A 54,742-nucleotide genomic window follows, 5' to 3' on the forward strand; every position below is an offset into this window, starting at 1 on the left:
GGCCGGGCCCACCCGGGCCCGGCCGGTCGCACCCCCGCCCACCCGATCGTGGCGATCGGGAGCGGGGCGGGGCCTCAGACGAGGATGACTCGGCGCCCGCGGGTGTGGCCTGCCTGGCTGTCGACGTGTGCCGCCGCGGCCTCGGCGAGGGTGTACGACTTCTCGATCGGGATGTGCAGCCTTCCCCGGGCGATGAGGTCGGCGGCCTCGGCGAGCGCGTCGGGCACGCTTCCGGCCGTGCCGGAGAAGCGCACTCCGAGGTCCGGCGCGCCGAGGTCGGCGATGGAGATCACCCTGCCCGGATCCCCGGTCAGCTCGACGAGTTCGCGGATCACTCCCGAGCCGGCCAGATCGAGCGCCGCGTCGACCCGGCCGAGCCCGCGCACCCGCTCGACCCAGCCCTCGCCGTAGGTCGTGGCGACCGCGCCCAGGCCGCGCAGATAGTCCTGGTTCGCAGCACTGCCCGTACCGATCACCGCGATGCCACGATCGCGGGCGATCTGCAACACCGCCGACCCCACTCCCCCCGACGCACCGCTGACCAACAGCGTCTGCCCGGGTTCCACACCGACCTCACGGATGATGCGCAGCGCGGTCTCCACCACGGACGGGTAGCCGGCCGCCTCCTCGAAGCTCAGCCCCTCGGGCATCCGGGTCCAGGCCGACATCACGGCGAACTCGGCGTAGGTGTCCCACCCTTCGCCGAACACATGGTCGCCGATCTCGACTCCCTCGACGCCTTCGCCGACCTCGTCCACCACCCCGGCGGCGTCCAGCCCCACTCCGGCGGGCAGCTCGATCGGATGGGCCGACAGTTTCTGGCCTTCCCGGATCCTCCAGTCGACGGGGTTCACCCCCGCCGCCCGCACGGCGATGCGTATCCGGCCGGGGCCCGCGTGGGGCTCCTCGGCATCCAGCAGGTGCAAAACATCGGGGCCGCCGAACTCGGCGAAGCTCACTTTCTTCATGCCGTGGACCGTAGCACTAACGGTTAGTGTTTTGAAACTGTTGCAGTCTCATACCTGATAGCATCGGCGCATGACCGAGCCAGTCGGCCGCCGCGAGCGCAAGAAGGCCGCGACCCGCCGGAATATCGCCGACACCGCCCTGCGGCTCTTCCTGGAGCGCGGATACGACGCGGTGGGCATCCGTGACGTGGCCGCCGAGGCCGACGTGGCCGTCACCACGCTCTTCTCGCACTTCGCCTCGAAGGAGGCCCTGGTGTTCGAGCGGGACGAGGACTTCGAACAACGCCTCACCCGGGCGGTCGGCGACCGGGAGCCGCACGAGCCGATCGTCCCCGCGTTGCGGCGCGAGATGCGGGCCATGGTGCGCCATTGCGCATCGGAGGGCGCCGCCCCGACCTGGCACATGATCGACACGACGCCCGCACTGCGCGAATACGAGGAGTCGATGCGACTGCGTCACGCCGAATCGCTGGCAGCGGCCATCGCCGCCGACCTCGACCTGCCCCCGGGCACCACGGCCTGCCGGACGATCGCCAGGTTCGTGACCGACGCCCATTCGCTGGCCCGCGAGGCGGCCGATCCGGACGCCGCGGTGGATGAGATCTTCCGGATGATCGAGGCGGCCTGGGAGGTCACCTTCCCTGCGGCGTCTCACTCCGTGTACAACCGATCGGCGACCGCAAGCACCACCACAGGCGGCACACCCGGGGCTTGAACAACCGTCGGACCGCCGCACCACAACCAATGGTTGTGCCCATAGGGTGTCCGCATGGACCTCGACGCCGTCCGGACCTTCGTCGCCGCCACCGAGGCGGGGCAGTTCCAAGAGGCCGCCACCGAGCTGGCGGTCACCCAGCAGGCCGTCTCCAAGCGCATCGCCGCACTGGAGCGCACCCTCGGCGTACGACTGTTCACCCGCACCCCGCGCGGCGCCGAACTCACCATCGACGGACAGGCGTTCCTGCCCCACGCCCGGGAGCTGCTGCGCGTCGCCGAGCGGGCCGTCGAGTCCGTACGCATCGGCCGCCGCCCGCTGCGCGTGGACGTGCTCAGCTCACGCGGCGCGGCGTCGGGCCTGCTTCGCGGCTTCCATCGGGCACACCCCGAGGTCGAGCTCGACGTGGTGATGTTGTTCGGCATCGACACGGCCATCGCCGCCATCCGGTCCGGTGCGATCGACGCGTCCTTCCGCGCCGTCACCATGCCGGGCCGGCCGCTCCCCGACGACATCGAGTCCGCCCGGGTGCTCGACGAGCCTCTCCAACTCCTCACCGGCCCCGCACACGTGCTGGCCGGCGCCCGCTCGGTGCCCCTGGCCGGGCTCGCCGGGCATCGGATCTGGATGCCCGGCATCGTCCCCGGCACCGAGTGGGCGGCCTATTACGACGACCTCGTTGCCGAGTTCGGGCTCACCATCGAGGCGACCGGCCCCAACTTCGGCGCCGACGCACTCCTGGACACCGTCGCGGACACCCCCGCCCTGGCCACCTTCATGGGCGGGGACACCCGCCTGGTCTGGCCCACCGACCACGGCCTGCGCCGCATCCCGGTGACCGACCCGATGCCCGTCTACCCCCACTCACTCCTGTGGCAGCGCGGCAACCCCCACCCTGCGCTGGCGACCCTGCGCACCCACCTCGCCGACACGGCCACCGCACCCGACGCGCCGGGAACCTGGACCCCCGACTGGGCGCGCCCGCGCTGAACCCGCAGACCGGCCCACCCGGCCTCAGACGCGTTGCCCGGGCGCGAGTTCGACGATGCGGTCCGGATCGGGGCGGCGGGCGACGACCGGCTGATCGAAGTCGAGCCAGTCGAGCGTGATGCCCGTATCCGCCCCCTCCCCCACGGTCATCCGGGCCGGGAGCGCGGTCCCCTCGGCGGGGATGTACAGCAGCATGTCGCCCAAGGTGTCGTCGTGCCCCCCGAGTACGATCATCCGCCGGCCGTCCACCTCGGCGTCGCGATGCCGCTCACCGTCGCGGACGGCCTCGGCGAGCTCGCGCATGTCGGCGAGGTCCTTGATCCGGTCCGGTTCGGTGACGAGCGGGCTGTCCGAGGGCAGCCGTACGTACTTGTCCGTCAGTCGCTCGGCCAGTTCCCGGTTTGTCCGGCTCCAGGTCCCGGCGTCCCCCTTGAGGTACACCTCGGAGCCGGTCCCGACCAGATCGAACACCCCGACGCCGACCTCCTCGACGGTCGCGGTGAAGGCCTTCGAACCGAGGTCGATCCGCATGTCCATACGCACCGTGCGCGCCTTCACCCGGATCACACCCCGCAGATGCACGGTCCGCACCCGCATCGCGGCGAGCGAAACGCGCGTGTACAACACCCGATCACTGAGCGTCGAGTTGTCGCCTGCGACATCGCTCGCCGTCTCGTCCGGCGAACTCCCCGATGGATCCGGGGTTTCCGCACATCCCGCGACCAACATCAACACGATCCCCGCGGCCCCCACCGCGTTCCGCGCCGACCTCATCCGCACACGCTTGAACAACTGACTCCCCATCACCCACGGCCCCACCGGCGCCAACTGCCGTACATCATCGCGGGATCCGAATCCGGGCTCCCCGCCGGGGTCCAACGGCCGCGTCGGCGGCCCTGTGCCCGGCCCGGCGCCTCGATCGGCCTGCCGCACAGACAAGTTCGTACCAAGCACCGGCACCCGCCGTCGTGGTCACGGTTACCGAATATTCACACCACGTAGGGTCCCGGCGGCCCCTCGGGGTCCGGCACGCTGGTCGCGATCCGCGCCCGGGTCCGGGCCGGACGCCACCACGTCACTCGGGAGGCCACACCTTGTCCACCTCGACCGTGCTCCGTCGCGCCGCAACGACCGTCTGTGTCACCGTACTTGCCCTCGCCGCGACCTCGACCCTGACCACTCCCGCGCAGGCCGCGTTGCCGACACCCGTCTCCGCCGCGACCGCCCGCTCGTATCTGGCCGGCATGTCCGCCACCGCCGAGACCCACGGCGACAGCTACGACCGCAGCCTGTTCCCGACCTGGATCACCATCTCCGGGACCTGCGACACCCGCGAGTGGATACTCAAGCGCGACGGCGCGGGCGTGACCACGAACTCGGCCTGTTCCGCCACCTCCGGCACCTGGACCAGCGCCTACGACAACGTCGTCACGACCGACCCGTCGACGTTCGACATAGACCACGTGATACCGCTGGCCGAGGCCTGGGCCTCCGGCGCCTGGGCCTGGACCACCACGCGTCGCCGCACGTTCGCCAACGACGTGAACGACCCGCAACTCATCGCCGTCTCCGCCTCGTCCAACCGCTCGAAGGGCGACCGGGACCCCGCCGAATGGCTGCCCCAGGCCTCCTACCGCTGCACGTACGCCCGGGCCTGGGTCCAGGTCAAGCACGACTACGCGCTCACCGTCGACAGCAGCGAGAAGAGCGCCCTCACGTCCATCCTCAACGCCTGCTGATCACCCGCCGCGAACCGGGCACCCCGGCCGCCCGTTCACCCGTTTCCCACACTGCGGATGCGGATTTCCTCGACAGAAGCGATCATGTAGACCGCACGAGGAGAAAGCGGCACATATCCATGATTGTTGCGGAAAACCTCACCAAGAGGTACGGCGCGAAGACGGCCGTCGACGACGTCGGCTTCGAGGTCCACCCCGGACGGGTCACCGGGTTCCTCGGACCCAACGGCGCCGGGAAGTCCACCACGATGCGGATGATCCTGGGCTTGGACCGACCCAGTGCCGGTCGGGTGACGGTGGACGGTCGGGCCTACCGCGACCTGAGCGCGCCGATGGTGGAGGTCGGCGCGCTCCTCGACGCCAAGGCGCTGCACGGCGGCCGCACCGCCCGGGACCACCTGGTCGTACTGGCCAAGTCCAACGGCATCCCGCTCACCCGCGTGGACGAGGTCCTGGACACCGTCGGCCTCACCTCGGTCGCCAAGAAGCGCTCCGGCGGTTTCTCCCTGGGCATGGGCCAGCGGCTGGGGATCGCCGGAGCGCTGCTCGGCGATCCTCGGGTGCTGCTGTTCGACGAGCCCGTGAACGGGCTCGACCCCGAGGGAATCCTGTGGATCCGCAACCTGATGAAGCGCCTCGCCGGCGAGGGCCGCACGGTCTTCGTCTCCTCGCATCTGATGAGCGAGATGGCGCTGACCGCCGACCACCTCCTGGTCATCGGGCGCGGGCGGATCCTCGCCGACACGGGCGTCGCCCAGTTCATCGCGGAGAACTCGGTCAGCCACGTGAAGGTGCGCTCGCCGCAGGCGGATCGGCTCGCCGAACTCGCCGCGGCGGAGGGTTGGCAGGTGAACCGGGACCCGGCGGGCGCGCTGTTGGTCCGGGACGTGACCACCGATCAGGTCGGTGATCTCGCCGGGCACAACGGGGTGTTCCTGCACGAGCTGGCGAAGGTCGAGGCCTCGCTCGAAGAGGCGTTCATGCGGCTCACCGCCGACAGCGTCGAATACCACACCGGCGGTACACCCCCGAAGGTCGCCGCCGAGGCGGTCCCGGGATGGGGTCCGCCGACCGTCGCCGACCGGATCGGATGAGGCCACGATGACGACGACCGCACCCGCCGCGCCGACCGCCGTCGCGCCCGGCGCGCGACTGACCTTCGGCCGGATCCTGGACTCCGAGTGGGCCAAGATCAAGACCGTACGCTCGACCGTGTGGACCCTGCTCGCCCTGTTCGTGGTGAGCGTGCTGATCAGCTGGGGCATCGCGGGCCTGGCCGCGAGTGACGTGGCCAAGCACGTGGCCGAGGGCAGGAAGAACGACGCGCCGGATCTGCTCACCGTGGGCGTCGCGTTCGGCCAGATCGCCGCGCTGGTGCTCGGCGTGATGTCGATGACGGCCGAATACTCGACCGGCATGATCCGTACCAGCCTGACCGCGGTGCCGTGGCGCGCGTCGATGCTCACCGCCAAGGCCGTGGTGCTGGCCCTGGTCCTGTTCGTGGTGGGCGCCGTCACCGGGTTCTGCTGCTACTTCCTGGCCAACCTGATGCTCGACGCCAAGGACGTCGGCGTCCCCCTCGGCGATCCCGGCGTGATCCGGGCGCTGATCGGCACGGGCCTGTACCTGGCCGTCCTCGGCCTGTTCGGCATGGCCCTGGGCGTACTGCTGCGGCACACCGCCGGCGCCATCACCCTGGGCATCGCGCTGATCTTCGTGGTCGGCGGCGTGGTCGGCCTGATCCCCGGCAAGACCGGCGACTGGATCGCCAAGCTGATGCCCGCAAACGCCGGCAGCCAGGTCATGTCGGTCGAGGCCGCGGACAAGATGCTCCAACCCTGGCCGGGCTTCGCGGTCTTCGCGGCCGAAACCCTGATCCTCCTGCTCCTCGGCACCCTCCTCCTCGAAAAACGCGACGCCTGACCCCGCCGCACCGGAGCCGGCCCCGTCCCGGCACGGGACTCGGGTCAGTCGTCCTCCTCCTCGTCGTCGATGTCCTCGTAGACGTCCACGAGCCGGCTGCGGAGGTCGTCTGCGCGGGGGCTCTCGTCGGCCCACCACGGGGTGGGGCGGGGTTCGCCCGCGGGGTCCATGAGCAGTGAGCCGTCTATCGCGGTCAGCCAGGGGTATGCCTCGGCCGCGGCAACCGGCTCGTCCCATTCGTCGGGGTCGAAGTCCATTTCCTCGATGCCGCGGATCCTGGGGACGGGTACCGGCAGTTGGTGGTGCTTCACCATCCACGTGTTGCGGAAGAAGTCGAACCGCAGATGGAAGCAGTCGTCCGTCTCGGTGTAGAGGATCGGCGGCACGAGGAAGTGGGCGGCGTCGACCGTGGCCGCCACATCGAGGTAATTCGTCTCCGTGCCACCCGCGTTCCAGCAGGCCGCGAAGTTCACCGGGGTCAGCGAATCCTTGCCGAGCACGTGGATCCGGTTGTCCCGGACGACGAACTTCTCCGGATCCAGAACCACGTCCTGGCCGAGCATCAGGATCGGCGCGGGCATGATGTGCGCCTTGGCGAAGTCCTGTGCCGCCTCGTTGAGTTCGATGATCTCGCCGAGGCGCGTGGCATCGAAGCTCAGAAAGTCGTGGAACGGACAGCAGGCGCCGTTCGACTCCTCCGATTCGGGGAAGAGCAGGGACTTGTCGAAGGGCGCGACGGCGTCCCCGGGGCGTGCTTCCGCGAACTCGCCCTGGACCACGCCCCATTGCTCGGCGAGGAAGGCGGGGATCCAGTCCGCGTTCTCGGCCTCGATCACGACCGACTCGCACGTTTCGCGGAACGCCGTGTCGCCGAGCTTGCAGTTGAAGTAGTCGAGCAGGGTGATCGCGGCACACGCGGCCAGTGACAACCCCTCGCGCCGCCCGAACCAGAAGTCGTAGCCGTTCGCGACGAAGTCCACCCCGCGGAACCGCTTGTGGACGAACGGTTCGCGCCGTGCGTCGTCGGCGGTCGGCACGTTCCAGTGCGCGGCGGCGACACGGTTGTAGTAGGCGTCGGCGTAGCGGGCCAGCTCCGGGGCGAAGACGCTTTCGCCGGTCAGGTAGCACGCCTTGCCGAACAACGCGCCGATCTCGGGATCGTGGGCAATGTCGGACTCGGCCCGGTGGTAGACGAGTTCGGTGCGCAGGAACACCTTGCGGCCGTCCCGGTAGGGCGCGCCCTCGTGTTCGTACCGCTGGTCGAAGACGACGCAGTCGAAGGCCGCGATGTCGGTGAGCGCGACGCCCCCGGTCAGGTCGAGCGCGGGCTCGCCCGAGCCGCCGGTGAGGTAGAGCAGCACCGTGTACCGGGAGACGTGCCCACGTGCGGCGTCGTAGTAGGGCGTGTCCCGATGCCGGTGGAAATTGGCGTCGCCGGGCTCGAAGCGGTTGCACCGGAATACCGGGTTGACGTGCGAGAAGCCGTCGAGCATCGCCTCCGGCAGCCCTCCGGCCACCGCCTGGGTGAGCGCGTCGGCCAGGAACGCCGAGTGGAAGATGAAACGTTCGCCGCCACGGGAGCCGCCGTTGAGCGGCGGGACGTAGAGGTTCGACGCGTCCAGGCCCTCGAGGCGGGCGCGGGCGGCGTCCGGCAACCGCAGCCGTGCCGAGTAGGCGTCCCGCGCGAGTCGCACCGGTTCGTCGAGGGTGAACTCCAGCGGGACACCCTCGAAGAGGCGGTCCAGGGGCACGATGTTCTCGAAGGTTCGGAACGACAGTTCGCGCGGGTCCACGAACACGGCGGCCAGGTGCGGGACTTCAGCGCTCGGCCGGGCGAACCGCTCCCGCACCGCCGCGTCGATGTGCTCCGCGTCGACGAAGCGCACCGCCTTGAAGCGTGCCGTCGGATGCCAGGACACCGCCAAGCCGTCGACGACGGCGGCCGCTCCGGTGTCGATCGTGTCGACCTCGGCGCGGTAGCGGGCCACCTCGTCCCGGTTGACCGCGCCCGTCGAGCCGGCCGACAACGCGAAGAAGCGGTCGCGGAGTTCGATGAGGTCGATGGCGGTCACACGCTCCTCCAGAAGCTGCGCAGTGCGCTCGAAAACCCGGTGGCGGACGCCAGAATCCGCACGCCGGCGTCGGTGACGTCCTGGCGGTGGGCGAGCAGTCGCCGTAGCGAACCGGCGAACGGCGCCTCGACCAGGGCCTGCGCGCCGTCGGCGCCGATGTGGTTGTAGCGGAGGTCGAGGTCCCGAAGCCACTCGAAACGGGCCAGTTCGCGTACGCCCTCGCCGGTGAGTCGGTTGCGCTGGAGGTGCAGTCGCCGGACGTGGGCGAAGTTCGGGGAGGCGGCCAGGGCCGCCATGCCGTCGTCGCCGATGCCGCAGTAGCGCAGGTCGAGCGTGTCGATCCGTCCGGTGGAGGTCGCCGCGGCGAGGCATCGGGCGCCGGGGTCCGCGAAGCGGAAGTACGAGAGGTCCAGTTCGCGGATTCCGCCGAGGTCGAGATCCGCGAGGGCGTCCGCCTCGTGGGGCGGCGGCGGGAGCGGCATGTCGTGTTCGTCGAAGTCGGGTTCGTCGTCGAAGTATTCGGCGTCCGCCTCCTCGGCGGCGCTGCCCGGCCGGATCCGCAGTCCGGTCACGAAGCGGCCCGCCAGGGCCTCGGCGATCCGCGCGGGGGCTTCCGGCTCCCAGGCGACGACCACCTTCGTGGCGAAGCCGTGCAGCCGCGCCACGGCCTGTACGCCCTCCGGCAGTTCGGCGTCCCAGCGCTCCCGGTGCTCCTGCGTCAGGAGTTCGATCTCGGCTCGCAGCGCCCGCCGTCGGTCGTCGCGGACCTCGCTCGCGAGACGCAGATCCAACTCGATGAGGCTGCCACGGGCATCACCCTGCTCCCGCAACAGCTCACCGTAGGCCCGCCAGGTGCCGAGATCTCCCGGATCCGCACGCAGTATTCGCTCCAGCGACGCAACTCCCATGCCGGGCAACAGTAGGGGCTGTCTCCGACACACCGGCCGGCTCGGCCCAACGCCCCGCCACGACCGGCGGTTACCGCGCCGTGCCCATCGGCCGCTTGGAATCCCGGTAGGGGCAGGCCAGTTGGTGCAGGATCTCCTGGGCAAGCAGGTCCTCGCGACCCTTCAACGCGTCCGCCGAGCGCCGGTCGTGCGGGAACACCAGTTCCGCCGCGACATTGTCCTGCACGATCCGGGCCAGGTTGTCGAGGGCGACGAGGACCGGGTCGGTGGGCGGCTGGGCGGTCGCGATGTCGATCAGGTGTGAGTCGGCCGTCGCGGGGTCCATGAACCGTTTGACGATGATCGAGTTCTGGTTCAGGGCGGACGTGGTCCAGATCGACAGGACGACGACGTACAGGCCGGGCCAACCGGCGGGGCCGACCTCGTCCCGCCACCGGTTCATCAGCTCGGTCACGCCGTCGATCTGCGCCCGGGCCGCGTACTCGATGTTGGTGGCGATGGCCTCGCCCAGGCCGCCGGTGAAGTCCTCGAACGACCGCATGTCGAAGGCGGCACGGCCGGTCGCTTGTGCGATGAACTCCAGCGCCGCGTCCAGGATTTGCCCGCTCGCCACAGCGAGCCGGCCGGGCAGGCGCGCATCGTCGAGCTGCCGTCGGGCGTCGGCCAGGGTGGCGCCGAAGGCCCGAAGCGGACCGATCCACTCGTTCGTACCGGGGCCCTTGAACGCCACCATCTCCACGTCGTGCCGGTCCAGGCGCGCGGTACCGGGCGGGTTCGGGATTCGCCGGCTCAGGTATGGCGCGAGGATCGAGAAGATGCCCAACGGCACGTGGGCGATCGACTTGGCCGGTTCGAAGATGTCGGAGACGGGCCACAGCGACTCCCGCCGGCCCTCGTGTACGAGGGTGAACAGGCCGCCTCGGGAGTCGTTCTCCACGACGACGACCGGCCCGAGGTGCGGGATCAGCTCGGCCCGCAGCGTGTCGTAGTGGCGCCGCGTGGCGCCGTCGATCGCGACGATCGTGTTGCGGGCCCGCAGTTCGGCGCCGGCCGGATCCGGCCCCGGATCGCCCGCATCCGGGGCCGCGGCGCCGATCCCGCCGAGGAACGTCGAGGCGCCGATGGCCGTCACGGACCCGAGGAAGTCCCTACGCGCGGTCATGCTGCACACGCCCGCCTCTCCGCCGCTGCGTCCCGGGCCCGGCCCCGTTGTCGACCTCCAGCGTGAGGGCGCGCGACGGCGCGATGCCATCCCTCGTTCGACTGAACGCGCGGGGCCGTCCCCGCGCCGAGCCACGGCGCCGGCCGGGAGTGGGAGAGGCGATGATCTCGGAGGCGCGATGATCGTCGTGGGAGTCGGATGGGGCGAGCGAAGGGGGCGGAGCGTGGGCGAGAACGACGGCGCCGGGATCGAGTCGGCGCAGGATGCCGCGAACGACGAGCTGGTGCTCGCGTTCGGGCGGTTGCAGGGGGCGGCGGGGCGGCTGGAATACCTGCTCGGCGGCGCGATCGAGGAGGAGTTCGGGATCAGTCACCTGATGTACGAGGTGCTGCTGATCGTGGGCCGGGCGGGTGGCGCCGGCATGTCGATGCGCGCGATCGCACAGGAGCGGGTCCTGACCACGGGCGGGATGACCCGCCTGGTGGACCGCATGGAGGCGGCCGGCCTGGTGACGCGCACCGACGACCCCACGGACCGTCGCGGCAAGCTGGTACGGCTCACCGCGCACGGCCGGGACGTCGTGGTGCGGGCCAGTCGACTCCACGTGCAGAACATCCGCCGCCACTTCCTGGCCCCGCTGCCGGAGGAGGCCCGGGAACAGTTCATGGAGTGCCTGCGCATCCTGTCCCACTCGGCCCGCGACGCGCTGCCGCGCCTGCGCTAGGGCCGCCGGCGCTCGCCGGGTCGCCCGATCGAGTACACACCGCGACGGGAATACCTGACAGGGCAGATACTGTTGGAGCAGATACATTGCCCCGGGCAGCGGTTGCGCCCGGAGCGGTGCGGTGCGTGCACCCGAGCCATTCCCTCCCGAAAAGGTCCCTTCCCGTGAAACTCATCTACGTCTTCGACGCATACTGCGGCTGGTCCTACGGCTTCGCCCCCACCCTCGCCGAGGTCACCGCGCGCCGGCCCGAACTGCCCGTCGAGGTGGTGTCCGGGGGGCTGTTCACCGGGCCGCGCGCCGTGCCGATCCGCGAGTTCGGCTACGTACAGGGGGCGAATGCCCGGATCAGCGAGCTGACCGGGGTCGCGTTCGGGCCGGCGTACGAGCGGCTGATCGCGGACGGGTCGTTCGTGATGGACTCCGCGGCGGCCGCGCACGGCATGGCGGTGCTTCGGCGGGCGGCGCCGGATCGGGCCGCGGCACTGGCCGGTGACGTGCAGGCCGCGTTCTACCGCGACGGGCTGAGCCTGTCGGAGCCCGGTACGTTCCTCCGCGTCGCCGCCGCGGCCGGCCTCGACACGACGGAGATCGCCGCCGCGCTCGACGCGCCGGCCGGGCGTCACTCGGCCGAGGCCGACTTCCGGCGGGCGGCCGAATTGGGCGTGACGGCGTACCCGACCCTCCTGGCCCAGGACGGCGAGCGCATCGCGGTCCTGGCCGTCGGCCGCGCCGATCCCGACACGATCGACACCGCGCTGGAACGATTCGGCGCGGGCCGCACCGAGACCACCAGCAGGTCCGCAAGGCCATGACGCCCTGACGCCCCGGTCGGCCGGGCCCCCTCGACACAGGGTTGATTATGCGCATAATCTTATGCGCATAATCAATCTGCCGTCAGGCACAGTCACCGCCCGTCGAGGAGAGCCATGACCACCGACATCGACCAGAGCACGAGCGCAATACCCACCGGCGACTACGAACCGAGCGCGTCGCCGTGGGTCCGCGAGCACGTCGAGCAGATCATGCGCACCGGGACCACCGAGGGCATCACGATCAAGGGCCTGCCCACCGTGCTGCTCACCTATCGCGGCGCCAAGTCCGGCAAGATCCGCAAGACACCGGTGATGCGCGTCGAGCACGAGGGGCGTTACGCGGCCGTCGCCTCCAAGGGCGGCGAACCGACCAACCCGCAGTGGTACGCCTCCCTCGTCGCCGAACCCGTCGTCGGCCTCCAGGACGGCACGGTCGCCGGCGGGTATCGGGCGCGCGAGGTGTTCGACGACGAGAAGGCCGTGTGGTGGCGCCGGGCCGTGGCGGCGTACCCGGACTTCGCCGACTACCAACTCCGGACCGACCGCCTGATCCCGGTCTTCGTCCTGGAACCCGTCGACGCGAACACACCGGCGCAGCACGACGTCGAGCACTGAGTCGACCCTCGCGCCCGGCGAAGGCGGCCTCCACCCCAGGGCGCCGCTTTCGCCGGCGCCCCACCCCCGCCATCTCGACGAAACCCCCGCCGGCGCAGGCGAGTCCGCCTACCCTGATCGGGGAGGGTCGTGCGCGGTGGTGCGCGGCGACCGTGGGGGAAGCGCGTCCGTATCCGCGTCCACCGGGCGCCGATCACCGGACGCGGTGAGACGGTGGGGGTATTCGGCATGTCCTTCGGTGTGTCCTCGAACCAGGCGTCGGGCGTGCGCACGCTCGGCCGGACGGTGTGTGCGGCGACCGTGGCGGGATCGCTGGTCGCCTGCGGGGTGGTGGTCAAGCAGGGTCTTCCGGCGCTGACCGTCGAGGTGGCCCGGCTGATGATGAGCCAGGGCGGCGACATCACGGTCGAGCAGGCCGCCAAGCTCACGGTGACCGTGCTGGGACCGATCGCCCTGGAAGCACTGCTCGCCGCGAGCACATCCGACCCCGGCCCCGGCACCGGCCCGTCCGGCGGCGTCGTCCCCGTGACGCATCGAATCGCCCCCGCCACGACGCAACCGGTCGACAACGACTGGACGATCGTGGTGCGCCGCAAGGTCGGCGGCACCGTGCGGAACGCCGGATACCGAGTTGCCTACGCCGGCAAGGTGTACGTGCTCACCAACGGCCGTACCGCGCAGTCGTTCGAGCCCAGTCGGAAGCTGATCACGATCGACGCCACCTCGGACACCGCGACCGCCGTCGCCGTCGTGGACAGCCTGGAGCAACCGGTGCGCAGCTCGGGCAAGTTCCGGCTCCTGGTGGCGGGCAAGTACACCGACTACGACTTCGACTCCGACAAACGCTCCGCCTCGCACGCCGGCACCGACCTGCACGCCGGCCTCGGCGGCCCCTCGGCCGCACACGGCGCGCGGTACACGAAGTTCTCCGGCGACAAGACACCGTCCCTACAGGACTGCATCACCGAACCACCGGACGCCTGGGGCAGCGACTTCAACAAGCTCAACCCCTACGGCCACTACTGCCTGCAAACCACCGACGGCCACTTCGGCACCCTGGCCCTCAGCACCACGAGCGAATACTCCTACACCATGTGGCAAACAGCAGCCGCCACAAAGTGACATACGATCACCCCAAACCAACGCAACCCAACCCGAGGGGAAACGTGGCGCGGGTGGATGTCGTCGAGGCGCGGGCGCGGTTGGTTCACGACCCGGAGACCGGGCCTACATGGCCGTCGGGTGCGTGAGTTGCGGGCCTGGGCCGGTCGGGGGGATCAGGTGCGGCCCGCGTCGTGCTGGGCTTGGCGCAGTGTCTGTGAGGGGGGCATCCAGTCGGCGCGGATCACCCGGAAGCCCGCGGCTCGGTAGGCGTCGCAGACCAGGGCGTCGTCGTCGACGACCATCGCGACGGTCCGGCCGCGTGCGAGCTTTCGCAGCAGTGCGGGTTTGGCGACCCGGGCCGGGCGGCGGTCCCGCTCGGCACGCATCAGCAGGCGGCCGGCGGGCAGCCCGTGGCGATCCAACCAGTCGACCGTGTCGCGCCTGCAGCGCTCCGGGCGGCCGGTCAGGTACACCACCTCGTGCGCCTCCGCACTGCTCCGCGCGAGTTCGACACCCTCGGCGAGCGGCGCGTCCCGCGTCGCGGCCGCGAAGAACGCGTCCCAGTCCCGGGGCGACGCCTCGACGAAGTGCAACCGGTGACGGGTATCGGCCACCGTGCCATCCAGGTCGAACACCGCCAGCGGACGGGATATCACAAACGCCTCCACGACAATCCGGACTCGGTCGCGCAGTCTACGCCGACCCCGCGGGGTGCCCGAGCGTCGGCTCGGCTCCGCCGCCTCACGCCCCGCCGTCGGTCGGCCCGATCCGCGCGGCCGCGATGTTCACATGCCCGTTGTGCCGTCGAGGCGTTCGCGGAGGAGGTCGGCGTGGCCGTTGTGGCGGGCGTATTCGGCGATCATGTCGACCAGGATTCTGCGTAGCGAGATCGGCTCCCCCGTACGCTTGCGCGTTCCCGTTTCGTCCAACGAGGGCGCGGCGGCGGTGATTCGGCGCGAGTGTTGGCACTCGGCCCGCCAGACGGCGAAGGCTTCGTCGGTGTCCCCGTCCAGGCTGTCGAAGTCCTGGTCGGGATCCTCGTCGGAGTAGTAGAGCAGCGGAAGTTCCTCGCCGGCGAACTGGATGCGGAACCACCAGCGCTCGACACCGGCCAGGTGCCGCACCAGGCCGTGCAGGGACATCGTGGACGGCGGTACCGCCCGTTCGGACAGCTGCTCCGAGGACAGCCCGGCGCACTTGAGCTCGAACGTGTCCCGGTGCCAGTCCAGCACCGCGCTCAGCGTTTCCCGCTCGCCTCCCACGGAGGGCGGAGCGGGTCGATCGTCCCCGTCCCATCGGGGTGCGTAGTGCCGGGGCGGGGGCGTGCCGTCCATGGTCCACCTTCCGGGTCGGAGTCCGACCGAGTATGACCGGCTCCACCGACACCCGGCCCGAGCGAGACCCGGCCCCACCGACATCCGGTGACAGATGCGCGAAACGCGTGCTACGGTCACTCTCGTCGAATTGAGTCAGTCAACTAACTAACAAGCAGGAGACGACAATGATCGTGATCACGGGTGCGACCGGCAACATCGGCCGGGCGCTTGTGGGGCAGTTGGCGGCAGCGGGCGAGGACGTCGTGGCCGTGTCGCGGCGCCCGCGACTCACGGACCTTCCGGACGGCGTACGGCACGCCCGCGCCGACGTCGGGGACGCGGCGAGCATGCGGCCGGTCCTCGACGGCGCCGACGCGTTGTTCGTCCTTGTGGCGGGTGAACTCAACGCCCACGGAGAAAGCCCGGACCACCTGGTCGGCGCCGCCGCGGACGCCGGGGTCGGGCGCATCGTCCTGGTCTCGTCCCAGCTCAACAGCACCCGTCCCCAGGCCGCTTCGCATGCCCGGTTGCGGGCGTTCGAGGCGGCGGTGCGCACGTCGGGAACCGACTTCACGGTCCTGCGCCCGAGCGCCTTCGCGTCCAACGCCTTCGCGTGGGCAGAGTCGATCCGCGGCAAGCGCACGGTCTTCGCCCCGTTCGGCGACTCGGCGCTGCCCGTCGTCGACCCCGCGGACATCGCCGACATGGCCGCGGTCATACTGCGCGAGGACGGTCACGCCGGCCGAACCTACGAGTTGACCGGACCCGAGGCGATCAGCCCGCGCCGGCAGGCCGAGGTCATCTCGGCGGCGCTGGGCGAACCGGTCGCGTTCGTGGAGCTGTCCCGCGAGGAAGCCCACGCGCACATGGCGCAGTTCATGCCGGAAGAGGCGATCGGCGGCACCCTGGACGCCCTCGGCCTCCCGCTGCCGGCCGAGGTGGAGGTCGGCCCGGACGTGGCGAACGTCCTGGGTCGTCCGGCCCGACCGTTCGGCGAATGGGTGGCCCGCAACCTGCCGGCGTTCCGGTAGCGGCCCTCCCGGGCGCGCGAACGGCGGCGCGTCCGGGAGGGGCTTCGGCCGACGAACGGTTTCCGACCTCCCGCCCGGGCCAACGGGACACGCCGAACTCCCCTATGCCACCGACCACTTCGCGCCGGCCGAACGATCGGACGGCCGCCCGACCCGTGATGGCATCGCGTCGCCTCACCAAGCCACCCATCCCTTCGGTGACACGCACCCCGACCACGACCATCGCCACATCGGCCCACCTCGGCGGGACGGCGAGGCCGCCAAGCCGTCACCGCCGCCGGTTGCCACCGGCCCGGGCATCCGGCTCCGCCGGCCCACTTTCCCCGTGGCCGAAAGAAATCCGTTTATTCGCGCTCGCACTCGCCTCCCGCACATACCCGGAACCGCCGACGGATCTTCCGGCAACCGCACACCCAAGATCGCCGAACAGCCGCTTACATCTTTTGTGTGAGGAGTGTGTGAGTAGCGTGTGAGGAGTGTGTGGGAGCCTTTTTGATCTGTGATCTACATCACATTGACGCACCTTTCGTATCAAGGCTTCACTTTCGAGGCGACGAGAATCGAAAGGCGGATTCTCTAGCAGTGGATATCGCTCCACCGGCCCGGGTCGTATAGGGGACCCGGCCGGTCCACAGTCACCTGGAGGTTGTCGTGGTGAAGATCGTCAACTCTTTCTCCAAGAGGTTCAGGGTCGAGAAGAGCCTCAAATCCGCCACCTGGTTCATCTGGTACAGCTGATCGTTTCGATCGACTCCGCCTGAGCTTCGGCCGAGTCGGATCGCCGCCCGGGCTCGCGCCCGGTGGAGCCGCGTCCCGGCTCCACCGGGCGGGAGACTCTACGTCCTGTGGAGAGCACCGATGAATCGTTTTGACACGGTCGGAAGTGCCCGGGTCACCCTTTTTGCACCGAGGATCGAGGAACTCCTGCGCGAGCGTCGCGGTGCGGGGTTTTTCCGCATCGACGGCGACACCGTCGGAGTCGCCGATCCGGAATTGATCAACAAACTCCTGGAGAGCAGATCGGCCCACGAATTCGAGCGGCCGACTTTCAAGCCGCTCCAGGGAAGATCGATAGAGCGGGTGGAGGCCAACGACGTCCTGCGGGCCGTCTCGCACGACGTGCGCGCCGCATTGGGCGGACCGGCTCCCGATTCCGTCGATCTTTCCGGAATCTGGCCGCGTATGGGTCACGCCTATCTTCGCGATCTTCTTTTCGGGTCCGACCCGTTGCGGTTCCGCATGCTCACCGATCGCCGCCTCGAAAAGGCGCCGGTACTCACCCGCGCCATGGTCCGCACGAGTGCCGTCCTGCCGGGAAAGCCCGCTCTCGACCCACCGGTGTCCCGCCTCGCGACCGCCACCGCCACCGCCGCCGCCGAGCACGGCGACCGGCGCTACGCCATGGGCCTGTACCGCCGGGTCGCCGCGCCGGTGTGCCTGGGGGTCGCGGCACTGGTCGCCAACGCGCTCTGGCTCGGCTCGCCGTTCCATCCCGACGCGAGCAACCGGCACATCGTGCTGGAGTCGCTGCGGTTGTTGCCGCCGTCGTGGAACATTCTGCGAGTGGCGTCCCCCGAGTTTTCCGCCGTGGACTCCCGGATCGGTCCGCACGACGACGTGCTGCTGCTGCCGCTGCTGACCCATCGCGATCCCGAATTGTGGCCCGATCCCGACGTGTTCAGCCCCGAGCGCTGGCACGAGTCGGACGAGGACGACCACCCGGGCTACATCCCCTTCGGCCACGCGAGCGATCGTTGCCGAGGCCGGCACCTGATCGTCCCACTCGCCGAACACCTCATCGAACGCCTGCGCGCCGACGGCCTCGCGGTGAACCCCGGACAGACCACTGCCAAAGTGCCGCTCACCGGCCTGCTCGGGGTCACGCGGGTACAGGTGTCCAGAACCTGCCCACCCGGCACCTGAGTTCGGCGCGACGCACCGTCACGCTCGGGGTCCCGGGACCCCGTCCGGCCCTCAGCCCTCGTGCGCCACGACCCTGCCGCCTCGGTAGAGATACCGAGTCCCGTCCAGCGTGAAGAACTTGATCGTCTGCCACTCGCGCGTGTCGGACACGCGGTGGACGTACAGGTCACGGCCGGCCGGCAGGAGGCGGAACTCCGACGGCGTCCGCCCCTCGAACGTCCGGCGCACGTACAGCGCGCCGTCGCGTTCGAGGACATCGTCGACGATGCCGGTGGCCGGGTAGCGGCCCAGGTATCCGCCGGCATCGCGTGGCGGAGTACTGCCGTCGGGGGTGTGCCGCGGGCGTGGTGCGACGTGGGCGAGGTCGGTGAAGATCTCCCGGAACAGGTCCACGTGCAGCGCGGCGTTGTCGCCGCCGTTGGTGAGCAGGACCACGGCGATCCGGGCGTCGGGCAGGATGCGCAGGAAGGACGCCTGGGCGTGGGTGGTGCCGTCGTGGCCGTAGGCGGTCCGGCCGTTCCAGTCCCAGCGGGCCCAGCCCAGTCCGCGGGTTTCGCCGCCGTCGGCGGTGTCTGGGGTGTTGGTCTGGAACGAGCGCATCGCCTCGGCGGAACGGGTCGACAGGATGCGCGTGCCGTCTGCCGCGCGGCCGTCGTCCAGGTGGAGGCGGGCGAAGGTGAGCACGTCCTCGGCGGACGAGCAGGCGATGCCGGCGGGGCCCGAGGAGCGGGGTATCCAGACGGGGTTCACGTGCGGGGGCCGATCCCGTTCCCAGGTGTGTCCGGCGGCGACGCGGTGGGCGAGCACGTCCTCGGGCAGGGTGTGCGTGCGGGTCAGCCCCAGCGGCTTCAGGAGGCGTTCGTGGAGTGCGGCGTCCCAGGTCGTACCGGTGACGCGCTCGATGAGTCGGCCCGTGAGCATCAGTCCGGCGTTGCAGTACGAGTAGGCGCGACCGAGCGGGTGCACGCCGCGAACGTCCCTGAGCAGCGCGGCATATCGCTCCAGGCAGTCGTCGCCGCGACCGGTGTCGGTGAGCACGTCGCCGTCGATCCCGCTGGTGTGCGTGAGCAGGTGACGCAGGGTCAGGCGGGCCGTACGGTCCGGGTCCGACAGGCGCAGTTCGGGCATCACGCGTGTCACCGGTGTGTCGAGGTCGAGCAGGCCCTCGTCGACCAGGCGCATCGCCACGGTCGCGGTCCAGACCTTGGTGACGGAGCCGATCTGCCAGACGGTGTCCGGTGTGGCCTCGACCCGGTCGTCGACGTTGGCCATGCCGGTGGCGAGCTTCGTGACACGGTTGCCGGACAAAATGCCCAGCGCGGCGCCGGGGACCTGGTGGCGGGCGGCCAGTGCGTCGAGCCTGGCCTGCCAGTGCCGCGCGGCCGGGCCGGCGGCGGACGGGTCGGCGGGCGCGGGTGGTTGCTCGGCGGCGGACGCGGACGGGGCGAGAGCGGAACCGGCCGCGGTGGCGCCGGCCGCGAGGCCCAACGACCCACGCAGCACGGCACGCCGGGTGGGCGACACGGACTCGTGGTCGGCGGCCCCGTCGGAGGAGGGGGTATCACGATGGTCGATCACGGTGCGAGGCTACGAAGCCGACCCGGGCCCACGCGTCCCCCGAGCGTACGAGGACCCGAGTACTGCCCCGCACACTCGACCGCCACGCGCGTCCTACGCCCGTACTCGCTCCCAGAGCCGATACCGCCGCCCGGGCCCCTCGCCGGCCTCGCCCTTCCTGTTCGGCTCATCGTCGTTTCGGGCGTACCCGTTCGAGTCTGGTCCAGCCGGTCCAGCCGCGTTGTTCGAGGAGTTCGATCAGGCGGCGGGCCGGGGGCGCGGCGTCGAAGGCCAGGGTGTCCATCAGTTCGGCGAACGGGGGCTCGATGTCGGTGTCGTCGACGTACGCCTCGCCCCGCTCGTCGGCCATCCGGGTGAGACAGGCGGCCAGTTCGTCGGCCAACTCGACCAGGCTCGGATCGTCGTCGGCGCGGTCGAGGGCTTGGCCCAGGATGCGGTGGAAGGCGATCAGGTGCGGGTCGGCGAGTTGTTCGCGTTTGCGCGCCATCCATTCCGGGACACGCTCGGGCGAGCGTGCGACCAGGGGGATCCAGCCGTCGCGCTCGACCCGGACGATGCGCTCGTCGACGCCCGACGCCCGCAGGTGGTCCAGGAATTCGACCACCTTCGGGGGCAGCACCAGGCCGTCCCCGGAGGCGAGCCGGGCGATGCGCTCGCGGTGCCGTTGCCGCTCCCGGATCTCGGCCCGCAGCCGTCGGTCGACGGCCGCGATCGCGGCGGCGAACTCCTCCTCGTCGGCCCGCAACAACTCCCCTACCCGGGCCGGCGGAACGCCGGCCTCGGCGAGCGTGCGGATCCTGATCAGTTCGACCACGGCGCCGGCGCCGTAGCGGCGGTATCCGGAATGGTCCCGCTCCGGCTCGGGCAGCAGTCCCTTGGCGTGGTAGTGCCGCACGGCGCGTACCGTCACCCCGGCGTACGACGCCAGTTCACCGATGGTCAGCATGTGGGCACGGCCTCCTCGATCGTTCTCCTCTGCCCGTCCGGCTACCGGTTGGCCGCGCGGGTTCGGTACAGCCGCCGGGACCACGCATATCCCACCGACCCGATTCCCACACACCAGCCCACCGCCCACCACACGGCGGACCCGTCCGGCGATCCGGCCACAAGGCCGCGGCAGGCGTCCATGATCGGCGTGAACGGCTGGTGTTCGGCGAACCACCTCAGCCCGGTCGGCATCGACGCGACCGGCACGAATCCGCTGCCCACGAACGGCAGGATCACGAAGATCATCGGAAGGTTGCTCGCGGTCTCCGGATCCGGACTGGCCAGCCCCAGCGCCACGGTGAACCAGGTCATCGCGAACGACAGCAGCGCGAGCAGGCCGAGCAGCGCCGCCCAGTGCGCGGCAGAGGCGTCGGTCTCCAGACCGAGCAGGAACGCCACCCCGAGGACCACCGCGAGCGCGTGCGCGGTCTGGATCATCGCGCCCAGCACATGCCCGGTGAGCACCGAACTCTCGGCGATCGCCATGGTCCGGAACCGGTCGATGATCCCGTTGGTCATGTCGCCGGCGACCAGGACCGCGGTGCCGATGGACACGCTCGCCACCGTCATGGTCAGGATTCCGGGGGTGATGAAGGTCAGGTAGTCGTCGCGATCCCCCGCCCCGGATCCCGGCAGACCGGCGCCCATCGTGCCGCCGAAGACGTACACGAACAGGAGGAGGAACAGCAGGGGTTGCCCGATCAGCATGATCGTCATCGACGGGTAGCGGACCATGTGCCTGAGATTGCGCCGCAGCATGGTCATCGAGTCGCGGACGACGTACCTCGACGTCGCGGTGCTCATACCGACACCCCCTCGGCGGGCGCGCCGACGCCGGACCGACCGGTGAGCGCCAGGAACGCGTCGTCCAGGTCGGGGGCGTGCAGGGCAAAACCGGTGACGGCGTCGTCGTCCACTCCGGCCAGGAGCCGACGCAGTGCGGCGAGGCTGCCGTCGTATGGCACGGTCACGGTCAGCGCCTCGGCGTTCGGGCTCGACTCGGGCCACCGGCGCGCCAGTTCGGCCAGGTGCTCCCCGTCGACGGCCCGGAACTCGACGCGGCCTCCCGGGACCAGCCGTTTCAGCTCGGTCGCGGTGCCCTCGGCGACCAGCCGGCCGCCGTCGAGCACGCCGATCCGATCGGCGAGCCGGTCCGCCTCGTCGAGGTATTGCGTGGTGAGCAGGACGGTGACTCCGTCGGCCACCGACTCCCTGACGATCCCCCACAGTTCGCGGCGGCTGTGCGGATCCAGGCCGGTGGTCGGCTCGTCCAGGAAGATCAGCCTCGGCCCGGTCAGCAGGGTCATCGCCAGGTCCAGTCGGCGCTTCATGCCGCCGGAGTACGTCCCGGCCCGCCGATCGGCGGCATCGGCCAGGTCGAACCGCTCCAGCATCCGCTCGACGCCGGTCCGCGCCCGATGTCGGTCGAGCCGGCCGAGATCGGCCATCAGCCGCAGGTTCTCACGCCCCGTCAGCAACTCGTCCACGGCGGAGAACTGTCCGGTCACCCCGATCGACGCCCGCACCCGAGCGGCTTCACGGTGTATGTCGTATCCGCCGACGCGGGCTCGGCCGGCGTCGGCCGGGAGCAGCGTGGACAGGATCCGGACCGTGGTGGTCTTGCCGGCCCCATTGGACCCGAGCAGGGCGTAGACGGTACCGACGGGAACGGTCAGGTCGACGCCGGCGAGCACCCGGTGGTCGCCGTACGCCTTGCCGAGGCCGGTCACCTCGATCGCGTGCGTTGTCTGTGTCGTCATGCCGACCATGCTGGAAGGTTGACCCTGCGTCAGGGTCAAGCCGTCGCAACGCTCCTCGTACCTCCGCCCGTCCCGGGTGCGGAGGATTGCGCGTGGCACGAAATACTCTTCCGTGCCAGTGCAGTTCGTGCCCTGTCACCGCTCCCGCCCGCACCGCAGACTGGCCGCGGCCCATGATCCGCCCGCGCGGCTCCCTCCCTTCCCCGTGGGTGAGTTCGCAGCCGCGCGGGCCCGGCCGACCCCGGACGGCCCCCGCGTCGTGCCGCCGCCGAGCGCCCGCGATCATGTACCGCAGCCACGATCGATGGGGTCGGGGCGGGAGCGGATCGGAATCATCGATGGCGCGTGTGGGTTCGGCTGCGTCGGGACGCCTGGCGGCGGCCGCGGCGGTGGGAATGGTCCTGGTGACGGGATGTTCGCCGGCTGCGGATCTGGCCGACACGGCCTCGGCCGATCTGTCGACGTTGAGCGCCGAGGCGGTGTCGAAGCGGGTCGCCAGGGCCGTGGACCGCGTGCATTCGGTCCGTGTCACCGTGGAGTTGCGGCGCAACGGCGCCACCCAACGCACCGATCTCCGGTTGGACATACGCACCGGCAACTACTCGGCGACCGGCAAGACGTCGAGTTACACGATCGAGACGGTGCGGATCGGTGAGGATGTCTACGTCAAGGCTTCGCGCGCCTACTGGCAGTCGCGGCTCGGGCGCGACAAGACCGCCCTCCTGAACTCGCTCGACGGCAAGTACGGCCACGTGGCCACCGACGACCCGGCCCGGTCCACCATGAAGAACCTCAGCCAAAAGGCGGACCCGCACACCGTGCTCCCCACCCTGGGGAAGGCCGATCGCCGTCCCGACTCCACCGTCGACGGCCGGCGCGTGGTCGTGTTCGCCGAGCCCGGCGAGAAGAACCCCGACCTCCTGTACATCCCGGCCGAGGGCCCGGCCCTGCCCGTCAAGATGGCCGGCTCCCCGGCCAAGGGCGGCTCCGACACGGCGACCATGACCTGGTCCGAGTACGACCAGCCCGTCGACATCCAGGCCCCCGCACCGGACCGAATCGTCGAACTCCCCAGCCTCGGCACCGCCCCACCCGGCGCCGGCCTGCTCTGAGCCACCCCTCACCCCCTCGCCCGGTGCCGACGGCGCGCGCCCCGGCACGACGGTGACTGGACGTTTCGTCCGGTCCGGACGTACAGTCCAGGCATGGGTGTGGTGGCGAACGAAGACGACGCGGATCCCCGGGTGCGGATGTGGGAGCCGGTGGGGCGGGCCGTCGCGTTGTTGCTCGGGCCCTACGCCGAGGTCGTGTTGCACGATCCCGGGACCGACCGGGTCCTGGCCGTGTGGAACCCGTTCACCTCGCGCGGGCCGGGCGACCCCTCGGCCCTGGGCGAGTTGGCCGCGTTGGATCCGGCGGCGCGCGACGTATACGGGCCGTACGAGAAGGTGCTCGCGGACGGCCGCCGGCTGTCGTCGGTCAGCGCGGTGTTGCGCGACGCGCACGGGCAGCCGGCCGCGGTGTTGTGCGTCAACCTCGACCGCGCGCCGCTGGAGCGGGCCGCCGCCGTCCTGTCCGCGTTCGGCGCGCCGACCGTGCGACGCCCCGAGCCGCTGTTCGAACAGGACCTGTCGGCGCGCGTCGCCGAGGTGGTCGGCGGCCATGTCCGCGCCACCGGGCGCCCCGCCGAGCGCATGACCCGCCCGGACCGGTTGACCGTCGTCGCCCGCCTGGACGAGGTCGGCGTGTTCGCGGTGCGCCGCGTCGTCCCGGTCGTCGCCGAGGCCCTGCGGGTGTCCCGGTCCACCGTGTACGACCTGTTGGCCGATGTACGAGCGACGAGCGAGAGAAGCTGACGACCATGACCCGGCTGCCCGATTTCCGGCTGGAAACGTATTTCTCCCGCTGGGAGTTCACCGCCCGCCACCACCTGACCGCGTCCGACGCGCAGACCATGACGCTGAGCGAACTGCTCGAACTGGCGGACGACACCGACCGGGACGCGTTCGAGCACCTGTCCCTGGGCTACACCGAGACGTTCGGCGACCCGGGCCTGCGGGCGGCGATCGCCGGCACCTACGACCACATCGAGCCGGACGACGTCATCTGCTTCGCGGGCGCCGAGGAGGCCCTGTACGTGGCGATGAACGTCCTGCTCGACGCCGGCGACCACGCCGTCGTGCTGACCCCGAACTACCAGTCCGCCGAGACCGTTCCGCTGGCCCTGTGCGAGGTCACCGGCGTGGCGCTCGACCCGGCGCGGGACTGGGCCCTGGACCTGGACGCGGTGGTCGCCGCGATCCGCCCGAACACCCGGGTCGTCTCGGTGAACTTCCCGCACAACCCCACGGGCAAGGTGATCGACCGCGCCGAATTCGCCGCCCTGGTCCGGCTGTGCGACGAGCGTGGCATTCATCTGTTCGGCGACGAGGTGTATCGCGGCCTCGAACGCGATCCGGCCCGCACCCTGCCGCAGGCCGCCGACCTGTCGCCGCGTGCCCTGTCGCTGAACGTGACGTCGAAGTCCCTCGGCCTGCCCGGCCTGCGCATCGGCTGGATCGCCTGCCGCGACCGGGCCCTGCGCTCGCGCCTGGAGCGGGCCAAGCACTACACCACGATCTGCAACTCCGCGCCGAGCGAGGTGCTGGCCAGGATCGCCCTGAAGGCCCGCGAGACGATCCTGGCCCGCAACCGCGCCCTGATCACCGCCAACCTGACGGCGTTCGACGCGTTCTTCGCCGAGTATCCCGACGACTTCGAGTGGCGGGCCCCCGACGGGGGTTGTGTCGCCTACCCCCGCTACCTCGGCGCGGACGGGGTCGAGGCGTTCTGTACGCGCCTGGTGGAGGAGGCGGGCGTGCTCCTGCTGCCCGCGAGCATCTACCGCTCCGACCTCACCCCGACCCCCACCGACCGTTTCCGCATCGGCGTCGGCCGCGACCACGCCGAGGCCGCCCTGTCCGCCTTCTCCACCTGGCTGCGCACCGGCCGCTGACGCCGACGCCGAGCCTTCCGGCGGAGCGGCGTCATCCCGTGGCGCGCGGCGCCGAGCGCACGACGGCGCTCGGACCGTCGAGCCGGTTCCGGCTGTCCCGGATCGCCTCCCGCTCCCGGGCCGGATCGAAGCCCCGGGTGGCCAGGAAGTAGGCGGCGCCGGAGACGACCAGGCCGACCACGAACGCGATGTCGGCGCCGTCGAGCGCGTCGACCATGGGCCCGGTGTAGAAGCCGGTGGTCATGAAGGGAATCGACGCGGCCACACCGAGGGCGTAGGAGAGCAGACCCGCTCGCCCCCAGCGGCCGTAGATGCTGTCGGGGCTGAAGATCTCGGTGATGGCGTAGTGGCCCCGGCGCACGAAGTAGTAGTCGATGAGATTGACCGCGGTCCAGGGCGCCAGGGCGTAGAGGATGAGCGTGATGAAGTCGTTGAAGCTGTCCAGGTACTTCCCCGGCAGACCCTCGGCCACGGCGAAGACGACCGCGGCGCCGGTCGCGACGCCGACGACACGGGTGCGGGCGGTCAGCGCGATCGGCCGGAAGGCGTGCACGATGCTCAGGCCCGAGAGCATCGCGCCGTAGAGGTTGACTCCCATGATGGCGATCGCGCTGGGGACCAGGACCGCGATCACGGCGGTCTTGCCGAAGCCGGAGAAGAGCGTGTCGCCGATGTCCTGGAGGTTGACCAGCGCGTCGGGGACGGGAACGGAACCGGCGATGAAATTCCCGAGCACCATCAGCCAGATCGCCGACAGGGCGGCCCCGGCGTAGGTCCAGCCGATCACCCCGCGCGCGGAGGTGTCAGCGGGCAGGTATCTGGAGTAGTCGGAGACGTAGACGGCGTAGCCGAGCTGGTAGCCGGCGGCGGCGACGAACTGGGCGAGTGCGGCGGCCCAGGTGAAGGAGGCGGTGTGCGGGTCGTGATGCGGGCTCAGGTGCATCAGGGCGAGCACGGTGAGGATCCCGAACACCGGTACGACCAGGTACGGCAGCAGGCGCAACACGGTGTGCAGCAGGTCGTAGCCGACGATCGCGAGCACGGCCGCGAGCAGTACGATCACCACCGCCCACAGCGTGGTCGAGCCGGGTAGGACCGTCTCCAGCACCTGGGAGGCCAGCAGTACGCCGAAGGCGCTGAAGCCGATGTAGACGCAGATGACGGCGAGCATCGGTACGAGCGCGCCGCGGGTGCCGAACTGGGCGCGTGACTGGATCATCTGCGGCAGGCCCATGGTGGGCCCCTGGTTGGCGTGGAAAGCCATGAAGCAGGTGCCGAACAGGATGCCGAGGACGGTGGCCGTGATCGACCAGCCGACGGACAGTCCCATGACCGGTCCCGCGAAGCCGACGACCATGGTGGTCGGCACGAACTGTCCGGTGAACCAGAACGGCGCCTGGTGCCAGGCGCGGCCGTGCCGCTCGGACTGCGGGATGTAGTCGATCGAACGTGTTTCCAGGACCGGGCCGCTGCGCGAGTTCTCGCCGGGTGCCGGCTGCCGGCTCCTCGTCGCGCCTGTGTGGTCAGCCATGTGCCCTCCTTCACGTGGGGCAGAATCTACAGTTGTCTGCCGGTTTGTCTGCTCGGGGAGACGCGGCCGGTGTCGGCCTGTGCCACGAAGTCGGCGAATCCCGCGATGGCGCGGGCGAAGGTGCGCGCGGCGAGGGTGAGGTCGCCGATCCCGACCCACTCGTCGGCGCCGTGGGCCTGCTCGATCGAGCCGGGGCCGTAGACGACGGTGGGAATGCCGAGACGATTGCGCAGGAACCGGGCGTCGGAGCCGAGCGAGAGGCCGATGAAGCCCTCGTCCGGCGCGACGCGCGAGCGTGGTCGGGAGTGGGATCGGGTGCGCGGGCGTGGTCGGCACGTGTCGACGAAGTCCGCGAAGGGGTGGGGCAGGGGCAACTCGGATGCCTCGCAGAAGAACGTCGGCAGTACGCGATAGTCGACGTCGGGGCAACTCGCGTCGATGGTGCGCACGATCGAGGCGTACACGTCGTCGGAGCTCTCCCCGGGCAGCGTGCGCCGGTCGATGGTCAGTTCGCAGGCGGGGGCGATCACGTTGGCCGCGACGCCGCCGCGCACCATCGCCACGTTGCACGTCGGGCTGCCGAGCAGCGGGTGCGGCCGGTCGTGGAAGCGGGCCAGGTGCAGGGCGGTGGTGATCCGCGCCGCGTCGGCCACCGCGGAGCGGCCGAGCGCCGGTTCGCCGCCGTGTCCCGCCGTACCGAAGACTTCGATCCCGGCCTGCCAGGAGCCGCGTTCGGCCACCGCGACGCGCAGCCCGGTCGGCTCGGGGACGATGCACGCGTCGGCCCGGACCAGGCCGGCGTCGACGAGTGCCGCCGTACCGTGGGCGCCGCCGGTCTCCTCGTCGGCGACGAGGTGGAAGACGATGTCGGCGTCCGGTACGAGCCCGGCGTCGAGGCACGCGCGCAGTCCCTCGACGGCGGCGGCGATCCCGCCCTTCATGTCCGCCGCGCCCCGACCGATCAGCCGGCCGCCGCGCACGACCGGGTCGAACGGCGGCGTGGTCCAGTCCGCCTCGACCACGGGCACCACGTCCACGTGGCCGTTGATCAGCAGGGTCGGCCGCCCGGGCGCGCCGGTGCCATGGCGAGCGAGCACCGACGGCCGGCCGCCGCTCGACGTGAACACCTCGGTGGCGCAGCCGATCGCCCCCATCACGTCGAGCAGCGCGGGTACGGCCGCGGCCTCCCGGCCGGGCGGGTTGCGGGTGTCGACGCGCACCAGGTCGGCCGCGGTGCGGGTGACCCGATCCACCCGGACGAAGGCGTCGACGGCGGACTCGGGTGTGTGCGGCGAGGGGCTCGCCATCAGCGGGTCACCTCGCTCCGCGGCAGGATACCGACCTGCGCCAGGCCGCGCGCGAACTCGGCCAACTGCGGTCGCCCGGCGCTCAGTTCGTCGATCAATGCGCGTCCGGCGTCGACCCGGCCGCTGCGCAGCAGCACGACCGCCCGCCACAGGTCCGCCTCACGGTTGGCGCCGAGGCCGATCGCGGCGGACGCGAGCGCGGCGATCGTCTCCCGGGCCCGGTCCGCGACGATCCCCGAGGCGTCGCCGATGACCAGGGGCGGGGTGAACAGGGCCGCCCCGATCGCCCGGAAACCGTCGTGGACGGGCAGCAGCCGGCGCAACTCGCCCACCGGGTCGGCGTGGTCGTCGACCCGGATGTCCGCGAGCACGTGCCGCCAGGGCCGCTCGTCCCGGACCGGGCCGACCACCTTGAGCACCGCCGACTGCGACCCGCGCGCGTCTCCCCCGGCCCGTTCGCCCGCGAGCAGCGCCGCGACGAGCCGGTCGGCGTGGGTCGAGGTCGAGGCGCGGTGGGTAGCGAGCATGGCCGTGCACACCGTGTCCGAGGCGAGCATGTTGCCCACCGCAGCCATGCCCTCGCCGCGCGCGACGCCGGTGTGCGGCGCGCAGCCGGTACCGGCGAAGCAGGCGTAGCGGCCGCCGGCGTCCATCACGATCGCCTGGCGATACTCGGCCTGCGGATCCGCCGACGTGAGCGTGTCGAGTACGTCGTCGGGCGTCGCGCCCGCCCGCAGCAGCGCCAGGCCCTCGTGCGGCCAGTCGGTGTTGGCGAACGCCTGACTGACCACCACGCCGACGCCGGCCTCGGCGTCGCCCACGACGGAACCCACGGCGAAGAAGTGCGACTGCGAGGCGAACCCCAGGGAGCCGTCGTCGGGATTGAAGCTCACCATCGAATAGGTCATCGGAATCTCCGATCGCTGTCGTATGCCGTGTCGTGTGCCGTGTCATGTGCCGTTGTGGGGCGGCCGGCCCGGGGATGCCGGGCCGGCCGCCCGACGTCTCAGCCGCCGGCGCGTCCCCGAAGCAGCGGAAGCAGTTCGCGCGCGAGCAGGTCGACCTGTGCCTCGGCGTCCCGATCGGGGTCGAGGCAGAGCGCGACACGGTCCGCCCCGGCCTCGGCGAGGAGGGTGATCCGCTCGGCGCAGTCGGCGGGGGTGCCGACGACCGCCAACTCCTCGATCCAGGCGTCGGGAATGGCCCGTACCGCGTCGTCGAAGTCCAGTGCGGCCAGTGCCTCGGCCTCGTCGGCGATCCCGTGCGCCTCGGTCATCGGGTTGCGCGGTCCGGCGAGGAGGTACAGCCCGAACAACTCGCGCAGCCGCTCGCGGGCGAGGACGGCGTCCGGGTCGACCGAGCACAGCGCGTACGCCACCAGGTCGTGCCCGGCCCCGGCGCCGCCGGCGGCCACCCGCTCGGCGGCCCAGCGCACGTAGCGCGTGCCCGCGAGCACGGAGAGCACCGTCCCGTCGGCCGAACCGCCGGACATGGCGAGCGCCTTGGGGCCTCCGACGCCGGCGAGGATGGGCGGCACCACCGCCGGCGGATGTGCCAGTCGCACCTCGCGGGCTCGATACGACGACGCCTCGACGGTCAGCGTCTCCCCGGCGAGGAGGGTGCGCAGCCCGGCGATGACGTCGCGGACCGAGGCCAGCGGCGTCCGGCTCCGGATCGCCATCTGATCCAGCCAGTCCGGGACCCCGGCGCCGACCCCGGCGCTCAGCCGGCCCGGGTACAGGCCGGCGAGCGTGGCCAACTCCATGGCCAGCAGCGCGGGATGGCGCGAGGTGGTGGGCACGATGCCGATGCCGACCGGGAGTTCGGTCGCGGCCAGGACGGCTCCGGCGGCGGCGATCGCGCCGGTGTAGAAGTAGTCCTCGCCGACCCACAGTTCGTCGAAGCCGCCGCGCTCGGCGGCCCGGGCCGCCGCGACGATCTCGGCCGGTCGTTGCGAACTGCCCAGCACGAGGGCGATCCGTGGGACGCGTCCGGTGGTGGTCATTGGCTCAGACGCCCTTCGGGAGCGGGTTCCAGGGTGTCCACCCCAGGCCGCGGCTGTCGGTGGAGTCGTCGAACCCGGGCCGCTTCTCGTCCGGGTCGGGCAGTGCGGTGATGTGGGTGTGCCACATGCGCCATTCGGGCGCACCGGTGCCGCTGTCGCGGTGGTAGATCTCGGTGGCCCGGCCGCGCGTCGCGTCGACCGCGTCGACCGTCCACTCGCCGCCGTCCAGCATCTCCGCGTCGATGGTGAACTCGCAGGCCAGCCAGGCGGTGTCGCCGCGGACCTCCAGGCGCATGATGCGGGTCTGCAAACCGCCGGTCTGGGCGATGAGTTCGCGATACCACTTCCACAACGCGACCTTCTCGGTCATGCCGAAGTACGGGTGCCCGTTGAAGTTGAACATCAGGTACTCGTCGCCGGGCGACGGGAACACCTCGACCATGCGGTCGATGTCCCAGCCGATGTTGGATTCCCACCACTGCCGGTGCAGGCGCAGGATCTCGGCGATGTCCGCCTCGGGCGCGGTGCGTTCCACGAAGGGGGTGTCGGTCATGCCGGGCTTTCCTTTCGGGTGATCGGGCCTCGGTCGGGTCGGGGTCGGCGCGACCGGGTGCCGTCGACGAGGGAGGCGATGTAGGCCGCGACCCGGGCGGGTGCGGTGTACATGGGCAGGTGTCCGTGTCCGACCAGGACGGCGAGCCGGCCGGCGGTCAGGTCCGCGAAGGCGCGGGAGTCCGCGACGGGGCAACCCCGGTCGCCGTCCCCGACGATGGCGAGGGTCGGACAGCGCAGACGGTGCGCCGCCTCCAGGCCGGCAGCCCCGGCGGCGGCCGTCCAGATCGCCGCCGCCGTATCGTCGGGGTTGACGCTGACGTCGGCCGCGACGGCGGCGAACAGGGCGTCGTCCAGGCCGGGTTCGTCCGCGAGCACCCCCAACACGGCGTGCCGTACGCCCATCGCGGCGATGGCCGCCAGGAACTCCCGCGTATCGCCCGGTTCGGCGGCCCGGAAGGCACCCCCCACCGTGGTCACGCTCGCGACCCGGTCCGGGTGCGCCGCCGCCAGTTCGACCGCCACGGCGGCGCCGACGGACGCGCCCACCACGTGCACCCGCGCCACATCCAGCGCGTCCAGAAGAGCCACACACTCCGACACCCACCCGTCCACACCGTAGGCGGCGCGGCGGGGCGACGCGCCGTGCCCGGACAGGTCGATGGCCACACACCGCCAGTCGGCGGGCAGCGCCGCGAGCACGGCGCGCCAGCAGCGCGCCCGGAGGTTGGCCGGGTGGACGAGGAGCACCGTGGGGGAACCGGGCCGGCCACCCTGCCTGAGCAGTGCGGACGTGGAGTGCGCGGCCGCGTCCGCATCCGCGTTCGTGTCCGCCGTCGTGCCGAAAACGATTCGTTCCAGGGATGACATCGAGGCTCCCCTCTTCGCTTGGGGCGCCATAGTTACAGTAACGATGTAAGTTTGTCGAGAGCAGAGATCGCGAACCGCCCTAGACTCCGGGGCATGAGTTGGCGAACGATCGGCGATGTCGCGGCCGAGGTCGGGGTCAGTCCCCAGACCCTGCGCGCGTGGGAGAAGCAGGACCTGCTCGTACCGGACCGGACGCCGGGCGGGCAACGCCGCTACGGCCCCGAGCACGTCGGCCGGGCCCGCAAGATCGCCGACCTGCGCCGCAGACACGGCTGGAATCCCGCCGCGATCCGCACCTCACTCGGCGAACCGGACCCCGCCGACACCCCTCCCCCGGCCGCCGACGGACCGGCCGCCGAGGCACCGGCCGACGGCGGTCGGCTGCGCCGCGCCCGGCTGGCGAGCGGCCTGTCCCTGAAGGAACTCGCCGCGCTGACCGGCACGTCCGTATCCCACCTGTCCTCGATCGAGCGCAGCGTGGAACGTGCCTCGACCCAGCTGATCGCCCGGATCACCGACGCCCTCGGTGTCCCGATGAGCAGCCTCGCGTCCTTCACCCGGACCAACGCCAGCGTGGTCCGCGCCGACGAGCGGGCGAGCGTCGTCCTGGAGGGCGGCGTGCAGTGGGAGGAACTGCTCCTGCCCGGCCACGACCTCGAACCGGCCCTGCTGACCATTCCGCCGCACGGATCCAGCGGCGGCCCCTACTCCCGGCCGGGCGAGTCCTTCGCGTTCCTGATGTCCGGATCGCTCCGCATCCGGGTCGGCGGCGGGCTCGGCGACCACGAGCGGGTCGCCGAACCGATAGACATCGCCGAGGGCGACTCGGTCGCCCTCCCGTCCCGCACCCTGATCTCCTGGGAGAACGTGGGTCGCAAGACCGCCCGGGCGATCTGGATCGAAGTCCTCTCCCCCAAGGCCTGGTCCGACCCGATGACCCGACGCATCATCAAGGCCGCGTCCGGCTTCACCCCACCCGACGACGAGCCCGCGCCGGACGGCGCCTGACCGATCCCGCTCACCGAGGACGCACGCGCGCCGCGAGCAGCGCGATGTCGTCCTCTCCGGTGTGCGGGGCGAGGCCGAGGAGCACCCCGTCGAGCAGGTCGTCGGGCGTGCCCGCGGCGGGCGGGCGAAGGCCGGAGCGCGTCACGGCGCCACCGGCGTCGGCCCCGTGGCGGGCCGGCGCCGGTCGACGCGGGGCTCGGTCGGGTCAGCCCTGGACCTCCTGCAGCCACTGCAGGATCTCGGGGGTCACCGGGTCGACGAGATCGGCGAACTCCTCGTGCTTGCCCAGGAATTGCTTGACATAGGGGCAGACCGGGACCACCCGCATCCCGGCGGCGCGCACGTCGTTCAGCGCCTCCCGTACCAGCACGGAGGCCAGACCTCGACCGGCGAACGCGTCGTCGATCTTGGTGTGGTAGAAAACGCGCTGCCCGCCCCGGTCGTGGTACGCCGTGAGACCGGCGAACGCGTCGTCGACGCGGATCTCGTAGCGGTGCCGGTCGGCAACGTTGTGGACGGTGGGTACAACGGCCTGCTCCGTCATCGCGAATCCTTCGTGGGGTGGGGCGGGGTGAGCCGGATTGCGAAAGTTCCACTTTCAACAATCACGATGTTGATGATAGGACGTGCGACGAGGGATCGCGCGATCAAGGAGTGCAGATGACCGAAGCGGTAGTGCCGGCCCAGGACCGACGTGTCTACATCGACAAGCAGAGCCCCGCCGCATACAAGGCGTTGCTCGCGACCGCCGAGGCCGTGCACGAGGTCGCCGCCGAGGCCGGTCTGGAACGCCCGCTCGTCGAACTGCTGAACATCCGGGTGTCCCAGCTCAATACCTGCGCGTTCTGCCTCGACCTGCACACGCGGACCGCGTTGCGCGCGGGCGAGACGCCGCAGCGGATCGCCGTGCTGCCCGCCTGGCGCGACACCCTGCTGTTCGACGCGCGCGAGCGGGCGGCGCTCGCGCTGGCCGAGGCCACCACGCATCCCGCCGACGCGGGTGCGCAGCACACGGCGTACGAGGCGGCGCGGGCGGTGTTGTCCGATGCCGAGATCTCGGCGGTGATCTGGGTGGCGATCACGATGAACGCGTTCAACCGGGTGTCCGTGTTGAGCAAACACCCCGTGCGCCCGCCCGCCACGACCCGTTCGGCCTGATCCGCGAGGCGGGGGCGCGAGTTCGGCCCGGCCCGGGAGGTGGGTACCGTGACGCGTGTGATTGTCGTCCACCGACTCGCCCTCGGCTGATGCGTGGGCACGGGCTGCCCGTCGCGATCGTGCACGCGTGTCTGCGCGGAGGCGGCGCGGACGGTCGAGGCCACGGCGGCAGTCCCACCGCCGTGCTCGACGACGTGGCGCTGAGCGATGCCGAGCGGCGGCGGATACCGACCCTGGCGGGCACGTCGCACGCCGTGTTCGTCTCGGTGCGCGAGGGCCGCACCCACGAGCCGGCGGTCTCCCTGCGCTTCTTCACCGCCGAGGGGGAACTGCCCGCGTGCGGCCACGGGACGGTCGCGGCGCTGGCCTTCCTCGCCGAACGGGCCGAGCGGGCCGCGGGGGACGAGCGGGCGGTACGGATCGAGGGCGGCGAGTATCGGGCCACGCTCCACACGGCGGGGCGCGTCTTCGCGGGCCGGGCCACGCGGCGGGCAACGCACGTCGACGCCACGTTCGACGCCGGCCGCATCGGGCTGCGCGCGGCCACAGCGGGCGAGTGCGACCTCGTCCTGCCCGCGCTCGGCATCGCCCCCGACGCGGTCGCCGCCGACATCCGGGTCGGCTCGCCGGGACGGTCGCGGTTGCTGGTCCCCGTCGCCACGCGGTCCGCCCTCGCCGCCCTCGATCCGGATCCGGAACGACTCCGTGCCGCGTGTGATCGGCTCGGCTTCCTGGGCTGCTGCGTCTACTCCGTACCGACGCCCGCCGGCCGGCCGGCGGCCCGCGTGTTCGCCCCGTCGATCGGCGTGCCGGAGGACATCGCGAACGCCAACAGCGCCGCGTGCCTCGCCGCGCACCTGGCCGATCGGGGGTTCACCGAGATCGCGGTCGAGATGGGCGACTCGCTGGGCAGCCCCGCCACGATCACCGCCGGCACCTCGGGCACGTCGATCCACCTGGGCGGCGCCGCGCGGGTCACCCGGACGGTGCGTCTCACGCCGGGTTGACCCTCTCCCCGTGTCAGGCGGTCGACTGTCCGCATGTTCGCCTACGTGGGCTCCGGCCCCTACTGCTACTCGTCCTCCCTCGCGATGGTGCTCGGCGCCGACGCCCCCTCGCTCGCCGTCATCGAGACCCTGACCGGCTCGCCCTTCGGCTGCCAACTCATCGGCGGCGTCGTACCGTTGTTCGATCCGTACGGGTGGGATCCGGACCGGGGCCTCGACGACGCGATCGCGCTCCTCGGCTGGTCCCGCACGCGCGCCGCGGCCGGCACGCCGGCGGAGGCCGTCGCCCGGCTGCGGGCGGCCTGCGCCCGCGGCCCCGTCCTGGTCGGCCCGGTGGACATGGGCCTGCTGCACTACCTCCCCGAGAGCCGAGGGGCGTTCGTCCAGGGCTCGGGAGTCGCCTCGCCGGGCATCGGGGACGACATCGGCGGTGACCTCGGGGTCGCCGACCACTACGTGGTGGTCCTCGAAGTCACCGACGACACCGTGCTGTTGCACGACCCGCACGGCCATCCGTACGCCACCCTCCCGATCGACCGGTTCACGGCCTCGTGGCAGGCGGAGAAGGTCACCTACACCGACGAACCGTTCGTCATGCGGACCGACTTCGTGCGCCGCGAACACGTCGCCCCCGCCGAGGCGTTGCGCCGCTCGCTGGCCGCGGCCGTCGGCTGGGCGGGCGGGCGCGAAGATCTGTCGATGCCGGCGGGATCCCTCGCCGGCGGCGCCGCGCTGGAACGCCTCGCCGCCCAGGTGGACGGCGGACTCGCGGCGGAGGTCCGGGTCCTCCTCGAAGTGTTCGCGATCCGCGTCGGCGTCCGCCGGCTCGTCGACGCCGCGACCTGTCTCGCCGACATCGGCCGGATCGAGGCCGCCTCGATCGTGACCGACCAGGCCCGGATCCTCGGCGGCCTGCAATACCCCCTGGTGATCGGCGACGACCGGGCGCTGGCGGCCGGATTCCGCCGGCTGGCCCCGACCTACGAGCGCCTGCACGCGGTACTCGCCGCGTCGCTCCCGTAGGGCGCGCCGGCGGTTACCTATGCGTGACGGATTCGCCCGGCGCGGGCCGCGCGTACGTTCGTCGGGCGGGGACGACCGGGGCGGCCGGTCGCACGCGAACGGAAGGGCGATTCGAATGAACGCGGACACCACCTCGGCCCCCACCCGCGACGTGGTGGGCGAACTCCTGCGCCGGATCGGGGCCGGCGACGTCGAGGCGATCGCCGACCTGTACGCCGAATCCGTCGACTGGAAACTGGACTGGCCGCTCGCCGAGCACGGGCGGGCGGCCACGCCGTGGATCCGGCGGCGCACCACGGGTGCCGAGGCCGCCGAGCACTACCGGCTGATCGCCGAACACCACGTGCCGGAACGGGTGGACACCACGGTCGAGCGGATCCTGGTCGACGGTGCCGACGCCGTCGTGCTGGGCGAGATCCGGCAGACGGCGCGCAGCACCGGGCGGGCGTACACGGCCCGCTTCGCGCTGCACCTGACCGTCGAGGACGGGCTGATCACCCGTCATCACGTCTACGAGGACAGCCTCGCCGTCGCCGCCGCGTTCGACGGCGACGGCCTTGCGGGCGAGGTCACGCGCTGAGCGAGGCGCCGAGGAAGCCGAGGATCTCCGCCCGCGCGGGCTCGGCCTGCGGCACCAGGCCCGGCAGGCTGAGAAACGCGTGCCCCGCTTCCGGGTATTCGGTCAGCCGCGCGGGCGTCCCGGTCGTGTGCAGTCGTTCGGCGTAGCGGCGGCCGTGATCCGCCAGCGGGTCCCGGGTCGGCACCACCACGAGCGCCGGGGCCAGGCCGCCCGGTGTGTCGGCGTGCAGGGGCGAGAGCGGACGCGGGTCCGTGCCCGCCGGCACCCCGAGCCGCCGGAACAGGCGCAGCACCGGCACGGCGAGGGTCGGGGTCTGCGCGTACTCCCGCATCGAGTCGTGCTCGAACATCGTGTCCGTGACGTCGACGGCGGGGTTGACCAGCACCTGCGCCCGAAGCGGCAGCCCGGCCTCGGCGGCCCGGATCGCGACCAGGGCGCAGATCAACCCGCCGCAACTCTCGCCGAGCACGGCGGTCCGGGCCGGGTCCATGCCCCACTCGGTGGCGTGTCGCACGACGTGGCGGTACACGTCCCAGCCGTCGTCGACGGCCGCCGCCAGCGGATTCGCCTCGTCCACGAGGCGGTGTTCGACCGAGACGACGACCGCGGGCAGCCGGCCGGCGAGCCCGCTGTTGACCCAGTCGCTCTGTACCGCCGTGCCCACGAAGCCGCCACCGTGTACGTGGAGCACGAGCGGCAGCCCGGCCCCGGCGTCCGGCCCGCGCTGCCCGTCGTGTTCGGGCGACGCCGGCCGGTATACCCGCACCGGCAGATCGCGGCCGGGCAGCGCCAGGGTCCGCCACTCGATCGTGACGCCGGCCTCCGGCTCTCCGGTGATCGCCCGCGCGGCGTCGGACGCCCGGAAGCGGTTCTCCGCCTCGCGATAGGCGACCAGTTCCTCGGCTGTCAACGCCGACCAGTTCGGCTCCGCCGGCCGCTCGATGGTGGTGACCTCGCTCATTGTTTCTCCTTGCGCTCCGGGTTGTGCTCGACCTGCCCAGGTTTCGATACCCGAGGTATCGCTACCTTAGGTATCGATACCTAAGGTAGCGCAAAGAGATATCGTGTGGCCATGACATCGACTGCTGCCGCCAGGCCGCCCGGTCGTCCGCGCGCGGGCGTCAACGACGTGGTCTTCGCCGCCACGCTGAGCACGGTCCGCGAACTCGGTTACGCGCGCGCCACCGTCGAGCGCATCGCGGTCGCGGCGGGCGTCGCGAAGTCGACCGTGTATCGGCGCTGGCCGTCGAAGGGCGCGCTGATCGTGGACTGCCTGTTGGACGCGTTCGGCCCGGCGCCGCTGGAGGGCGCCGATCGTGCCGAGGCGCTGACCTCGACCATCCGCTGGATCGCGGCGAAGATCGGCGAGCCCGGGGTGGGCGACGCGTTCGCGGGCGTGTTCAGCGACGCGGTCAGCGATCCCGCCCTGCGCGAGATCCTGTCCACGCGGTTCCAGGACCCGTACCGCATCGCCTTTCAGAACGCGCTCGGCGAGCCGGAGAACCGGGTCCTGTTCTTCATCGACGTCGTCGTGGGAACCCTGCTCCACCGCATGGGCATGACCGGCGAACCGATGGTCGAGGCCGACGTCACCGCACTGATCGAGATGATCGTGCCCCTTTTCGCCACCGACAGGCCCACCGATCCGGTCTGAACGATCCGGCCGAAACGGGCCGATCCCCGATTCGGGGTGAGCTGGTTCCGGTGCCCGCGGCGTGGTCTCCTGGGCGCGGGGCACCGGTTGCCCCGATTCGTCGTCCCGACCATGCGGTGTCGGAACGAACGTCAGACACCTGTGAAGGAGTTCGCAATGTCCGCACCCTCGTTATCGAGGCCCTGTACGTCGAAGCCTCGGGGCGCCAGGCTCGGCCGTCGGCTCCGCGCCGCCGCCGCGTGTGCCGTCGTGGTCGTGGGCCTGGCCGCACCCACGGCCGTCGCCGCGCCGCACGCCGCGCACAGCGCCGCCACACCGCACCACGCCGCCGTACGGAACACCAAGTCGCTCGTGGTGCTCTGGGCCGAGGCCCGGCCGAGTTCGTTCCCGCCGAACAACGGCACGCTGACCATCGGCGGCACCTATACCTGCACCGTCGGCAGCACCGTGCAGGTCGGGTTCAGCTCCCTCCAGATCATGCCGACGGCGATGCCGTCCGGCGCCGGTTTCCTGCCGTGCGGCCCGGGCGTCGTCGACGCGACCTGGGAGTTGACCAGCCTCGGCACCCCTGACGTGCATCACGGACACGTGTCCGTCTTTCCCACCTTCGACGGAGCCGGCCAACTGCCGGTGCAGTTGACCGCTTAGCGGCGAACGACCGGCGCCTCGGCGGTGATCAGACGCCGGGGCGCCGACCCGGGGCGGAACCCGGGCCGAAGTCGGCCGATGCGCCGCCGAGATGGCGGGCGAGGAAGCGTCCGGAGTCTTCCACCTCGAAGGCGGGTACGTCCGTGTGGCCGCCGGTGTTGGCGTGCAGCGTCTTGTCCTTCGCACCGAACGCATCGAAGAGGGCCAACGCCCGCTCGCGCGGGATCAGTTCGTCGTCCCACTGGACGAGGAACCCGATCGGGACGGTGATCCGCATCGCCGCCTCCATCAGACTCGCGTGCCCGGCGAGGCCGAACACCGCCGCGCCGATCCGCGGTTCGGCGGCGACGAGCGGGATGCCGATCGCGCTGCCCATGGAAAGGCCCCAGTATCCGACCGGGCCGGCCGCGCCGACATGCTCCGAGTCCCGGAGGGCATCCAGGACCGCGCGCCACTCGGGTACCGCCCGGGCGGCCAACTCACCGCTGTAATCCGCCAGTTCGGAACCCAGCGGGCGGCCGGCCGCGATCCGCTCGCGCACGCCGGCGGCGAACTCCTCGTCCCGACGCGTCCTCGGCCGCCCGCCGTGCCCGGGGGCGTCGACGGCCGCCACCGCGAATCCGTGGGCGGTCGCGAACCGGCGGGCCCGCGCGGCCAGGCCCGGGGTCCGCGCGTGCGTGCCGCCGCCGTGACCGAGCAGCACCAGTGGACGTGCGTCGGGGGCCTCGACGGGCGTCCACAGCACACCCGGGATGTCACCGAGGGCGAAGGCCCGTTCCGAGACGCCGGCCGAGGTCGTCTCCGACGTGAAACGCATGTGCATGGGGTTCCGCCCTTCGCGGCGGGCACCGCGGCACGGGCCCGCCGTCCGTCGTCCGTCGCCGGTCAGGAGGCCGCGGTCTGTCGAACGATCGCCGGAACGATGGTGTCCCACGTCGCCTCGGGCGGCATCTGGTGGCCCATGCCCGGCACCGGGATCAGCGTACTGCCGGGGATCTCGCGGGCCAGGGCCTCCGCGTGGCCGTACGGGAAGAGCGGATCGGCGGTGCCGTGCAGGACGAGTGTGGGCGCGGTGATCTCGCCGAGGCGGGCGCGGATCGGCTCGCCGCCGTCGATCGCCCAGTGGTTGGCCGCGGCGGCGGGGACCGGGCTGCGGTCGAATGCACGCCCTGCGGTCAGCCGCACGCGCTCCTCGTCGACGGGGATGGTCCCGGCGAAGGCGTGTTCGGCGGCCAGGAAGTACGCGATCACCGCGTCGCGGTCCGCCCAGTCGGGGGCGGGCGCGGGTTCGGCGAACACCTTCTGCAGGGACTCGCTCATCGGCGGCAGCTCCGGGCCGTCGTTGTCGCCGGGGCCGCCCGGGCTGGTGGAGAGCAGGGTGAGCGTCAGGACCCGTGCGGGGGCCCGGAGGGACAGGCGCTGGGCGAGTCCGCCGCCCATGGAGATGCCGACGATGTGCGCGGCGGACAGTTCGTACGCGTCCAGCACGGCCAGGGCGTCGGTCGACAGGTCTTCCTGCGTGTACGTCGGCGCGCCGAGCGGGAAGGTGGTCGACTGCCCCGTGTCGCGGGTGTCGTAGCGGATGACGTACCGGCCGGATTCGGCGAGCCGGGCGACGAAGTCGTCGTCCCACCAGTCCCGGGACGCCTCCGCGCCGCCGATGAGCAGGATCGCGGGTGTCGCGGGGTCGCCGAATGCCTGCGCGGCGAGGTCGACACCGCCGGCGTGGACGACGCGCTCGGTCGAGGTGGGGTGGGCGGCGCACATGGATGCCTCCAGTGGAGTGGATGGGGCGATGCGGGAACCGTACTACGACTTTCGAAGCTTGCGCTACGATATTCGTAGCGAGATGCTCTCGTGGTGTCACTTTCGAAGGAGGCGGGGATGCCGGCAGCGACTCCCGGCGGCGCGCACGACGGTCGACGCACCTACGGCCAGGCGTGCCCGATCGCGCACGCGCTCGACCTGATCGGCGAGCGCTGGGCCCTGCTCGTGGTGCGCGAACTGCGGCTCGGGCCGCGGCGATACGCCGACATCCAGGCCGCCCTGCCGGGTCTGGGCCCGAGCGTGCTGGCCCAGCGGCTGCGCGAACTGGAGGCCGTGGGCGTGTTGCGGCGGCGCGTGCTGCCGCCGCCGGTCTCCGCCAAGGTGTACGAACTGACCGAGTGGGGCGCCGAGTTGGAGCCGGTCTTCGCGGCGCTGCGGGTGTGGGGCATGCGCTCGCCGGTGGTGCCGCTCCGGGGGGACATCGGCAGCGACACGGTGCTGCTCGGTCTGCGGGCGTACTTCGTGGCCCGACCGCGGGACCCGTGGACGGCGGCGTACCGGATCGACCTGGGCCGCGAGACCTACCGCGTCGTGGTCGTCGACGGCGAACTCGTCACGGTCGCCCGCGGTGAGGACCCGACCGCGCCCGCGCCGGACGTACACGTCGTCGCGGAGACCGCGACCCTGCAGTCCGTCCTGACCGGAAAGGTGCCGCTGGCATCCGCCCTCGCCGACGCCGGCCTGACCGTCACGGGCGATCTGGCGGCCCTCGAACGCCTGGTCGAGGCACTGCCGGCGCGCTGAGCCCGTGCGGGCGTGGATGCGGGGCGCGCGCCACCGCCCGGTGTCGGACCCCTCTGGGAGCCTGGCGCGCATGGCCCAACCGCTCAAGGACATGATCAACGCGACCTCCGTCGCCACCCTGGCCGACGCCGTCGCCGCCGCCCGTGACGGCTTCCCGCGCGACCGCTTCGTCGCCGCCGCGCTGACCGGGCTGGACGGCCTGGAGCTCAAGGCCCGCGTCGGCCACGTCGCCCGGGCCCTGCACACGACCCTCGACGTGCCCTTCCCGGCAGCCGCCGAGGTCCTGCGCGCGGCGACCGAACACACCGTCCTGGACATGTGGAGCGGCTGGCCCGCCACCGACTACGTCGCGGTGCACGGCGTCGACCACCTCGACGAGGCCATGGCCACGCTCGCCGTGATCACCCCCTTCGCCACGGCCGAGTTCGCGGTGCGGCCCTACCTCGACCGCCACGAGGACACCGCGCTGAAGGTCATGCGCGGCTGGGCCGAGTCCGCCGACGAGCACCTTCGTCGGCTCGCGTCCGAGGGCACCCGGCCCCGGCTGCCCTGGGGCACGCGCGTGCACTGGCTGATGTCTCCCGGTCCGACGCTGCCCATCCTGGAGCGGCTGCGCGACGACCCGAGCGAGTACGTCCGGCGCTCGGTCGCCAACCACGTCAACGACATCGCCAAGGACCACCCCGACACGGCACTGGCCGTCCTCGGCCGCTGGCACGCCGAGGGCGGCGTACACACCGACCGTGTGGTCCGGCACGCCGCCCGGGGCCTGCTGCGGGCCGGCCATCCCGAAGCGCTCGGCCTGATCGGCGCGGCACACGGCAGCGGCACGGTGGAATCGCTCGTCGTCGCGGACACCGTCACGACCGGCGACCGCATCCCGTTCACCCTCACCGTCCGCGCCGACGCCCCCGGGCCAATCGTCCTCAAGTACGCGATCGCCCGCGACGGTTCCCGCCGCGTCTTCCACCTGGCCGAGCGGGTGGCCAAGGCCGCCGGCGACACGTTCACCCTCGCCAGATCCCACTCGTTCCGCCCGGTAACCACCCGCACCGAACCCCCGGGCCCCCGCACCCTCCACATCATCGTCAACGGCGAGCCCCGAGCCACCGCCCCCTTCACCCTGCTCCCCTGACCCCACCAAGGCCCCGAACGGCCGGCACACGTGGGGCGCGGGAGCGGGCCTGCGCTGGATGACGGGCTTCGGTGCGGAGCGGCGGGCGTGGATGCAGGCGCAGGCCTCGGCCGCCGGGTGCTCCGCGCATGTGTGACTCGCGTGCGCCGACGCGGCCGGGGCCTTCGCCCCGCATGGCGGGGCGCTCGCTGTTTCGACTCGGGGAGAGTGCGGCCGGGCCGCGTCGTGAGGGGCGTGCGCTCGGCTCGGTCATGATCGAATCGCAGGTCGGTGCGCCCGGTCGCCTTGCATTTCGGGTGTGCGCGTCGCCTACATGAATCAATTCATTCAAGCCGTTGACGTTGGTTTAAATGCATGCAAGATTCTGCGCACCACAACGCCACACACGTACGCAGATCGACGGGGAGACGCCCATGACCCTCGAGCAACCGTCCGAATCCCGTCTCGCGGTGGAGCACCGCACCATCGAGGTGATCCCCGACGCGGAGCGGCACGGCACGCCGCGGAGTCAGTTCACCCTGTGGTTCGGGGCGAACATGCAGATCACCGCGATCGTCGACGGCGCCCTCGCGGTGGTCTTCGGCGCCGACGCATTGTGGGCGATCCCGGCCCTGCTGATCGGCAACATCCTCGGCGGCATCGTCATGGCGTTGCACTCGGCCCAGGGACCCCGGTTGGGTGTGCCGCAGATGATCTCCAGCCGCGCGCAGTTCGGCGTCTTCGGCGCGGTGCTGCCGCTGGTCATGGTGATCCTGATGTATCTCGGCTTCGCCGCGACCGGCAGTGTGCTGGCCGGGCAGGCGGTCTGCGAGATCCTGCACATCGACAACACCAAGGTCGGCATCCTGATCTTCGGCGCGCTGACCGCCGTGGTCGCGGTGACCGGATACCGACTCATCCACCTCGCGGGCCGGATCGCGACGGTCGCCGGCATCGTGGGTCTGGGCTACCTGGTGATCGCTCTGTTCGCCAAGTACGACGTCGGCGCGCACGTCGGCAACAAGTCGTTCGACCTCGCGACCTTCCTGCTCGCGGTCTCCCTGGGCGCGGGCTGGCAGTTGACGTTCGGTCCCTACGTGGCCGACTACTCCCGGTACCTGCCGCGCGAGACCAGCGAACGCGCCACGTTCTGGTCGACCTTCGCCGGCAGCGTCATCGGTTCGCAGTGGTCGATGACGCTGGGCGCGCTGATCGCCGCCGTCGCGGGTGACGCCTTCCTGCCCGACCAGGTGGGATTCGTCGGGGATCTGGCCGGGCCGGCGTTCGTCGCGTTCCTGATCTACCTGGTCATCCTGGTGGGCAAGCTGACGGTCAACTGTCTCAACGCGTACGGCGGCTTCATGTCGATCCTGACCACCGTGACCGCCTTCGACGGCCGGTCCCGGATCTCGCCCGTCGTGCGCGCGGCGTACATCGTCGCCTTCACCGCGACATCGGTCGTGATCGCGATCGCGGCCAGTGCGGACTTCCTCGGCAACTTCAAGAACTTCGTCCTGCTCCTGCTGATGGTCTTCACCCCGTGGAGCGCCATCAACCTGACGGACTACTACCTGATCTCGCGCGAACGCGTCGACATCCCCGCCCTGTACGACCCGAACGGCCGCTACGGGCGCTGGAACATCCCGGCGCTGACCTGCTACGTGGTCGGCGTCGTCGCGCAGATCCCGTTCCTGGCCCAGAAGTTGTACACCGGACCGCTGACCGAACGCCTCGGCGGCGCGGACATCTCCTGGATCGTCGGCCTCGCGTTCACCGCGGTGATCTACTACGCGTGGGCCCGCAAGACCAACAACCCGCCCGCCGAGACCATTTACCCGGCGGCGGATCGCGGCGACGACGCCGCGAGGGTGCTCGTGTAGCTACTCGCCCCCGGCCGTCGCCGCCCGCATCTTCGCGACGGTGACGGCCGGGTCGTAGTTCTCGGGGACACCCTCGACCAGGATGATGTCGCCCTCGATGTGCCGCGAGCGCAGGGGGCGATCTCCTGGTATGCGGGCGAGTCCCACCAGGTCCGGGCCTCGACGATGCCGGGGAAGCCGATCATCACCACGCCCCCGGGCCAGGTGCCCTCCTTCACCTCGTGCGGCGTGACGTGCACGAGGAAACGGCCGCCGTACGGCGCAAAGGTGCCGGGCAGGCGCTCGATGTAGTCGGCGATCTCGGGGTGCGGAGCGGCGTCCCGCAGCTTGGCGATGGCGTAGGCGGTCATGTTCGTTTGCTCCTCTGTCGTCGTGTTTCCCTGGCGAACACCAACCTAGCCAGGCAGCCGCCGACGACGGGGAATCGGTCGCGCATAGGTGGTTTCCGTGTGCCGCTTCGGTGCCGGTCGCCCTCGCCGTCCTGTTGATCGCGATCACGCCCCGCGCGCACCCCGGCGGGCGCGGTAGGCGGCCACCGCGTTGCGGTTGCCGCACGCGGTGCTGCAATAGCGGCGCGAGCGGTTGCGGGTGAGGTCCAGGACGATGCCGCCGCACCCCTCGTCCGCACACAGGAACAGCCGGGACATCTCGTCCGTGCGGACCACGTCGGTCATCGCCATGGCGGTCTCCACCACCACGCGGCTCGCCAGTGGCGCGTCGCCGGACACCGCGTGCAGGTGCCAGTCCTGGTCGTCGTGCCGCACGAGCTGCGGAAGCGCGCCGGCGTCGGCCAGCATCGTGTTCGCCAAGCTCGCGGCGCGGTCGCGGTCGGCGGTCAGCAGCTCGCGCAGCACCGGGCGCAGCGCACGCAGGCTCGCGAGTTCGGCGGCGTCGCCGTCCCGGCGGCCGGTGTAGCGATGCTCGACGTACCACGCGTCCACGTCCTGCACCGTGGTGAGGGTGTCCGGCGCCTCCGCGCTGTTGATCAGCGCCACGACGGCCTGCAGCGACGACTCGGTGTCATGACCAAAAATCATTTTGACAGCTTACCGACCGCACCCTTACCGTCATGATCCATGACCGATGTAGCCCATGACATACCGCGTGTGCGCAGCTTCTCCGGCCCCTCCACCCATGCGGGTCTCGGCGGCGGTCTCCTCCTCGCCCTCGTCTCGGCGACCTCCTTCGGCATGTCGGGGTCGTTGGCGCGGGGGCTGCTCTCGTCAGGCTGGAGTCCGGGGGCGATCGTGCTGGCCCGGATCGGCCTCGCCGCGCTGGTCGTGGCGCCGTTCGCGGTCGTGGCCCTGCGCGGGCGGTGGCATCGACTGCGCACGCAGGCCCGCACCGTGCTGGTGTACGGCGTACTGGGCCTGGCCGGCGCGCAGTTCTGCTTCTTCTCCGCCGTCACCACGATGGACGTCGCACCCGCGCTGCTCATCGAGTACACCGCCCCGGCGGCGGTCGTGCTCTGGCTCTGGGCGCGCCGCGGGCGGCGCCCGCGACCGTTGACCCTGGCCGGCACCGGGCTGGCGGCCGTGGGCCTGGTCCTCGCCGTCGACCTGTTCTCCGGCGCCGATCTGGCCTGGTCGGGCGTGGCCTGGGCACTCGCGGCGATGGTGGGCCTGACCGCCTACTTCCTGATCGCGGCGGACACCGACACCGGTCTGCCCCCGGTGGCGCTGACCGGTGCCGGTCTGGTGGTCGGCACGGTCACCCTCGCCATGCTCGCGGCGGTGGGCCTGCTGCCGATGCACGCCGGCCTCGACCCGGCCGCCTACCGCACCGGCAGCACACCCTGGTGGGTGCCGGTGCTCCTGCTCGGCCTGGTCACCGCCGCCCTGGCCTACACCACGGGCACCGCGGCGGGCCGCCTGCTCGGCTCCCGCACCGCCTCGTTCGTCGCCCTCCTGGAGGTGGTCGCCAGTGTCGGCTTCGCGTGGTTGCTGATCGACGAGGCACCGAACGCCGCCCAGACGGTCGGCGGCCTGCTGATCATCGGCGGCGTCGTCCTGGCCGGCCTCGACAACCGCCGAGACCCCGCCGCGCTCAGCGGCCGGTGAGCGCGGCGAGGGTGTCGCCGACGGTCGTCCCGTTCGCCGGTCCGTCGCGCCAACGTGCCGCGACGTGGCCGTCGGGGCGAACCAGCACGGCCCCATCGGCGTCGATGCCGCAGAGTTCGCGGTGTTCGTCGGGCAGGGTCTCGATCCGCAACGGGGCTGCCGGCGCGGCGCGTTGCTCCCAGCGGATGGGATCGGGGGTGAGCAGGGTGAAGCACTCGCCGACCGCGTCGAGCGTGGAGCGGCCGTCCGCGAGCCACACGTGCGGCATGCGCCGACCCGGCTCCGCGCTCGGCACGTAGTTCGTGTCCGCGTCGGAGGGTTCGGGTGGGGCGTCGCCGTCGGAGCACACGGCGCCGGAGCGGTAGCCGACCCCGAGCACCAGGCCGAGTTGCGCGAAGTACTGTTCCGTCCAGGGCAGTTCGACACCGTCCGTCGGCGCGGCGCCGGCGTCGAGCCGCTCCCGGCGGCGGTTTTGCACCTCGACCAACAGCCGGGTGTTGACCACCGCCTGACCAAGGGTGCGGTGCGCGACGGGCAGGCGTTCGGTCTCGTAGGACTCCACCAGGACCGGGTCGGCCCATCCGTGCAGCACCCCCGCCAGTTTCCAACACAGGTTGTGCACGTCGGCCAGGCCCGTGTTCATCCCCAGACCGCCGAAGATGGGCAGTGCGTGCGCGGCGTCGCCGGCCGGCAGGATGCGGCCGTGCCGGAACCGTTCGGCGACGAACGCGTTCATCACCCACGGCTGCACCCGCAACACCTCGGCCCGGACGTCGGCGGCGGGGCCGAGGGCCCGTGCGACGACCTCGGCCCAGTCGACGGGCTCGGCGGTCGCCGGCGTGGGGCCGAACCAGGCCCAGCCCCCTTCCGGATAGAGCGGGGCGAGGGTGCCGTGCGCGGTCAGGTACACCCCGGCCGGTTGCTCGGCACACCAGCGGAGGTCGGCGTCGAACACGACGGTGGTGAAGGGGCCCAGCGCGCCGGGACCGGTGGTACCGATACCCACCGCCCGCCGGACGGTGGAGTTCGCGCCGTCGGCGCCGAGCAGGTAGCGGGCCCGCACCCGCAGTTCGGCGTCGCGTCCGTGGTCGACGAGCGTGGCCACCACGCCGTCGGGGTCCTCGGCCACGTCGACGAGCTCGACGCCGAAGCGCACCGGGGCGCCCGGCGCGGCGAGCAGGATGGGCTCCAGGCGGTCCTGTGAGGTGAGCACGCCGAATTCGGGGCTCTCGGGCACCGGCGCGGCGACGCCGACCATCGCCGCACTGGCGAAGTCGCGGTCGTACAGGGTGTCGCGGAAGCGCACGCGGCCGTATTCGGGGGCGAACCCCGCGGCCCTGATCCGGGCGGCCAGGCCGAGTCGGCGAAAGATCTCCATGGAGCGCACGTTGACCAGCCGGGACCGGGGGAAGGGCGACAACTCGCGGTGTCGCTCCACGAGCAGTACCCGCACACCCCAGCGTTCGAGCAGTGCCCGGGCGGTGAGGCCGACCGGCCCGCCGCCCACGATCAGGACCTCCACCTCGGCGTCCACCACGCGCATGGCGATCTCCTCTGGCCCACCTCGGGTCGGTCGGCGCACTCGGTGACGGTGCCGGGCGCACGATCGGCGGCTCGGCCGGCACACCCCGTTCGAAGACGGTGGTGCGGGTGGGATGCGGCGGCGAACGGGTCGAGTCGGCGACGTGCCCGGGTACGCGGCCAACGGTAGCCCTGTCACCACCCTCACGAGCGAACCCCGCCCGTACCCGAAACCGGCGTGTCGCGGGCCCGACGCACACACCCCGCCACAGCCCGACCCCACCGACCGGGTGGGGGCGCAGCGCGGTTGGGGCCAACGTACGTGAGCGTGGGGCGAGTTCGGATGCGCGCATCGCGGGCGGGCAGGGCGAGGGTGTGGGGTCCAGGGATGTGTTGCGGACCGGGTCCGCGCGATCGGCCGGCGGCGCGTGCGGGAGCGGCGCTGCCACAGGAGAGGGCCCCGAGCGCCCCCGCTCACGGTCCGTCGCCGCTCGTCCCCACCATCTCGCGCAGCGCCGCCACCCACTCCTGTGGTCCTTCGGTCACGCCGTGCTGCGCGGGCTCACCGGAACCCTCGGGCTCGCCGGGTTGTTCATCTCACACGACCTGGGCATGGTGCGCGCCGTGAGCGACGATGTCGCGGTGCTCTATCTCGGGCGGGTGTGCGAACAGGGTCCGACGGAGGACCTGTTGGCCGCACCGGCGCATCCGCATACCGCCGTGCTGCTCGCCGCCGTGCCCGAGCCCGGGCGGGCGCTCGGCGACGGGCACGACCCCACCCGGCATCGCCCCGACCACTCCACCCAGTACGAGGACTGATCCGCCATGCTCCGGACTCTTCGCCACCACGACGGCACCCCCTTCCGCGACCTCAACCACAACGGGACCATGGAGCCCTACGAGGACCCCCGGCTCCCGATCGACGAGCGGGTCGCCGACCTGCTGGGCCGGATGACGCTGGAGGAGAAGGCCGGGCTGATGTGTTGCGGCCGGATGATCCCCGGCAACGGCGCCCGGGTCCCCACCGGGGCCGAGCTGATCGGCGAACGCGGCGTCAACACCTTCGGGTTGACCGCCATGCCCTCGCCGGTCGAGACGGCCCGGTGGAACAACCACGTGCAGGACCTGGCCGCCGCGACCCGCCTCGGCATCCCCGTCACGCTCGCCTCCGACCCGCGTCACGGCTTCACCGAGAACCCGGCCACCGCGTTCACCGGCGGCGCGTTCAGCCGAGGGCCCGAGCCGATCGGCCTCGCGGCCACCGACGACCCCGCGCTCGTCGAGGAGTACGCCGCCGCGATCGCGGCCGAACTGCGCGCGGTGGGTGTGCGGGTCGCGATCCACCCGATGGCCGACCTCGCCACCGAGCCCCGCAAGCCCCGCACCAGCGGCACCTTCGGCGAGGACGCCGACCGGGCCGGACGCATCCTGGCCGGCTACATCCGGGGCATGCAGGGCGAGCGGTTGGGCCCGGACAGCGTGGCCTGCATGACCAAACACTTCCCCGGGGGCGGGCCCCAGGAGGGCGGCGAGGACCCGCATTTCGCCTACGGCACCCGTGCCGTCTACCCGGGCGGCAACCTCGACTACCACCTGAAGCCCTTCGAGGCCGCCTTCGAGGTGGGCACCGCTCAGGTGATGACGTGCTACTCGATCCCGACGGGCACCGCGCTCGCCGAGGTCGGCTCCTCGTTCAACCGCGACGTGCTGACCGGACTGCTGCGCGAGCGGTACGGGTTCGACGGCGTGGTGTGCAGCGACTTCAACGTGCTCACCGGCATGGAGATCCCCGGCATCGTCGCGCTGCCGCCGCGCAATTGGGGCGTCGAGCACCTCACCCTCGCCGAGCAGGCGGTGCTGATGCTGCACGCGGGCGTGGACCAGTTCGGCGGGGAGACCCGTTCCGACCTGATCGTCGACGCGGTACGCTCCGGCGCCGTCGACGAGGCGCGGATCGACGCGTCGGCCCGGCGCATCCTGCGCGACAAGTTCCGCCTGGGCCTGTTCGACGACCCGTACGTCGACCCCGAGGCCGCCGAGCGGGTGGTGGGCCACCCCGCGCGCGTCGAACTCGGCCGCCGGGTGCAGCGGCGCTCCCTGGTCCGGCTCACCGGAGAGCCGTTCGCGGACACGCCGGGGCGCCGGCTGTACGTGGAGAACATCGACCCCGCAGTCGCCGCCCGCTACGGCACGGTGGTCGAGCGCGTCGAGGACGCGGACCTTGCCGTGGTCCGGATCGACGCCCCGTACGAAGTCCGCGTGGGCCTGCTGGAACGCCACTTCCACGCCGGATCCCTCGACTTCCCCGCCGCCGAGATCGACCGCCTGCGCACACTGTGCGCGACCGTGCCGACCACCGTCGACGTCTTCCTGGACCGCGCCGCGATCCTCACTCCGCTCGCCGACAGCGCCGCCGCCCTGCTCGCCGACTTCGGCGCCGACGACGACCTCGTCCTGGACGCGGCCTTCGGCCGCGCCCCGACACCCGGCACGCTGCCGTTCGACCTGCCGTCGTCGATGGAGGCCGTGCTGGACTCCCGCGAGGACGTGCCCTTCGACACCAGCGACCCGCTGTTCCGCTGCGGCCACCCGCATACGACCCGGTGACGGGCCGGGACGCCGGCGCTCAGGAGGGGGTTCGGGACGCGCGACGGGAGACGTCGCGTGTCCCGGGCCCGGCGGAGGGCGGCGCGGCGGTGCGGGGGATGGCCGCCGCGGTGAGTGCCGCCGCGAGGGCCGCGGCGGCGGCGAGGGCGAAGACGATGCGGTACGCGTCGAGCGAGGCGTAGGTGCCGCCCGCCGCGTTTCCCGCGCCCGCCGGCACCGTCGTGGTGACCGTGGTCAGCACGACGGCGACCACCGTGCTGCACAGGGCCTGGCCGATGGTGCGCATCAGCACGTTCAGGCCGGTCGCCGCCGCCGTCTGTGCCGCCGGCACCGCCTGGATCACCAGGGTCGGCAGCGCCGAGTACACCAGCCCGGTCCCGACCGAACACATCGTCGCCCCGGCCGTGATCGTCCACATCTGCTCGCTGGTGAACACCCGCACCACGTAGGCCCCCGCGATCACCAGCGCCCCCGCCACCAGCGTCAGGCGAGCCCCGCGCGCGGCGGACAACCGGGCCGACACCGGCGACATGACGACCATCGTCACCCCGCCGGGCAGCAGGCACAGGCTCGCCACCAGCGCGGACGCCCCCAGGCCGGACCCGGTGCCCTCGGGCGCCTGGACCAGTTGCACCGTGGCCAGCCAGTTGGCGTAGAAGGCGAAGCCGGTCACCAGCGCCGCCAGATGCGGCAGCAGCACCGTCCGGCGGGCCGCCAGACGCAGATCCACCAGCGGTTCGCGCACCCGCAGCTGCTGCCGGCCCCACAGCGGCAGGACGAGTACGCCGGCCGCCCCGACGCCGAGCGCCGCCGGACTCGTCCACCCCCAGTCGCCGCCCTTGGACACAGCGAGCAGTACGCCCACCAGGCCCGTGGTCAGCAGCAGCGCGCCGACCACGTCGAACCGACCCGGCGTGCGAGCCGACGAACGCGGCAGCACCCACCACGAAAGCGCCGCGCCGAGCGCGCCCAGGCCGGTGGTCACCCGGAACAACACGTGCCAGTCCGCGTGCTGCACCACGATCGACGCCAGCGGAAGTCCGGCCGCCGCCCCGATGCCCACCGTCGAACTCATCAGCGCGACCGCCGAGCCGACCCGGTGCGGCGGCAGTTCGTCGCGCAGGATGCCGGTCGCCAGCGGCACCACGGCGGCGGCGGTGCCCTGGAGCGCCCGCGCGGTGATCAGTACGCCGATGTCGGTGGTCAGCGCGCACAGCGCCGAACCCACCGTCATCACCACGAGCGCGCCGACCAGGATGCGGCGCCTGCCGTACATGTCGCCGGCCCGCCCGAGGACGGGGTTGAGCACCGCGCCCGAGAGCAGCGTCGCGGTCAGCATCCAACTCACCGTGCCCGGCGAGGACCCGGTGTCGCCGGGAAGTGCGGGCAGCAGCGGCACGATCACCGTCTGCATGAGCGCCATCAGGACTCCGCCGAAGGCCAGGGTCGGCACCATCAGACGGGAACGAAGGCCGGATGAGGGTACTGCGGTCGACACGCGGCGACTCCGGGATCCGGGGGCCGTCAGCTGACCTGACGGTCCGTCAGATCAGTTCTGTCACGAACTCCCCCGGAACGCCGGCACACGTGACGGAGGTCGCACCATGTCGCACGACCGCACGACGTCGTACGACGGAGCCGATTTCGAAATCGCGGACGACAACCTCTTGCCCAATGGTCAAGAAACGTTGACCATTACTCGCATGCCTACGGATGATCTTCCCGAGACGTTTCACGTCACCACCGACGAGCAGTTGCGCGCCGTCTCCAATCTCACGCGTCACCGGATCATGGCCGTGCTCCGCTTCGAGCCGGCGACGATCACCCGGATCGCCGAGCGGATCGGCATCGCGAAGGGCAGTTCCAGCTATCACGTGCGGCTGCTGGAGCGGGCCGGCCTGGTGAAGGTGGTCCGGACCCGGAAGGTGCGCGGGGTCACCGAGCGCTACTACGCGATGGCCGCGCGGTCGATCGTGCTGCCGGACCCGGGCGAGGGCGGGCCGAATGTGCTGATGCGGCACGCGGTGGCGGATCTGGAGGAGTCGCCGGCGGCCGGCGAGCGGCACGTGCGGATGGCGCATCTGCGGCTCACCGAGGAGCGGTTCGCGGAGTTGGGGGCGCGACTGAACGCCCTGGCGGACGAGTACCGGGAGTTGTCCGATCCGTCGCTGCCCGACGTGTCGCTCGTCTTCGCGCTGTTTCGCCCCGCGTCGCGCGAGCGGGCCGAGGGGGACGCCAAGTGACTTCGGACGGGGGGAAGTTGCCGACCGGGTTCGGCCGACTGTGGACCGCGCAGACGGTGTCCTCGCTCGGTGACGGGGTGTCACATGCCGCCCTGCCGCTGCTCGCGTTGACGTTGACCCGGGAACCGATGGCGCTGGCCCTCGTCACGTCCGCGGGGACGCTGCCGTGGCTGCTCTTCGGGGTGCTCGGCGGTGCGCTGGTGGACCGCTGGGACCGCCGGCGCACGATGTGGGTCGCGGACACGGCGCGCGCGGTGTTGCTCGCGATACCCGCAGCGGCGGCCGTGCTCGGCGTGCTGAGCATTCCGCTGCTCGCGGTCGTCGCCTTCCTGCTCGGCGTCGGCGGACTCTTCTTCGACACCGCCGCCACGGCCTATCTTCCGGATCTGCTCCGCCGCGACCCAGCGCTCCTGGAGCGCGCCAACTCCCGCCTACGCGGCGCCCAGACTGCCGCGTCCGGCTTCGCGGGGCCGCCCGCGGGCAGTGCGCTGCTCGCACTCGGGCGAGCCGTGCCGCTGCTCACCGACGCGGCGTCGTTCCTGCTCTCGGCGCTGCTCGTACGGACGCTGCCCGCCATGCCCCGGCCCGAGCCGGAGGTCCGCGAGTCGCTGCTGCGGCAGGCGCGTGCAGGGGCCTCGTATGTCTTCCGGGACCGACTGCTGCTCGGGCTCGCGCTTCGCCCGGCGATCGGGAACATCGCCTTCGTCGCGGTGGAGACCGTGCTCGCCCTGTTCGCGCACGACCGCCTCGGCATGGACACCTACGGCTTCGGCCTGCTCCTGACGGCGGAGGCCACCGGCGGCCTGCTCGGCGCGGGCATCGCCTCGTCCCTCGGCCGACGACTCGGCACCGGCACCGCGCTGACCTGCACGGCCGCCGTCGAGGGGTTTGCCGTCCTGGGCCTGGCCGCCGCGCCGAATCCGTACCTCGCCGGCCTGGCACTCGCCGTCTGTGGAGCGGGCATGGGCGCCACGATGGTGCTCGGCCCCTCCCTCCGGCAGGCGATCGTGCCCGCCCATCTCATGGGCCGGGTGGCCTCGACCTCCCGCATGCTGGGCATGTGTGCCGCCCCGTTCGGGGCCTTCCTCGGCGGATGGCTGGCCACCACCTACGACGTCCGCACCCCGCTCTACGCCGCCGCCGGCCTCCTCCTGACGATGACGGCCGTCACCGCGTCCATGACCGACAACCGCCGGGTCGAGGAGGCACTGCGCGCCGCCGTCCCGGTCGAGGTGTGATCCCCGCCGTCGAGCCGATGCCGGATGCGCCGTAGGGCCGAACGTGGCGGGGCCGACCGGTCGGGCCCCGCGGCCGCCCGCCGGCTATTCCGCTTCTCGTGATCCCGCTGCACCCAGGCGCAGCGCCAACGGCAGCACGAGCCACCAACCGAGGAACCAGATCGCGGCCCCCGACGTGAGCACCGCCGCGGTGACGGGGCCGGTGGCAACCCGCAACAGCAGCAGCAACGAGCAGCCGATGGTGCAGGCCAACAGGCCCACCCCGAGCGGCACAAGACGGTTGGCCACACGGACCAGTCCGGGCTTGCGACCCTGTCCGGCGACGGCGCGATGCACCGAGACCACGGACACCAGGACCCCCATCGAGGCCGCGCCCAGCACCACGGCGGCCACGTACAGGCCGTTGTCGAAGTCGCTCAGGGTGTCGAACTTGGGGGTGAACACGACGCTCAACAGGAAGCCGAACAACACCTGCGCCCCGGTCTGAACGACCCGAACCTCCTGGAGCAGTTCGTTCCACCGTCGGTCGGCCCGCTCGTCCGCGCTCTCGCTCCGGCCGTCCTGTTCGCGCATGCTGTCCCCTTCGTCGGTCTCGCGTTTGCGTGGGGGACGACTTCCCCGACCGCCGCGAGGGCACACGGGTTCGACCGCCGGATCGTGCCGCGCGACCACGAGTTCGATCCCGCTCGGCGAGCAACTCCCGTATCGGGGAGGCAAGTTCGTCGCCGGGATCGATCACGCACCGGCTCGGAGGGCCGGCCGGACCGGGACGCGGCACGGCGCACGCGTCGAGTGCGACCGGCGGCGGAACGGGCCGTTCCGGCTTCGTGTCGAGAATCC

56 protein-coding genes and 1 pseudogene are annotated in these 54,742 nt (G+C 71.7%); 30 read left to right on the top strand and 27 right to left on the bottom strand.

Annotated elements, in window-relative coordinates:
• Positions 1-74: 74 nt before the first annotated feature.
• Positions 75-968 (bottom strand): NADP-dependent oxidoreductase, encoded by an 894-nt coding sequence (locus tag ACWGR4_RS38150; RefSeq protein ID WP_452133483.1) that lies wholly within the window; start codon positions 966-968, stop codon positions 75-77.
• Positions 969-1,038: 70 nt separating this feature from the next.
• On the opposite strand from ACWGR4_RS38150, the gene ACWGR4_RS38155 reads away from it, so the two are divergent.
• On the top strand, positions 1,039-1,683 hold the full coding sequence (locus tag ACWGR4_RS38155; RefSeq protein ID WP_452133484.1) for a TetR/AcrR family transcriptional regulator: 645 nt from the start codon (positions 1,039-1,041) through the stop codon (positions 1,681-1,683).
• A gap of 54 nt (positions 1,684-1,737) precedes the next feature.
• Positions 1,738-2,673 carry a LysR family transcriptional regulator gene (locus ACWGR4_RS38160; protein ID WP_380002355.1) on the top strand — a complete coding sequence of 312 codons (936 nt, stop codon included), beginning with the start codon at positions 1,738-1,740 and terminating at the stop codon, positions 2,671-2,673.
• A gap of 24 nt (positions 2,674-2,697) precedes the next feature.
• On the opposite strand, the gene ACWGR4_RS38165 is transcribed toward ACWGR4_RS38160, so the two are convergent.
• Positions 2,698-3,447 carry a hypothetical protein gene (locus ACWGR4_RS38165; protein WP_452133485.1) on the bottom strand — a complete coding sequence of 250 codons (750 nt, stop codon included), beginning with the start codon at positions 3,445-3,447 and terminating at the stop codon, positions 2,698-2,700.
• Positions 3,448-3,767: 320 nt separating this feature from the next.
• On the opposite strand from ACWGR4_RS38165, the gene ACWGR4_RS38170 reads away from it, so the two are divergent.
• The 3 genes from ACWGR4_RS38170 (at position 3,768) to ACWGR4_RS38180 (ending at position 6,335) form a co-directional block, all read left to right on the top strand.
• A complete protein-coding gene (locus ACWGR4_RS38170; protein ID WP_452133486.1) occupies positions 3,768-4,412 on the top strand; it encodes an HNH endonuclease family protein in 645 nt (214 codons plus the stop codon).
• 119 nt (positions 4,413-4,531) lie between these two features.
• A complete protein-coding gene (locus tag ACWGR4_RS38175; protein ID WP_380002358.1) occupies positions 4,532-5,506 on the top strand; it encodes an ATP-binding cassette domain-containing protein in 975 nt (324 codons plus the stop codon).
• A 7-nt stretch (positions 5,507-5,513) separates the two neighbouring features.
• On the top strand, positions 5,514-6,335 hold the full coding sequence (locus ACWGR4_RS38180) for an ABC transporter permease subunit (RefSeq protein ID WP_452133487.1): 822 nt from the start codon (positions 5,514-5,516) through the stop codon (positions 6,333-6,335).
• 44 nt (positions 6,336-6,379) lie between these two features.
• Here ACWGR4_RS38180 and ACWGR4_RS38185 read toward each other — a convergent pair whose 3' ends face one another.
• The 3 genes from ACWGR4_RS38185 to ACWGR4_RS38195 form a co-directional block, all read right to left on the bottom strand.
• Positions 6,380-8,407, bottom strand: a complete 2,028-nt coding sequence (locus ACWGR4_RS38185) for a hypothetical protein (RefSeq protein ID WP_452133488.1) — start codon at positions 8,405-8,407, stop codon at positions 6,380-6,382.
• Positions 8,404-9,315, bottom strand: a complete 912-nt coding sequence (locus ACWGR4_RS38190) for a hypothetical protein (protein WP_452133489.1) — start codon at positions 9,313-9,315, stop codon at positions 8,404-8,406. Before ACWGR4_RS38190 ends, ACWGR4_RS38185 begins: the two co-directional genes overlap by 4 nt.
• A gap of 70 nt (positions 9,316-9,385) precedes the next feature.
• On the bottom strand, positions 9,386-10,477 hold the full coding sequence (locus ACWGR4_RS38195; RefSeq protein ID WP_452133490.1) for a hypothetical protein: 1,092 nt from the start codon (positions 10,475-10,477) through the stop codon (positions 9,386-9,388).
• Positions 10,478-10,655: 178 nt separating this feature from the next.
• On the opposite strand from ACWGR4_RS38195, the gene ACWGR4_RS38200 reads away from it, so the two are divergent.
• From ACWGR4_RS38200 to ACWGR4_RS38215, 4 genes are all read left to right on the top strand, one after another.
• Positions 10,656-11,201: a MarR family winged helix-turn-helix transcriptional regulator gene (locus ACWGR4_RS38200; RefSeq protein ID WP_380002364.1), complete on the top strand. Its 546-nt coding sequence runs from the start codon at positions 10,656-10,658 to the stop codon at positions 11,199-11,201.
• 164 nt (positions 11,202-11,365) lie between these two features.
• A complete protein-coding gene (locus tag ACWGR4_RS38205; RefSeq protein ID WP_452133491.1) occupies positions 11,366-12,016 on the top strand; it encodes a DsbA family protein in 651 nt (216 codons plus the stop codon).
• A gap of 114 nt (positions 12,017-12,130) precedes the next feature.
• Positions 12,131-12,631 carry a nitroreductase family deazaflavin-dependent oxidoreductase gene (locus ACWGR4_RS38210; protein ID WP_380002367.1) on the top strand — a complete coding sequence of 167 codons (501 nt, stop codon included), beginning with the start codon at positions 12,131-12,133 and terminating at the stop codon, positions 12,629-12,631.
• Between the two features lie 228 nt (positions 12,632-12,859).
• Complete coding sequence (locus ACWGR4_RS38215) at positions 12,860-13,753, top strand: hypothetical protein (protein WP_452133492.1); 894 nt, start codon at positions 12,860-12,862, stop codon at positions 13,751-13,753.
• 155 nt (positions 13,754-13,908) lie between these two features.
• On the opposite strand, the gene ACWGR4_RS38220 is transcribed toward ACWGR4_RS38215, so the two are convergent.
• Positions 13,909-14,391: a phosphatase domain-containing protein gene (locus ACWGR4_RS38220; protein WP_452133493.1), complete on the bottom strand. Its 483-nt coding sequence runs from the start codon at positions 14,389-14,391 to the stop codon at positions 13,909-13,911.
• A 129-nt stretch (positions 14,392-14,520) separates the two neighbouring features.
• A complete protein-coding gene (locus tag ACWGR4_RS38225; RefSeq protein ID WP_452133494.1) occupies positions 14,521-15,069 on the bottom strand; it encodes a DinB family protein in 549 nt (182 codons plus the stop codon).
• Positions 15,070-15,236: 167 nt separating this feature from the next.
• Between ACWGR4_RS38225 and ACWGR4_RS38230 the strand changes: the two genes are divergently transcribed.
• The 3 genes from ACWGR4_RS38230 (at position 15,237) to ACWGR4_RS38240 (ending at position 18,005) form a co-directional block, all read left to right on the top strand.
• On the top strand, positions 15,237-16,082 hold the full coding sequence (locus ACWGR4_RS38230; protein ID WP_452133495.1) for an NAD(P)H-binding protein: 846 nt from the start codon (positions 15,237-15,239) through the stop codon (positions 16,080-16,082).
• A 654-nt stretch (positions 16,083-16,736) separates the two neighbouring features.
• Positions 16,737-16,820, top strand: coding sequence for a tryptorubin family RiPP precursor (locus ACWGR4_RS38235; protein WP_380002660.1), 84 nt, complete (start codon positions 16,737-16,739; stop codon positions 16,818-16,820).
• Between the two features lie 120 nt (positions 16,821-16,940).
• Positions 16,941-18,005: a cytochrome P450 gene (locus ACWGR4_RS38240; RefSeq protein WP_452133749.1), complete on the top strand. Its 1,065-nt coding sequence runs from the start codon at positions 16,941-16,943 to the stop codon at positions 18,003-18,005.
• A gap of 51 nt (positions 18,006-18,056) precedes the next feature.
• On the opposite strand, the gene ACWGR4_RS38245 is transcribed toward ACWGR4_RS38240, so the two are convergent.
• From ACWGR4_RS38245 to ACWGR4_RS38260, 4 genes are all read right to left on the bottom strand, one after another.
• Positions 18,057-19,583, bottom strand: coding sequence for a serine hydrolase domain-containing protein (locus ACWGR4_RS38245; protein ID WP_452133748.1), 1,527 nt, complete (start codon positions 19,581-19,583; stop codon positions 18,057-18,059).
• A 166-nt stretch (positions 19,584-19,749) separates the two neighbouring features.
• The gene (locus ACWGR4_RS38250; protein WP_452133747.1) at positions 19,750-20,529 is read right to left on the bottom strand and encodes a MerR family transcriptional regulator; all 780 of its coding nucleotides are present in this window, start codon (positions 20,527-20,529) and stop codon (positions 19,750-19,752) included.
• Positions 20,530-20,570: 41 nt separating this feature from the next.
• Complete coding sequence (locus ACWGR4_RS38255) at positions 20,571-21,374, bottom strand: ABC transporter permease (protein ID WP_452133746.1); 804 nt, start codon at positions 21,372-21,374, stop codon at positions 20,571-20,573.
• Complete coding sequence (locus ACWGR4_RS38260) at positions 21,371-22,330, bottom strand: ABC transporter ATP-binding protein (protein ID WP_452133745.1); 960 nt, start codon at positions 22,328-22,330, stop codon at positions 21,371-21,373. Before ACWGR4_RS38260 ends, ACWGR4_RS38255 begins: the two co-directional genes overlap by 4 nt.
• A 338-nt stretch (positions 22,331-22,668) precedes the next feature.
• On the opposite strand from ACWGR4_RS38260, the gene ACWGR4_RS38265 reads away from it, so the two are divergent.
• The 3 genes from ACWGR4_RS38265 to ACWGR4_RS38275 all read left to right on the top strand — a co-directional run bounded on the left by ACWGR4_RS38265 (position 22,669) and on the right by ACWGR4_RS38275 (position 25,325).
• Positions 22,669-23,442 carry a hypothetical protein gene (locus tag ACWGR4_RS38265; protein WP_452133744.1) on the top strand — a complete coding sequence of 258 codons (774 nt, stop codon included), beginning with the start codon at positions 22,669-22,671 and terminating at the stop codon, positions 23,440-23,442.
• A 93-nt stretch (positions 23,443-23,535) separates the two neighbouring features.
• Positions 23,536-24,186 (top strand): PAS domain-containing protein, encoded by a 651-nt coding sequence (locus ACWGR4_RS38270; protein ID WP_452133743.1) that lies wholly within the window; start codon positions 23,536-23,538, stop codon positions 24,184-24,186.
• A 5-nt stretch (positions 24,187-24,191) separates the two neighbouring features.
• Positions 24,192-25,325: an aminotransferase class I/II-fold pyridoxal phosphate-dependent enzyme gene (locus ACWGR4_RS38275; RefSeq protein WP_452133742.1), complete on the top strand. Its 1,134-nt coding sequence runs from the start codon at positions 24,192-24,194 to the stop codon at positions 25,323-25,325.
• Positions 25,326-25,356: 31 nt separating this feature from the next.
• Here ACWGR4_RS38275 and ACWGR4_RS38280 read toward each other — a convergent pair whose 3' ends face one another.
• The 6 genes from ACWGR4_RS38280 to ACWGR4_RS38305 all read right to left on the bottom strand — a co-directional run bounded on the left by ACWGR4_RS38280 (position 25,357) and on the right by ACWGR4_RS38305 (position 31,590).
• Positions 25,357-26,856 carry a purine-cytosine permease family protein gene (locus tag ACWGR4_RS38280; RefSeq protein ID WP_452133741.1) on the bottom strand — a complete coding sequence of 500 codons (1,500 nt, stop codon included), beginning with the start codon at positions 26,854-26,856 and terminating at the stop codon, positions 25,357-25,359.
• A gap of 26 nt (positions 26,857-26,882) precedes the next feature.
• Positions 26,883-28,163 carry a M20 family metallopeptidase gene (locus tag ACWGR4_RS38285; protein ID WP_380002382.1) on the bottom strand — a complete coding sequence of 427 codons (1,281 nt, stop codon included), beginning with the start codon at positions 28,161-28,163 and terminating at the stop codon, positions 26,883-26,885.
• Entirely contained in the window at positions 28,163-29,071 is a 909-nt protein-coding gene (locus tag ACWGR4_RS38290) for a DUF1028 domain-containing protein (RefSeq protein WP_452133740.1), read from the bottom strand. Before ACWGR4_RS38290 ends, ACWGR4_RS38285 begins: the two co-directional genes overlap by 1 nt.
• A 98-nt stretch (positions 29,072-29,169) precedes the next feature.
• Positions 29,170-30,168 (bottom strand): LLM class flavin-dependent oxidoreductase, encoded by a 999-nt coding sequence (locus tag ACWGR4_RS38295; RefSeq protein ID WP_452130446.1) that lies wholly within the window; start codon positions 30,166-30,168, stop codon positions 29,170-29,172.
• Between the two features lie 4 nt (positions 30,169-30,172).
• On the bottom strand, positions 30,173-30,721 hold the full coding sequence (locus tag ACWGR4_RS38300) for a YybH family protein (RefSeq protein WP_380002385.1): 549 nt from the start codon (positions 30,719-30,721) through the stop codon (positions 30,173-30,175).
• Positions 30,718-31,590 carry an alpha/beta fold hydrolase gene (locus tag ACWGR4_RS38305; protein ID WP_452130447.1) on the bottom strand — a complete coding sequence of 291 codons (873 nt, stop codon included), beginning with the start codon at positions 31,588-31,590 and terminating at the stop codon, positions 30,718-30,720. Before ACWGR4_RS38305 ends, ACWGR4_RS38300 begins: the two co-directional genes overlap by 4 nt.
• A 93-nt stretch (positions 31,591-31,683) precedes the next feature.
• On the opposite strand from ACWGR4_RS38305, the gene ACWGR4_RS38310 reads away from it, so the two are divergent.
• Positions 31,684-32,598 (top strand): MerR family transcriptional regulator, encoded by a 915-nt coding sequence (locus tag ACWGR4_RS38310; RefSeq protein WP_452130448.1) that lies wholly within the window; start codon positions 31,684-31,686, stop codon positions 32,596-32,598.
• 10 nt (positions 32,599-32,608) lie between these two features.
• Here the strand turns inward: ACWGR4_RS38310 and ACWGR4_RS38315 are convergent, their stop codons facing one another.
• On the bottom strand, positions 32,609-32,743 hold the full coding sequence (locus ACWGR4_RS38315; protein ID WP_452130449.1) for a hypothetical protein: 135 nt from the start codon (positions 32,741-32,743) through the stop codon (positions 32,609-32,611).
• Positions 32,744-32,803: 60 nt separating this feature from the next.
• Positions 32,804-33,142 (bottom strand): GNAT family N-acetyltransferase, encoded by a 339-nt coding sequence (locus ACWGR4_RS38320; protein ID WP_452130450.1) that lies wholly within the window; start codon positions 33,140-33,142, stop codon positions 32,804-32,806.
• Positions 33,143-33,258: 116 nt separating this feature from the next.
• On the opposite strand from ACWGR4_RS38320, the gene ACWGR4_RS38325 reads away from it, so the two are divergent.
• From ACWGR4_RS38325 to ACWGR4_RS38340, 4 genes are all read left to right on the top strand, one after another.
• On the top strand, positions 33,259-33,756 hold the full coding sequence (locus ACWGR4_RS38325) for a carboxymuconolactone decarboxylase family protein (RefSeq protein WP_380002390.1): 498 nt from the start codon (positions 33,259-33,261) through the stop codon (positions 33,754-33,756).
• Positions 33,757-33,845: 89 nt separating this feature from the next.
• Positions 33,846-34,763, top strand: coding sequence for a PhzF family phenazine biosynthesis protein (locus ACWGR4_RS38330; RefSeq protein WP_452130451.1), 918 nt, complete (start codon positions 33,846-33,848; stop codon positions 34,761-34,763).
• 33 nt (positions 34,764-34,796) lie between these two features.
• Positions 34,797-35,786: a hypothetical protein gene (locus ACWGR4_RS38335; RefSeq protein ID WP_452130452.1), complete on the top strand. Its 990-nt coding sequence runs from the start codon at positions 34,797-34,799 to the stop codon at positions 35,784-35,786.
• 115 nt (positions 35,787-35,901) lie between these two features.
• Complete coding sequence (locus tag ACWGR4_RS38340) at positions 35,902-36,366, top strand: nuclear transport factor 2 family protein (RefSeq protein ID WP_452130453.1); 465 nt, start codon at positions 35,902-35,904, stop codon at positions 36,364-36,366.
• Here the strand turns inward: ACWGR4_RS38340 and ACWGR4_RS38345 are convergent.
• Positions 36,356-37,327 (bottom strand): alpha/beta hydrolase, encoded by a 972-nt coding sequence (locus tag ACWGR4_RS38345; RefSeq protein WP_452130454.1) that lies wholly within the window; start codon positions 37,325-37,327, stop codon positions 36,356-36,358. The genes ACWGR4_RS38340 and ACWGR4_RS38345 overlap by 11 nt on opposite strands.
• A gap of 111 nt (positions 37,328-37,438) precedes the next feature.
• Between ACWGR4_RS38345 and ACWGR4_RS38350 the strand changes: the two genes are divergently transcribed.
• On the top strand, positions 37,439-38,020 hold the full coding sequence (locus ACWGR4_RS38350; protein ID WP_452130455.1) for a TetR/AcrR family transcriptional regulator: 582 nt from the start codon (positions 37,439-37,441) through the stop codon (positions 38,018-38,020).
• A 156-nt stretch (positions 38,021-38,176) separates the two neighbouring features.
• Positions 38,177-38,668 (top strand): hypothetical protein, encoded by a 492-nt coding sequence (locus ACWGR4_RS38355; protein WP_452130456.1) that lies wholly within the window; start codon positions 38,177-38,179, stop codon positions 38,666-38,668.
• Between the two features lie 28 nt (positions 38,669-38,696).
• Here ACWGR4_RS38355 and ACWGR4_RS38360 read toward each other — a convergent pair whose 3' ends face one another.
• Positions 38,697-39,485 (bottom strand): alpha/beta hydrolase, encoded by a 789-nt coding sequence (locus ACWGR4_RS38360; RefSeq protein ID WP_452130457.1) that lies wholly within the window; start codon positions 39,483-39,485, stop codon positions 38,697-38,699.
• A gap of 68 nt (positions 39,486-39,553) precedes the next feature.
• Entirely contained in the window at positions 39,554-40,435 is an 882-nt protein-coding gene (locus tag ACWGR4_RS38365; RefSeq protein WP_452130458.1) for an alpha/beta fold hydrolase, read from the bottom strand.
• A gap of 117 nt (positions 40,436-40,552) precedes the next feature.
• Here ACWGR4_RS38365 and ACWGR4_RS38370 point away from each other — a divergent pair, with 117 nt between their 5' ends.
• The 3 genes from ACWGR4_RS38370 to ACWGR4_RS38380 all read left to right on the top strand — a co-directional run bounded on the left by ACWGR4_RS38370 (position 40,553) and on the right by ACWGR4_RS38380 (position 44,233).
• Complete coding sequence (locus ACWGR4_RS38370) at positions 40,553-41,239, top strand: winged helix-turn-helix transcriptional regulator (protein WP_452130459.1); 687 nt, start codon at positions 40,553-40,555, stop codon at positions 41,237-41,239.
• Between the two features lie 70 nt (positions 41,240-41,309).
• Positions 41,310-42,374 (top strand): DNA alkylation repair protein, encoded by a 1,065-nt coding sequence (locus tag ACWGR4_RS38375; protein WP_452130460.1) that lies wholly within the window; start codon positions 41,310-41,312, stop codon positions 42,372-42,374.
• A gap of 413 nt (positions 42,375-42,787) precedes the next feature.
• Positions 42,788-44,233 (top strand): purine-cytosine permease family protein, encoded by a 1,446-nt coding sequence (locus ACWGR4_RS38380; RefSeq protein WP_452130461.1) that lies wholly within the window; start codon positions 42,788-42,790, stop codon positions 44,231-44,233.
• Here the strand turns inward: ACWGR4_RS38380 and ACWGR4_RS38385 are convergent.
• Together ACWGR4_RS38385 and ACWGR4_RS38390 are read right to left on the bottom strand one after the other, a co-directional pair.
• Positions 44,234-44,583, bottom strand: a pseudogene (locus tag ACWGR4_RS38385) (DUF1330 domain-containing protein).
• 144 nt (positions 44,584-44,727) lie between these two features.
• Positions 44,728-45,270, bottom strand: coding sequence for a CGNR zinc finger domain-containing protein (locus ACWGR4_RS38390; protein WP_452130462.1), 543 nt, complete (start codon positions 45,268-45,270; stop codon positions 44,728-44,730).
• A 39-nt stretch (positions 45,271-45,309) separates the two neighbouring features.
• Here ACWGR4_RS38390 and ACWGR4_RS38395 point away from each other — a divergent pair, with 39 nt between their 5' ends.
• Positions 45,310-46,293, top strand: coding sequence for an EamA family transporter (locus ACWGR4_RS38395; RefSeq protein ID WP_452130463.1), 984 nt, complete (start codon positions 45,310-45,312; stop codon positions 46,291-46,293).
• Here ACWGR4_RS38395 and ACWGR4_RS38400 read toward each other — a convergent pair.
• Positions 46,280-47,836 carry an FAD-dependent monooxygenase gene (locus tag ACWGR4_RS38400; RefSeq protein ID WP_452130464.1) on the bottom strand — a complete coding sequence of 519 codons (1,557 nt, stop codon included), beginning with the start codon at positions 47,834-47,836 and terminating at the stop codon, positions 46,280-46,282. The two genes, ACWGR4_RS38395 and ACWGR4_RS38400, sit on opposite strands and share 14 nt — an antisense overlap.
• A 527-nt stretch (positions 47,837-48,363) precedes the next feature.
• Here ACWGR4_RS38400 and ACWGR4_RS38405 point away from each other — a divergent pair.
• Both ACWGR4_RS38405 and ACWGR4_RS38410 read left to right on the top strand, forming a co-directional pair.
• Positions 48,364-48,633, top strand: a complete 270-nt coding sequence (locus ACWGR4_RS38405; protein ID WP_452130465.1) for an ABC transporter ATP-binding protein — start codon at positions 48,364-48,366, stop codon at positions 48,631-48,633.
• 6 nt (positions 48,634-48,639) lie between these two features.
• Positions 48,640-50,421: a glycoside hydrolase family 3 protein gene (locus ACWGR4_RS38410; RefSeq protein WP_452130466.1), complete on the top strand. Its 1,782-nt coding sequence runs from the start codon at positions 48,640-48,642 to the stop codon at positions 50,419-50,421.
• Positions 50,422-50,440: 19 nt separating this feature from the next.
• Here the strand turns inward: ACWGR4_RS38410 and ACWGR4_RS38415 are convergent, their stop codons facing one another.
• Positions 50,441-51,877, bottom strand: coding sequence for an MFS transporter (locus ACWGR4_RS38415; protein ID WP_452130467.1), 1,437 nt, complete (start codon positions 51,875-51,877; stop codon positions 50,441-50,443).
• Between the two features lie 247 nt (positions 51,878-52,124).
• Between ACWGR4_RS38415 and ACWGR4_RS38420 the strand changes: the two genes are divergently transcribed.
• Both ACWGR4_RS38420 and ACWGR4_RS38425 read left to right on the top strand, forming a co-directional pair.
• Positions 52,125-52,664, top strand: coding sequence for an ArsR/SmtB family transcription factor (locus tag ACWGR4_RS38420; RefSeq protein ID WP_452130468.1), 540 nt, complete (start codon positions 52,125-52,127; stop codon positions 52,662-52,664).
• A complete protein-coding gene (locus tag ACWGR4_RS38425; RefSeq protein ID WP_452130469.1) occupies positions 52,661-53,902 on the top strand; it encodes an MFS transporter in 1,242 nt (413 codons plus the stop codon). The genes ACWGR4_RS38420 and ACWGR4_RS38425 overlap by 4 nt, the downstream gene beginning before the upstream one ends.
• 84 nt (positions 53,903-53,986) lie before the next feature.
• Here ACWGR4_RS38425 and ACWGR4_RS38430 read toward each other — a convergent pair whose 3' ends face one another.
• On the bottom strand, positions 53,987-54,475 hold the full coding sequence (locus tag ACWGR4_RS38430) for a DUF6328 family protein (protein WP_380002410.1): 489 nt from the start codon (positions 54,473-54,475) through the stop codon (positions 53,987-53,989).
• Positions 54,476-54,742 lie beyond the last annotated feature (267 nt).

The organism is Embleya sp. NPDC055664 (assembly GCF_053618075.1).

Bases quoted from the DNA above. Each gene is read 5' to 3' on its own strand.
- ACWGR4_RS38320 (WP_452130450.1), bottom strand. From the start codon at position 33,142: ATGACGGAGCAGGCCGTTGTACCCACCGTCCACAACGTTGCCGACCGG.
- ACWGR4_RS38270 (WP_452133743.1), top strand. From the start codon at position 23,536: ATGGGTGTGGTGGCGAACGAAGACGACGCGGATCCCCGGGTGCGGATG.
- ACWGR4_RS38275 (WP_452133742.1), top strand. From the start codon at position 24,192: ATGACCCGGCTGCCCGATTTCCGGCTGGAAACGTATTTCTCCCGCTGG.
- ACWGR4_RS38395 (WP_452130463.1), top strand. From the start codon at position 45,310: ATGACCGATGTAGCCCATGACATACCGCGTGTGCGCAGCTTCTCCGGC.
- ACWGR4_RS38335 (WP_452130452.1), top strand. From the start codon at position 34,797: ATGTTCGCCTACGTGGGCTCCGGCCCCTACTGCTACTCGTCCTCCCTC.
- ACWGR4_RS38285 (WP_380002382.1), bottom strand. From the start codon at position 28,163: ATGGCGAGCCCCTCGCCGCACACACCCGAGTCCGCCGTCGACGCCTTC.
- ACWGR4_RS38200 (WP_380002364.1), top strand. From the start codon at position 10,656: ATGATCGTCGTGGGAGTCGGATGGGGCGAGCGAAGGGGGCGGAGCGTG.
- ACWGR4_RS38420 (WP_452130468.1), top strand. From the start codon at position 52,125: ATGCCTACGGATGATCTTCCCGAGACGTTTCACGTCACCACCGACGAG.
- ACWGR4_RS38295 (WP_452130446.1), bottom strand. From the start codon at position 30,168: ATGACCACCACCGGACGCGTCCCACGGATCGCCCTCGTGCTGGGCAGT.
- ACWGR4_RS38215 (WP_452133492.1), top strand. From the start codon at position 12,860: ATGTCCTTCGGTGTGTCCTCGAACCAGGCGTCGGGCGTGCGCACGCTC.
- ACWGR4_RS38325 (WP_380002390.1), top strand. From the start codon at position 33,259: ATGACCGAAGCGGTAGTGCCGGCCCAGGACCGACGTGTCTACATCGAC.
- ACWGR4_RS38350 (WP_452130455.1), top strand. From the start codon at position 37,439: ATGACATCGACTGCTGCCGCCAGGCCGCCCGGTCGTCCGCGCGCGGGC.
- ACWGR4_RS38265 (WP_452133744.1), top strand. From the start codon at position 22,669: ATGGCGCGTGTGGGTTCGGCTGCGTCGGGACGCCTGGCGGCGGCCGCG.
- ACWGR4_RS38190 (WP_452133489.1), bottom strand. From the start codon at position 9,315: ATGGGAGTTGCGTCGCTGGAGCGAATACTGCGTGCGGATCCGGGAGAT.
- ACWGR4_RS38255 (WP_452133746.1), bottom strand. From the start codon at position 21,374: ATGAGCACCGCGACGTCGAGGTACGTCGTCCGCGACTCGATGACCATG.
- ACWGR4_RS38195 (WP_452133490.1), bottom strand. From the start codon at position 10,477: ATGACCGCGCGTAGGGACTTCCTCGGGTCCGTGACGGCCATCGGCGCC.
- ACWGR4_RS38300 (WP_380002385.1), bottom strand. From the start codon at position 30,721: ATGACCGACACCCCCTTCGTGGAACGCACCGCGCCCGAGGCGGACATC.
- ACWGR4_RS38310 (WP_452130448.1), top strand. From the start codon at position 31,684: ATGAGTTGGCGAACGATCGGCGATGTCGCGGCCGAGGTCGGGGTCAGT.
- ACWGR4_RS38400 (WP_452130464.1), bottom strand. From the start codon at position 47,836: ATGCGCGTGGTGGACGCCGAGGTGGAGGTCCTGATCGTGGGCGGCGGG.
- ACWGR4_RS38165 (WP_452133485.1), bottom strand. From the start codon at position 3,447: ATGAGGTCGGCGCGGAACGCGGTGGGGGCCGCGGGGATCGTGTTGATG.
- ACWGR4_RS38225 (WP_452133494.1), bottom strand. From the start codon at position 15,069: ATGGACGGCACGCCCCCGCCCCGGCACTACGCACCCCGATGGGACGGG.
- ACWGR4_RS38415 (WP_452130467.1), bottom strand. From the start codon at position 51,877: ATGGTGCCGACCCTGGCCTTCGGCGGAGTCCTGATGGCGCTCATGCAG.
- ACWGR4_RS38250 (WP_452133747.1), bottom strand. From the start codon at position 20,529: ATGCTGACCATCGGTGAACTGGCGTCGTACGCCGGGGTGACGGTACGC.
- ACWGR4_RS38290 (WP_452133740.1), bottom strand. From the start codon at position 29,071: ATGACCTATTCGATGGTGAGCTTCAATCCCGACGACGGCTCCCTGGGG.
- ACWGR4_RS38380 (WP_452130461.1), top strand. From the start codon at position 42,788: ATGACCCTCGAGCAACCGTCCGAATCCCGTCTCGCGGTGGAGCACCGC.
- ACWGR4_RS38230 (WP_452133495.1), top strand. From the start codon at position 15,237: ATGATCGTGATCACGGGTGCGACCGGCAACATCGGCCGGGCGCTTGTG.
- ACWGR4_RS38370 (WP_452130459.1), top strand. From the start codon at position 40,553: ATGCCGGCAGCGACTCCCGGCGGCGCGCACGACGGTCGACGCACCTAC.
- ACWGR4_RS38390 (WP_452130462.1), bottom strand. From the start codon at position 45,270: ATGATTTTTGGTCATGACACCGAGTCGTCGCTGCAGGCCGTCGTGGCG.
- ACWGR4_RS38430 (WP_380002410.1), bottom strand. From the start codon at position 54,475: ATGCGCGAACAGGACGGCCGGAGCGAGAGCGCGGACGAGCGGGCCGAC.
- ACWGR4_RS38280 (WP_452133741.1), bottom strand. From the start codon at position 26,856: ATGGCTGACCACACAGGCGCGACGAGGAGCCGGCAGCCGGCACCCGGC.
- ACWGR4_RS38180 (WP_452133487.1), top strand. From the start codon at position 5,514: ATGACGACGACCGCACCCGCCGCGCCGACCGCCGTCGCGCCCGGCGCG.
- ACWGR4_RS38345 (WP_452130454.1), bottom strand. From the start codon at position 37,327: ATGAGCGAGGTCACCACCATCGAGCGGCCGGCGGAGCCGAACTGGTCG.
- ACWGR4_RS38330 (WP_452130451.1), top strand. From the start codon at position 33,846: ATGCGTGGGCACGGGCTGCCCGTCGCGATCGTGCACGCGTGTCTGCGC.
- ACWGR4_RS38210 (WP_380002367.1), top strand. From the start codon at position 12,131: ATGACCACCGACATCGACCAGAGCACGAGCGCAATACCCACCGGCGAC.
- ACWGR4_RS38365 (WP_452130458.1), bottom strand. From the start codon at position 40,435: ATGTGCGCCGCCCACCCCACCTCGACCGAGCGCGTCGTCCACGCCGGC.
- ACWGR4_RS38375 (WP_452130460.1), top strand. From the start codon at position 41,310: ATGGCCCAACCGCTCAAGGACATGATCAACGCGACCTCCGTCGCCACC.
- ACWGR4_RS38160 (WP_380002355.1), top strand. From the start codon at position 1,738: ATGGACCTCGACGCCGTCCGGACCTTCGTCGCCGCCACCGAGGCGGGG.
- ACWGR4_RS38360 (WP_452130457.1), bottom strand. From the start codon at position 39,485: ATGCGTTTCACGTCGGAGACGACCTCGGCCGGCGTCTCGGAACGGGCC.
- ACWGR4_RS38155 (WP_452133484.1), top strand. From the start codon at position 1,039: ATGACCGAGCCAGTCGGCCGCCGCGAGCGCAAGAAGGCCGCGACCCGC.
- ACWGR4_RS38410 (WP_452130466.1), top strand. From the start codon at position 48,640: ATGCTCCGGACTCTTCGCCACCACGACGGCACCCCCTTCCGCGACCTC.
- ACWGR4_RS38355 (WP_452130456.1), top strand. From the start codon at position 38,177: ATGTCCGCACCCTCGTTATCGAGGCCCTGTACGTCGAAGCCTCGGGGC.
- ACWGR4_RS38305 (WP_452130447.1), bottom strand. From the start codon at position 31,590: ATGTCATCCCTGGAACGAATCGTTTTCGGCACGACGGCGGACACGAAC.
- ACWGR4_RS38260 (WP_452133745.1), bottom strand. From the start codon at position 22,330: ATGACGACACAGACAACGCACGCGATCGAGGTGACCGGCCTCGGCAAG.
- ACWGR4_RS38340 (WP_452130453.1), top strand. From the start codon at position 35,902: ATGAACGCGGACACCACCTCGGCCCCCACCCGCGACGTGGTGGGCGAA.
- ACWGR4_RS38240 (WP_452133749.1), top strand. From the start codon at position 16,941: ATGAATCGTTTTGACACGGTCGGAAGTGCCCGGGTCACCCTTTTTGCA.
- ACWGR4_RS38175 (WP_380002358.1), top strand. From the start codon at position 4,532: ATGATTGTTGCGGAAAACCTCACCAAGAGGTACGGCGCGAAGACGGCC.
- ACWGR4_RS38150 (WP_452133483.1), bottom strand. From the start codon at position 968: ATGAAGAAAGTGAGCTTCGCCGAGTTCGGCGGCCCCGATGTTTTGCAC.